General features: G+C 59.8%; 45 protein-coding genes and 1 pseudogene. 33 read left to right on the top strand and 13 right to left on the bottom strand.

The window, feature by feature from the left end:
- The 8 genes from CE491_RS04865 to CE491_RS04830 form a co-directional block, all read left to right on the top strand.
- On the top strand, positions 1 to 465 hold a 465-nt coding region (locus tag CE491_RS04865; RefSeq protein WP_199884992.1), incomplete at its 5' end, for an electron transfer flavoprotein subunit alpha/FixB family protein.
- A 141-nt stretch (positions 466 to 606) separates the two neighbouring features.
- Positions 607 to 1434, top strand: coding sequence for a substrate-binding periplasmic protein (locus tag CE491_RS04860; protein WP_110947231.1), 828 nt, complete (start codon positions 607 to 609; stop codon positions 1432 to 1434).
- A gap of 22 nt (positions 1435 to 1456) precedes the next feature.
- The gene (locus tag CE491_RS04855; protein ID WP_110947232.1) at positions 1457 to 1810 is read left to right on the top strand and encodes a DUF4398 domain-containing protein; all 354 of its coding nucleotides are present in this window, start codon (positions 1457 to 1459) and stop codon (positions 1808 to 1810) included.
- Entirely contained in the window at positions 1807 to 2622 is an 816-nt protein-coding gene (locus CE491_RS04850; protein ID WP_110947230.1) for an OmpA family protein, read from the top strand. The genes CE491_RS04855 and CE491_RS04850 overlap by 4 nt, the downstream gene beginning before the upstream one ends.
- Before the next feature lie 229 nt (positions 2623 to 2851).
- Positions 2852 to 4291 carry an aminotransferase-like domain-containing protein gene (locus CE491_RS04845; RefSeq protein WP_110947229.1) on the top strand — a complete coding sequence of 480 codons (1440 nt, stop codon included), beginning with the start codon at positions 2852 to 2854 and terminating at the stop codon, positions 4289 to 4291.
- A gap of 117 nt (positions 4292 to 4408) precedes the next feature.
- The gene (locus tag CE491_RS04840) at positions 4409 to 5134 is read left to right on the top strand and encodes a translation initiation factor 2 (protein WP_110947228.1); all 726 of its coding nucleotides are present in this window, start codon (positions 4409 to 4411) and stop codon (positions 5132 to 5134) included.
- A gap of 97 nt (positions 5135 to 5231) precedes the next feature.
- Complete coding sequence (locus CE491_RS04835) at positions 5232 to 5489, top strand: YkgJ family cysteine cluster protein (protein WP_110947227.1); 258 nt, start codon at positions 5232 to 5234, stop codon at positions 5487 to 5489.
- Positions 5490 to 5566: 77 nt separating this feature from the next.
- Positions 5567 to 6172: an START domain-containing protein gene (locus CE491_RS04830; RefSeq protein WP_110947226.1), complete on the top strand. Its 606-nt coding sequence runs from the start codon at positions 5567 to 5569 to the stop codon at positions 6170 to 6172.
- A gap of 89 nt (positions 6173 to 6261) precedes the next feature.
- Here the strand turns inward: CE491_RS04830 and gltA are convergent, their stop codons facing one another.
- The gene (gene gltA / locus CE491_RS04825; RefSeq protein WP_062381071.1) at positions 6262 to 7551 is read right to left on the bottom strand and encodes a citrate synthase; all 1290 of its coding nucleotides are present in this window, start codon (positions 7549 to 7551) and stop codon (positions 6262 to 6264) included.
- A 363-nt stretch (positions 7552 to 7914) separates the two neighbouring features.
- Here gltA and sdhC point away from each other — a divergent pair, with 363 nt between their 5' ends.
- The 10 genes from sdhC to brnQ all read left to right on the top strand — a co-directional run bounded on the left by sdhC (position 7915) and on the right by brnQ (position 21303).
- The gene (gene sdhC, locus CE491_RS04820) at positions 7915 to 8289 is read left to right on the top strand and encodes a succinate dehydrogenase, cytochrome b556 subunit (protein WP_110947225.1); all 375 of its coding nucleotides are present in this window, start codon (positions 7915 to 7917) and stop codon (positions 8287 to 8289) included.
- Positions 8283 to 8651, top strand: a complete 369-nt coding sequence (gene sdhD / locus CE491_RS04815) for a succinate dehydrogenase, hydrophobic membrane anchor protein (protein ID WP_110947224.1) — start codon at positions 8283 to 8285, stop codon at positions 8649 to 8651. The genes sdhC and sdhD overlap by 7 nt, the downstream gene beginning before the upstream one ends.
- Positions 8652 to 8654: 3 nt before the next feature.
- Entirely contained in the window at positions 8655 to 10427 is a 1773-nt protein-coding gene (sdhA, locus tag CE491_RS04810; RefSeq protein ID WP_110947223.1) for a succinate dehydrogenase flavoprotein subunit, read from the top strand.
- A gap of 11 nt (positions 10428 to 10438) precedes the next feature.
- Entirely contained in the window at positions 10439 to 11143 is a 705-nt protein-coding gene (locus CE491_RS04805) for a succinate dehydrogenase iron-sulfur subunit (protein ID WP_110947222.1), read from the top strand.
- Positions 11144 to 11420: 277 nt separating this feature from the next.
- On the top strand, positions 11421 to 14252 hold the full coding sequence (locus CE491_RS04800; RefSeq protein ID WP_110947221.1) for a 2-oxoglutarate dehydrogenase E1 component: 2832 nt from the start codon (positions 11421 to 11423) through the stop codon (positions 14250 to 14252).
- A 41-nt stretch (positions 14253 to 14293) separates the two neighbouring features.
- Positions 14294 to 15544: a 2-oxoglutarate dehydrogenase complex dihydrolipoyllysine-residue succinyltransferase gene (odhB, locus tag CE491_RS04795; protein WP_110947220.1), complete on the top strand. Its 1251-nt coding sequence runs from the start codon at positions 14294 to 14296 to the stop codon at positions 15542 to 15544.
- Between the two features lie 174 nt (positions 15545 to 15718).
- Positions 15719 to 17155, top strand: coding sequence for a dihydrolipoyl dehydrogenase (gene lpdA / locus CE491_RS04790; protein ID WP_110947219.1), 1437 nt, complete (start codon positions 15719 to 15721; stop codon positions 17153 to 17155).
- A 203-nt stretch (positions 17156 to 17358) separates the two neighbouring features.
- Positions 17359 to 18525: an ADP-forming succinate--CoA ligase subunit beta gene (gene sucC, locus CE491_RS04785; protein ID WP_110947218.1), complete on the top strand. Its 1167-nt coding sequence runs from the start codon at positions 17359 to 17361 to the stop codon at positions 18523 to 18525.
- Positions 18525 to 19412 carry a succinate--CoA ligase subunit alpha gene (gene sucD / locus CE491_RS04780; RefSeq protein ID WP_110947217.1) on the top strand — a complete coding sequence of 296 codons (888 nt, stop codon included), beginning with the start codon at positions 18525 to 18527 and terminating at the stop codon, positions 19410 to 19412. The genes sucC and sucD overlap by 1 nt, the downstream gene beginning before the upstream one ends.
- Before the next feature lie 577 nt (positions 19413 to 19989).
- Complete coding sequence (gene brnQ, locus CE491_RS04775) at positions 19990 to 21303, top strand: branched-chain amino acid transport system II carrier protein (protein WP_110947216.1); 1314 nt, start codon at positions 19990 to 19992, stop codon at positions 21301 to 21303.
- A 98-nt stretch (positions 21304 to 21401) separates the two neighbouring features.
- On the opposite strand, the gene CE491_RS04770 is transcribed toward brnQ, so the two are convergent.
- The gene (locus tag CE491_RS04770; RefSeq protein ID WP_110947215.1) at positions 21402 to 21656 is read right to left on the bottom strand and encodes a hypothetical protein; all 255 of its coding nucleotides are present in this window, start codon (positions 21654 to 21656) and stop codon (positions 21402 to 21404) included.
- Positions 21657 to 22002: 346 nt separating this feature from the next.
- Between CE491_RS04770 and htpG the strand changes: the two genes are divergently transcribed.
- Entirely contained in the window at positions 22003 to 23907 is a 1905-nt protein-coding gene (htpG, locus tag CE491_RS04765; RefSeq protein ID WP_199884991.1) for a molecular chaperone HtpG, read from the top strand.
- Between the two features lie 78 nt (positions 23908 to 23985).
- Positions 23986 to 24717 (top strand): dienelactone hydrolase family protein, encoded by a 732-nt coding sequence (locus CE491_RS04760; protein WP_110947213.1) that lies wholly within the window; start codon positions 23986 to 23988, stop codon positions 24715 to 24717.
- A 76-nt stretch (positions 24718 to 24793) separates the two neighbouring features.
- Here CE491_RS04760 and CE491_RS04755 read toward each other — a convergent pair whose 3' ends face one another.
- The 4 genes from CE491_RS04755 to CE491_RS04740 form a co-directional block, all read right to left on the bottom strand.
- Positions 24794 to 25654, bottom strand: coding sequence for a pirin family protein (locus tag CE491_RS04755; protein ID WP_110947212.1), 861 nt, complete (start codon positions 25652 to 25654; stop codon positions 24794 to 24796).
- Positions 25655 to 25836: 182 nt separating this feature from the next.
- Positions 25837 to 27057, bottom strand: coding sequence for a beta-ketoacyl-ACP synthase I (fabB, locus tag CE491_RS04750; RefSeq protein WP_110947211.1), 1221 nt, complete (start codon positions 27055 to 27057; stop codon positions 25837 to 25839).
- 10 nt (positions 27058 to 27067) lie between these two features.
- Positions 27068 to 27583, bottom strand: a complete 516-nt coding sequence (fabA, locus tag CE491_RS04745; RefSeq protein ID WP_110947210.1) for a 3-hydroxyacyl-[acyl-carrier-protein] dehydratase FabA — start codon at positions 27581 to 27583, stop codon at positions 27068 to 27070.
- Positions 27584 to 27794: 211 nt separating this feature from the next.
- Positions 27795 to 29720 (bottom strand): response regulator, encoded by a 1926-nt coding sequence (locus CE491_RS04740; protein WP_110947209.1) that lies wholly within the window; start codon positions 29718 to 29720, stop codon positions 27795 to 27797.
- A gap of 297 nt (positions 29721 to 30017) precedes the next feature.
- On the opposite strand from CE491_RS04740, the gene CE491_RS04735 reads away from it, so the two are divergent.
- The 8 genes from CE491_RS04735 (at position 30018) to CE491_RS04700 (ending at position 36351) form a co-directional block, all read left to right on the top strand.
- Positions 30018 to 31043, top strand: coding sequence for an NAD(P)H-dependent glycerol-3-phosphate dehydrogenase (locus CE491_RS04735; protein WP_110947208.1), 1026 nt, complete (start codon positions 30018 to 30020; stop codon positions 31041 to 31043).
- A 51-nt stretch (positions 31044 to 31094) separates the two neighbouring features.
- Positions 31095 to 31439: a DUF4389 domain-containing protein gene (locus CE491_RS04730; protein ID WP_110947207.1), complete on the top strand. Its 345-nt coding sequence runs from the start codon at positions 31095 to 31097 to the stop codon at positions 31437 to 31439.
- On the top strand, positions 31436 to 31894 hold the full coding sequence (sixA, locus tag CE491_RS04725; RefSeq protein WP_110947206.1) for a phosphohistidine phosphatase SixA: 459 nt from the start codon (positions 31436 to 31438) through the stop codon (positions 31892 to 31894). Before CE491_RS04730 ends, sixA begins: the two co-directional genes overlap by 4 nt.
- 68 nt (positions 31895 to 31962) lie before the next feature.
- Positions 31963 to 32406 carry a hotdog fold thioesterase gene (locus CE491_RS04720; protein ID WP_110947205.1) on the top strand — a complete coding sequence of 148 codons (444 nt, stop codon included), beginning with the start codon at positions 31963 to 31965 and terminating at the stop codon, positions 32404 to 32406.
- Between the two features lie 129 nt (positions 32407 to 32535).
- Positions 32536 to 33369: an alpha/beta fold hydrolase gene (locus tag CE491_RS04715; protein WP_110947204.1), complete on the top strand. Its 834-nt coding sequence runs from the start codon at positions 32536 to 32538 to the stop codon at positions 33367 to 33369.
- Positions 33366 to 34220 carry an alpha/beta hydrolase gene (locus tag CE491_RS04710; protein ID WP_110947203.1) on the top strand — a complete coding sequence of 285 codons (855 nt, stop codon included), beginning with the start codon at positions 33366 to 33368 and terminating at the stop codon, positions 34218 to 34220. The genes CE491_RS04715 and CE491_RS04710 overlap by 4 nt, the downstream gene beginning before the upstream one ends.
- A gap of 138 nt (positions 34221 to 34358) precedes the next feature.
- On the top strand, positions 34359 to 35198 hold the full coding sequence (locus CE491_RS04705) for a DUF4892 domain-containing protein (RefSeq protein WP_110947202.1): 840 nt from the start codon (positions 34359 to 34361) through the stop codon (positions 35196 to 35198).
- A 100-nt stretch (positions 35199 to 35298) separates the two neighbouring features.
- Positions 35299 to 36351: an AI-2E family transporter gene (locus CE491_RS04700; RefSeq protein ID WP_110947201.1), complete on the top strand. Its 1053-nt coding sequence runs from the start codon at positions 35299 to 35301 to the stop codon at positions 36349 to 36351.
- Between the two features lie 73 nt (positions 36352 to 36424).
- On the opposite strand, the gene xopAW is transcribed toward CE491_RS04700, so the two are convergent.
- The 5 genes from xopAW to mobA form a co-directional block, all read right to left on the bottom strand.
- Positions 36425 to 37309: a XopAW family type III secretion system calcium-binding effector gene (gene xopAW, locus CE491_RS04695; protein WP_110947200.1), complete on the bottom strand. Its 885-nt coding sequence runs from the start codon at positions 37307 to 37309 to the stop codon at positions 36425 to 36427.
- Between the two features lie 277 nt (positions 37310 to 37586).
- Positions 37587 to 38660 carry a sensor histidine kinase gene (locus CE491_RS04690; RefSeq protein ID WP_110947199.1) on the bottom strand — a complete coding sequence of 358 codons (1074 nt, stop codon included), beginning with the start codon at positions 38658 to 38660 and terminating at the stop codon, positions 37587 to 37589.
- Positions 38657 to 39409: a response regulator gene (locus CE491_RS04685; RefSeq protein ID WP_110947198.1), complete on the bottom strand. Its 753-nt coding sequence runs from the start codon at positions 39407 to 39409 to the stop codon at positions 38657 to 38659. The genes CE491_RS04690 and CE491_RS04685 overlap by 4 nt, the downstream gene beginning before the upstream one ends.
- A 343-nt stretch (positions 39410 to 39752) precedes the next feature.
- Entirely contained in the window at positions 39753 to 39977 is a 225-nt protein-coding gene (locus CE491_RS04680; protein ID WP_110947197.1) for a YgdI/YgdR family lipoprotein, read from the bottom strand.
- 103 nt (positions 39978 to 40080) lie between these two features.
- Positions 40081 to 40674: a molybdenum cofactor guanylyltransferase MobA gene (gene mobA / locus CE491_RS04675; protein WP_110947196.1), complete on the bottom strand. Its 594-nt coding sequence runs from the start codon at positions 40672 to 40674 to the stop codon at positions 40081 to 40083.
- Between the two features lie 78 nt (positions 40675 to 40752).
- Here mobA and moaB point away from each other — a divergent pair, with 78 nt between their 5' ends.
- The 4 genes from moaB (at position 40753) to CE491_RS04655 (ending at position 44341) form a co-directional block, all read left to right on the top strand.
- Positions 40753 to 41292: a molybdenum cofactor biosynthesis protein B gene (gene moaB / locus CE491_RS04670; protein WP_110947195.1), complete on the top strand. Its 540-nt coding sequence runs from the start codon at positions 40753 to 40755 to the stop codon at positions 41290 to 41292.
- A 6-nt stretch (positions 41293 to 41298) separates the two neighbouring features.
- On the top strand, positions 41299 to 42513 hold the full coding sequence (locus tag CE491_RS04665) for a molybdopterin molybdotransferase MoeA (RefSeq protein WP_110947194.1): 1215 nt from the start codon (positions 41299 to 41301) through the stop codon (positions 42511 to 42513).
- A gap of 240 nt (positions 42514 to 42753) precedes the next feature.
- Complete coding sequence (locus CE491_RS04660; RefSeq protein WP_110947193.1) at positions 42754 to 43944, top strand: CaiB/BaiF CoA transferase family protein; 1191 nt, start codon at positions 42754 to 42756, stop codon at positions 43942 to 43944.
- Positions 43945 to 43963: 19 nt separating this feature from the next.
- The gene (locus tag CE491_RS04655; protein WP_110947192.1) at positions 43964 to 44341 is read left to right on the top strand and encodes a VOC family protein; all 378 of its coding nucleotides are present in this window, start codon (positions 43964 to 43966) and stop codon (positions 44339 to 44341) included.
- 440 nt (positions 44342 to 44781) lie between these two features.
- Here the strand turns inward: CE491_RS04655 and CE491_RS04645 are convergent, their stop codons facing one another.
- The gene (locus tag CE491_RS04645) at positions 44782 to 46236 is read right to left on the bottom strand and encodes a mannose-1-phosphate guanylyltransferase/mannose-6-phosphate isomerase (RefSeq protein WP_110947190.1); all 1455 of its coding nucleotides are present in this window, start codon (positions 46234 to 46236) and stop codon (positions 44782 to 44784) included.
- A gap of 7 nt (positions 46237 to 46243) precedes the next feature.
- A pseudogene (locus tag CE491_RS30665) lies at positions 46244 to 46399 on the bottom strand (sugar transferase); the annotation flags it as partial.
- A gap of 524 nt (positions 46400 to 46923) precedes the next feature.
- On the opposite strand from CE491_RS30665, the gene CE491_RS04640 reads away from it, so the two are divergent.
- Positions 46924 to 47336, top strand: a 413-nt coding sequence (locus CE491_RS04640; protein WP_267894468.1) for a diacylglycerol kinase family protein, incomplete at its 3' end; no start/stop codon positions are given.

Genomic DNA, 47336 nt, shown 5'->3' with positions numbered 1-47336 from the left:
GCCGCCGAAGGTGGTTCTGCTGCGGTTGAAGCGGTCTCGGCTGCTCACGACGCAGGCAAATCGTCCTTCGTCAGCGAAGAGTTGGCCAAGTCCGATCGTCCTGAATTGACTGCCGCCAAGATTGTCGTCTCCGGCGGTCGCGGCATGCAGAACGGCGACAACTTCAAGCACCTGTACGCGCTGGCCGACAAGCTCGGCGCTGCGGTTGGCGCTTCCCGCGCGGCCGTCGACGCAGGTTTCGTACCCAACGACATGCAGGTCGGTCAGACTGGCAAGATCGTTGCGCCACAGCTGTACATCGCCGTCGGTATCTCCGGCGCGATCCAGCACTTGGCCGGCATGAAGGATTCCAAAGTGATCGTGGCGATCAACAAGGATGAAGAAGCGCCGATCTTCCAGGTCGCCGATTATGGTTTGGTCGCGGATCTGTTCGAAGCTGTGCCGGAGTTGGAGAAGCTGGTCTAATCCAGTCACCTGACTTATAAAGAGAACCCGTTCGTTTCGGGGCTGTTCGAAAGCGTTGACCGTCGAGATTTTTCGATGACTTGCGCCTTCCACAGCCTTGAGTGAGCGGGTTTTTTATTGGCTCGGAAAAAGGATGTTGCCATGTCGTCGCCCAGGCACACGCTGACATCGGTGGTTACAGGATGGTTGCTTTTGCAATCGATGAGCTCCCTCGCGGCAGGTACCTGCGAGCGGCTGGTGGTGACCGGCAGCCCGGATGCACCGCCTTATCTGTGGCGCGACCCGCAGGATCCAAGGCATCTGATGGGCGCCAATGCCGATCTGCTCAAGGAGGCGGCCATGCAAATCGGCGTCAAGGTCGAGCTGCTCTATGCGGGCAAGCGCAGCCAGGCCCTCGAAGAAGTGCGCACCGGGCGCATGGACCTGCTCGCGGACACGCCTCTTAATAGCAACGAGTTGGAGTCGCTGGATTTCATCCATCCGCCGATTACCCAAAACGAAATCATGGTCTGGACCCGCGTCGGACAAGCTCAGCCATTCGACTCCTTGGCCGACCTGCATGGGCATCCTGGGGCGATCTCCGAAAAAACCCGCGTCACCTCGGGCTTCGATGCGGCAATCAAAGAACACCTGAACCTCGAAAAACAGCCGAACCTGACTCAGGCGTTTCAGAAGCTGATGTTGGGGCAGGTCGACTTCGTGCTGGCTGGTCGTTATGCGGGCATGGCCTTGACCCAGACTCTGGGCATGTCCCAGGATTTGCCTGCCCAGCCGCTGCCGCTGGACCGTCCCGGCTTGTACCTCGCGCTGTCATTTAATTCGGCCTGCAACGATTCACGGTTGCGCGGACAGCTGGCGAAAAAAATGACAGAATTGGCGGCTTCGGGCCGCTCCGGCGAAGCCATCGCGCGCAATCTGGAACTCTGGAAAGCGCAGTTGCAGCAGCCAACCAGCGCCGTAAACCAGTAGGAATGTTTTTTTGAGCGTTTTTTTGAAAGTACGATTTTTATTCGTAGCCCTGGCAACCGCCTCATTGTTCGGCTGCGCAAATGATCCTGCACCCATTGAGCAACTGAAGCTCACGGAGCAGGCTGTCGCCCAGGCTACCGCCGTGGGCGCCACCGATGACGAACCAGACATGGCCGCCGCCCAGGCGAAACTGGCCCAGGCGCAGGCAAACATGGCTGACCAATCCTACAAGCAAGCGCGCATGCAGGCCGAACAGGCCGAGCTGGATGCGCGACTGGCCGAAGCCCGAGTGCTGACCGAGAAGAGCGAAGAGCAACTCACTCAAGTGAACACGCGACTGGATCGTCTGCGCAAGCAACTGGGGGCGGCCCAATGAACCGCATTCCTCGGATATTGAGCGTTTGTCTGCTACTCGGCAGCGCAGGCTTATACGGTTGTGCCGGGCATCAGAACAGTGAACAGGCGTTGCAAAGCGCCAACGCCGATTTCCAAAAGGTGAAAGGCGACACCAATGTGTTGCGCAGCGCGCCAAGGGATGTGATTCGTGCAGGTGAACTGTTGGCGCGGGCCGAGCGTCTGTCCAGCTACGTCGGCAGTTCGGACGATGTCAGCCATTACGCATATTTGAGCAGCCGCTACAGCGCTATCGCGACCGAGCACAGTCAGCTGCTGCTCAATCAGGAGAAGCTCGCGCGTCTGGAACTCGAGCGTCAGCGTCTGCAACTGGCCCTGCGCGAAGCCAAGCTTTCCGGTGCCCAGCAGCAAGGCAAGTGGGCCGAGGATCAGGTCATCAGCCTCTCGACTCAGCAGGGCGAGCGTGGCCTGGTGATGACATTGGGCGACATGCTGTTCGACACGGGGCGCGCGGAGCTCAAAAGCTCGGCCAATCGCACTGTGTTGAAGGTCGTGCAGTTTCTGCAGTTCAACCCCAAGCGGGTCGTTCGAATCGAAGGTTATACCGACAGCACCGGTGACAGTCAGGAGAACCTGCAATTGTCCCGAGATCGCGCCCAGGCGGTGGCGGATGTGCTGTCTGATCTCGGCATCGAGGACGAGCGGATTCAGGTCGAAGGTTATGGGAACCAGTTTCCTATAGATGCGAATACGTCTGAGCATGGCCGTGCGCAAAACCGTCGTGTGGAAATCGTGTTTTCGGACGATAAAGGCAAGCTCAGCGCTGCCCGATAAAAAATATTGTTCATGCGGCCCGGTGTTTTATGAAAGCCGGGCTTTTTTGTGGAAAAACCGCCGCTTAGTTGGCGGATATGGCACGTGAAATTTTTCAGCAGCCTTAAGAAAGACTGGTCGATGAGCTAACTGCCCCCGTACACTTGGCAACTGTTCCGGTGATCTGTTCGATCTGATTGCCGTTCGTGATCACAGATGGCCTTGCAAGCATGGATTCGAGGGGCGCCAAATGACCAATCTTCTGCTGTATCAACGTATCGCCCAGCAGTTGGCCGAGGACATTCGTCGCGGCGTTTATCAGCCGGGCGAGCGCGTCCCTTCCGTTCGAAAGATGAGTTCCCAGCTCAACGTAAGTCATGCGACGGTGCTCCAGGCTTACGCCAATCTTGAGGATCAGGGGTTGATCCGTGCTCGTCCCCAGTCCGGTTATTACGTTCACCAGACACCCGCGCTTACGGCGCCGACGCCCGATATCGCAAGGGTCGAGCGGCCTGGCCTGGTCACCCGCGCGAGCATCATTCAGCAAGTGCTGGTGGAAGCGCGGCGGGAAGGTGTCTTCGCATTTGGCGCAGCGGTGCCTCATATCGATTACTTGCCGCTGCGCGCCTTACATCAACAGTTGGCCAAGGTCACACGGTTCCAGAGCCCTCGCGCTTTCAACTATATGTTCAGTCCTGGCTTCGAGCCGCTACGGCGCCAGGTGGCGATCCGCATGCGCGACGCCGGCGTCGTGGTCGACCCCTCGGAGGTGGTGATTACCCACGGTTGTGTGGATGCGCTGCAGATGTCGTTGCGGGTGCTCACCAGCCCCGGCGATCTGATTGCCGCCGAGTCACCGACCTACTACGGATTGCTGCAACTGGCGGATTTGCTGGGATTGAAAGTCATCGAAATTCCCAGCGACCCGAACACCGGGATCAGTCTGGAGGCTTTGCAATTGGCGGCGAATCAGTGGTCGATCAAGGCATTGGTGATGACCTCGCGGCTGAGCAATCCGCTGGGCAGCACCATGCCCGAAGAGCGACAGAAGCACCTGTTGCGATTGGCGTCGGACTTCGATATCCAGATCATCGAAGACGATATCTACGGCGAGTTGATGTATGAGCAGAACAAGACCAAGGCGCTGAAGGCCTTCGATCGTCTGGGGCGGGTGATCTATTGTTCGAGCTTCTCCAAGACCCTGTCGCCGGGCGTGAGGATCGGCTGGATGATCGCCGGCAAGTACCAGGCGGAAATCCAGCGATTGCAGACCTTCAGCACGCACTCGGCCTGCAGTGTGACGCAGATGGCAGTGGCGTCTTACCTTGAGAACGGCGGTTACGATCGTCATTTGCGCTATATCCGACAGGAGCATCGCAAGAACCTCAGCGCCTTCCAACTGGCGGTGCAGCAGATGTTCCCTGAGGGAACCCAGATCAGCCGACCCGCAGGGGGCTTCATTCTCTGGATAAGCTTGCCGGGAAGGGTCAACACGCAAGAGCTGCACGTCCGTGCACTGGAGCAGGGCATCAGTATCGCGCCGGGCTTGATCTTCAGTAATACAGAGCAGTTCAACCACTGTATTCGCCTGAACTGTGGGTTGCCGTGGAACCGAGAGGCGGAGCGGGCGCTGATGACGGTGGGCATGCTCGCCAAGCAGTTATGCCAGGACGCTGGTCAGGCGTGGTGAACTCCATAGGAGTGGCGTTTTCCATCACTTGAAGGGGCTTGCTGACAGGCATTCACTTGTCAGTGGCCGTGCAAAGAGCCAGCATATGGCTTCTGCCTATTTTTCTGCCGCCCAAATATGAATTCACTGCGTTGTATCGGCCTGCTGTTAATGGTGTTGCTGAGCGCCTGTGACGCCGACAAGGCGCCTGCGCCACCGGCCAAAGTGTCCGCTCAAGCGCCCGCTCAAGTGTCTGACGCGAAGACGCCACACACTGCCGCGCCTGTTGCTCAGGCGCCTGCGCAAGCTCCTGAACAACCTTCTGAGAAGGTGCCTGGGGCTGCTGTACCAGTGCATGAATTGAAACCAAATGTATCGGTTGTTCCCGTCATTGCTGCAAGCAAGCCTGATCCGCTCACCTCCGAAGCTGCGAAGAAAATGACCACCGCGGCGAAGGCAGCGGCAGTCGAGCAGAAGACACCAAGTGTCAACGCTAAATCAGCCAAGGTTAAAGCGGATAACGCCGAAGTCGCCAATCGTGCGCCAGTCGCCAGCAAGAGCAAATCGGCATCCCAAGTGGTAAAAGATACCCGTTTGCCCAAGGCAACCCTGGACTTGAGCTTGCCTGCGGATATGGTTAAACAGCTGACCCCGCCGCCGGGTGTCGTTACCGCTGCCGCGAAACCGAAGTCCCCGGCTGCCGGGGCCAAGCCGCTTCTGCCGAAGATGTTTCCCGACAGCAACAGTGACCCTGATTTCCAGCTTCAAGGACGTTTGCTGAGCAATGAAATGCAGCTTCAACTGCGTAATGAAGCGCGCAAAGACGTGGAAGGTGCAGCACTGGATTTCACATTCAAGCAGTAGTACCCGCTGGCTTGTCGCCGGATCCTGCATTTTCAAACGTTCGTTTTAGCGGGTACTATCCGTTCATCTCCCATCGCCTCCTGTGAGGATGTTTTCCATGGAATGCCGTCCGGGCTGCGGCGCATGCTGCATCGCGCCTTCGATTTCTTCGCCGATTCCCGGCATGCCGCAAGGCAAATCGGCGGGAGAACGTTGCGTGCAGCTTTCTGTCGACATGCTGTGCCTGATTTTCGGCAAGCCGGAACGGCCGGCGGTCTGCAGCCGTTTCGCTGCGGAGCCGGAAGTCTGTGGCAGCAGTTCCGAGGAGGCAGTCCGCCTGATTGGCTGGTGGGAGCAGGCCACTTCCCTCGCTTGATGGACGAGGGGAGGCTCAATCACAGCGTTGCACGACATCTGATCGGCATCTGAACTACAGACAATAAGGAATAAGATATGGGTTCGTTGTACCGGATTGCATTTGGAATTGGCATGATTGTAATGGTCGCCAGTGCCGCCCAGGCTGATGACTGGAAAGTGGCCAAGGACGAAGACGGGATCAAGGTTTCGCTCGGTGATGTCGCGGGGTCGCAGTACAAGGCGTATCGGGGTGTGACAACGATCAAGGCCAGCGTCGCAACACTGCGCAGCTTGCAGGAGGATGTAGCAGGGGCCTGTGCCTGGGTTCACGAATGCAAGTCGCAGAAAATTCTCAAGCACGAAGGTGACAGGACCTGGACCTACACCCAGTTCAATACCCCGTGGCCCGTGACCCCGCGGGATTCGGTTCTGCAGATCACCACGGTCGAAGGAGCGGATGGCAGCCTGATGCGCAACCTACTGGGTGACCCCAAGTACATTCCGGAAGAAAAAGGCTTCGTACGGGTCGCTCAGGTTGAAGGCTACTGGAAGCTTGTTCCAAAAGGCCCGAGCGAGACCGAGGTGACCTATCAGGTGCACACCGAGCCGGGCGGCAGCGTGCCTTCCTGGCTCGCCAACAAGTTCGTTGTCGATGCCCCGTTCAACACATTGAAAGCGCTGAGAGAGCGAGCAACGAAGTGATCGGATGACCGATACAGTTCTCGCGGGAATGAAAAAAGGCTGCCACTGGCAGCCTTTTTCGTTTCCCAGTTGCTTAATGGCGTCTGTGCTTACTTGCGTTCTGCAAGTGGAACGATGTCGCGAGATACTTCGCCGGTATACAGCTGGCGAGGACGGCCGATCTTGTATGGGCTGGAGAGCATTTCTTTCCAGTGCGATATCCAGCCGACAGTGCGTGCCAGGGCGAAGATCACAGTGAACATGCTGGTTGGAATACCGATCGCCTTCAGGATGATGCCCGAGTAGAAGTCGACGTTCGGGTACAGCGAGCGCTCGATGAAGTACGGATCGGTCAGCGCGATCTCTTCCAGGCGCATGGCCAGTTCCAGCTGCGGATCGTTGGTGATGCCCAGTTCGCGCAGTACTTCATCGCAAGTCTGCTTCATCACGGTGGCGCGCGGGTCACGGTTCTTGTAGACGCGGTGACCGAAGCCCATCAGTTTGAACGGGTCGTTCTTGTCCTTGGCCTTGGCGATGAATTTGTCGATGTTCGAGACATCGCCGATTTCATCGAGCATGGTCAGCACGGCTTCGTTGGCGCCGCCGTGGGCAGGGCCCCACAGCGCAGCGATGCCGGCGGCGATACAGGCGAACGGGTTGGCGCCCGAAGAGCCGGCCATGCGCACGGTGGAGGTCGAGGCGTTCTGTTCGTGGTCGGCGTGGAGGATGAAGATCCGGTCCATCGCCTTGGCCAGCGTCGGGCTGATCGGTTTGATCTCGCACGGCGTGTTGAACATCATGTGCAGGAAGTTTTCCGCGTAGCTCAGGTCGTTGCGCGGGTACATCATGGGCTGGCCCATGGAGTACTTGTAAACCATCGCGGCAAGGGTCGGCATCTTGGCGACCAGGCGGATCGCAGAGATTTCGCGGTGTTGCGGGTTATTGATGTCCAGCGAGTCGTGGTAGAACGCCGAGAGGGCGCCGACAACGCCGCACATGACCGCCATCGGGTGAGCGTCACGACGGAAGCCGTTGAAGAAGGTCTTGAGCTGTTCGTGCACCATGGTGTGATTCTTCACGGTGACGACGAATTGGGCTTTCTGTTCGGCGGTTGGCAGTTCGCCGTTGAGCAGCAGGTAGCAGGTTTCCAGGTAATCCGATTGCTCGGCCAATTGCTCGATCGGGTAGCCGCGGTGCAGCAGAATACCGTTGTCACCGTCGATGTAGGTGATCTTGGATTCGCATGAGGCGGTCGACATGAAGCCTGGGTCGAATGTGAAGCGTCCGGTGGCGGTCAGGCCGCGTACGTCGATTACATCGGGACCAACGGTGCCGGTCAGAATGGGCAGCTCGACGGGGGCAGCGCCCTCGATGATCAACTGCGCTTTTTTGTCAGCCATGTGGCCTCCTATTTATGCTTCAAATCATCAGACAGGCCCCCCACGCAGGGCCCGCATCACTATAGTGAGATAAATTCTAAAGTCAATTTGCCGAAAGTGTTGTGTGAGAAGGCTTTAACCCAGGGTTTTCCTCGAAATTCCCTGCCGTTTACGCCTTTTATTCCGCTAAAGCAATCCGCCATTAGGGGTGGGTCTGTGCGTTGTCATTAGTTGCCTAACTGTCTATACTCGGCACCCGACCGCCAGGGGCTTGCAGGCCCGTTTTTCTGGGGGTCGTCACTTCCTGGGTAGTGGGTACCTGACCAGTGCACTTCCCAACAACTTGCCCTGATTGTTAGGGGCTCTTCAGTGTGAAAAAAAGCCGTGAAAAGCCAACGACCTGTAAATCTAGACCTAAGGACCATCAAACTCCCCATCACCGCGATAACGTCGATCCTTCATCGCATCTCCGGCATCATTCTCTTCGTCGGCCTTGCCATCATGCTTTACGCATTGAGCAAGTCGCTGGGTTCCGAAGAAGGTTTCGCCGACGTGAAGGCATCCTTGACCAGTCCGCTGGCCAAGTTCATCGCGTGGGGGCTTCTGTCTTCCCTGTTGTATCACCTGGTGGCCGGTGTTCGTCACCTGATCATGGATACGGGTGTCGGTGAGACGCTGGAAGGCGGAAAGCTGGGCTCGAAAATCGTCATCGCCATTTCCCTGGTGCTGATCGTTCTGGCGGGAGTTTGGATATGGTAACCAGCGTTACGAACCTGTCTCGTTCGGGCCTCTACGACTGGATGGCGCAACGCGTCTCCGCGGTAGTGCTCGCGGCTTATTTCATTTTCCTGATCGGATACCTGATCGCGCACCCTGGCATCGACTACGCCACGTGGCACGCTCTGTTCTCGCATAACGGAATGCGCATCTTCAGTCTGTTGGCCCTGGTTGCCCTGGCCGCTCACGCCTGGGTCGGCATGTGGACCATCGCGACCGACTACCTGACCCCGATGGGGTTCGGCAAGTCCGCACTGGCTGTGCGTTTCCTTTTCCAGGCGGTGTGCGGCATTGCGATGTTCGCGTACTTCGTCTGGGGTGTGCAGATTCTTTGGGGTATCTGATTCATGGCTAACATTAATACACTCTCATTCGACGCCATCATCATTGGTGGCGGCGGTGCAGGCATGCGTGCTGCGTTGCAGCTGGCTCAGGGCGGCCACAAGACCGCTGTAGTCACCAAGGTTTTTCCAACCCGCTCGCACACCGTGTCCGCACAGGGCGGCATCACCTGCGCCATCGCGTCGGCCGACCCGAACGATGACTGGCGCTGGCACATGTACGATACCGTCAAGGGTTCCGACTACATCGGTGACCAGGACGCTATCGAATACATGTGTCAGGAAGGCCCGGCAGCGGTCTTCGAACTGGACCACATGGGTCTGCCGTTCTCGCGTACCGAAACAGGCCGTATCTACCAGCGTCCGTTCGGTGGTCAGTCCAAGGATTTCGGCAAAGGCGGTCAGGCTGCACGTACTTGCGCGGCGTCCGACCGTACCGGCCACGCGCTGTTGCACACCCTTTACCAGGGCAACCTGAAAGCAGGCACCACCTTTCTGAACGAGTACTACGCCGTTGACCTGGTGAAGAACCAGGACGGCGCGTTCGTGGGTGTGATCGCGATCTGCATCGAAACCGGCGAAACCATTTACATCCGCGCAAAGGCAACTGTACTGGCTACCGGCGGCGCAGGCCGTATCTACGCTTCGACCACCAACGCCCTGATCAACACCGGTGACGGTATCGGCATGGCGCTGCGTGCAGGTGTCCCGGTTCAGGACATTGAAATGTGGCAGTTCCACCCAACCGGCATTGCCGGCGCAGGTGTACTGGTTACCGAAGGTTGCCGCGGTGAAGGCGGTTACCTGATCAACAAGCACGGCGAGCGTTTCATGGAGCGTTATGCTCCCAACGCCAAAGACCTCGCTGGTCGTGACGTTGTAGCTCGTTCCATGGTTAAGGAAATCATCGCGGGCAACGGTTGCGGTCCTAACGGCGACCACGTGATGTTGAAACTCGACCACCTGGGCGAAGAAGTCCTGCACAGCCGCCTGCCGGGTATCTGTGAGCTGTCCAAGACCTTCGCGCACGTTGACCCGGTTGTCGCGCCGGTTCCAGTCGTTCCGACCTGCCACTACATGATGGGCGGCGTTGCCACCAACATCCATGGCCAGGCGATGACTCAGGACGCCGAAGGCAACGACCAGGTCATTCCTGGCCTGTTCGCGGTAGGCGAAGTGGCCTGCGTATCGGTTCACGGTGCCAACCGCCTGGGCGGCAACTCGCTGCTCGACCTGGTGGTATTCGGTCGTGCTGCCGGTCTGCACCTGGAAAAAGCGCTGACCGACGGCATCGAATACGCCGAAGCCAGCAATACCGACATCGACGTCGCACTGAGCCGCCTCAACAGCCTGAACGAGCGCACCGATGGCGAAGACGTCGCGACCTTGCGTCGTGAGCTGCAAAACTGCATGCAGAACTACTTCGGTGTGTTCCGTACCGGCGAATACATGCAGAAGGGCATCGAGCAGTTGGCTGACCTGCGCGTTCGTATTGCCAACGTCAAGATCAACGACAAGTCCCAGGGCTTCAACACCGCGCGTATCGAAGCGCTGGAGTTGCAGAACCTGCTGGAAGTCGCCGAAGCCACTGCAGTCGCTGCAGAGGTGCGTAAGGAATCCCGCGGCGCTCACGCCCGTGAAGATTTCGAAGATCGCGACGATGAAAACTGGCTGTGCCACACCCTGTACTTCCCTGGCGAGAAGCGGGTTGCCAAACGTGCAGTCAACTTTGCGCCGAAGACCGTACCGGCGTTTGAACCGAAAATTCGGACTTACTAAGGGTGGCTGCTATGTTGAAAGTCGAAGTTTATCGCTACAACCCCGATACCGATACGGCGCCTAAGACCCAGGTGTTCGATGTGGATACCGGCGGCAAGGACCTGATGGTTCTGGACGTATTGGCGCTGATCAAAGAGCAGGACGAAGGTTTTTCCTATCGTCGCTCCTGCCGTGAAGGCGTGTGCGGTTCCGACGGTATGAACATCAACGGCAAGAACGGCCTGGCGTGCATCACGCCGCTGTCTGCGGTGGTCAAGAACAACAAGCTGGTGGTGCGTCCGCTTCCTGGCTTGCCGGTGATTCGTGACCTGGTCGTCGATATGAGCATCTTCTACAAGCAATACGAGAAGGTGAAGCCATTCCTGCAGAACGATACGCCGGCTCCGGCCATCGAACGTCTGCAGTCGCCTGAAGAACGTGAGAAGCTGGACGGTCTGTACGAGTGCATCCTGTGCGCCTGCTGCTCGACTTCCTGCCCTTCGTTCTGGTGGAACCCTGACAAGTTCCTCGGTCCAGCGGCACTGCTGCAAGCCTACCGTTTCCTGGCTGACAGCCGTGACACCAAGACCCAGGAGCGCTTGGCATCGCTGGACGATCCGTTCAGCGTGTTCCGTTGCCGCGGGATCATGAACTGCGTGAACGTCTGTCCGAAAGGCCTGAACCCAACCAAGGCTATCGGTCACGTTCGCAACATGCTTCTCACCAGCGGTATCTGATGTTCGTTGCACCTGTTATTTGAAACTGTTGTACCTGTAAACGCTGCGGCGCAGGCTTCAACCGGCGCCGTAGTTTTAACCTGAGCAGCGGTCATATGGCTGCGGCTCTTATTTTGAAGAAATGAGACCAGCAGGGGCATCCGGGCTGGTACCCGGACTATCTGCGTGATCCTGGCGACTTGGTGCAGTCAGCGACTCGATACGGTCGCTGCATGGACTTTCAAGTGCTGCTTGGGTGTCGACGCCGATGGTGTCCCCTAACCGAGGGTGACCAAGCATGCAAGAAAGCGTGATGCAGCGCATGTGGAACAGCGCCCACCTTTCCGGTGGTAACGCTGCCTATGTGGAAGAGCTCTACGAGCTCTACCTGCACGACCCTAACGCTGTGCCAGAAGAGTGGCGCACCTACTTTCAGACGTTGCCGGCTGACGGCAGCACTGCCACCGATGTATCGCACTCTACGGTTCGCGATCATTTCGTGTTGCTGGGGAAAAACCAGCGCCGCGCTCAGCCGGTCTCCGCCGGTAGCGTGAGCAGCGAACACGAGAAGAAGCAAGTCGAAGTGCTGCGACTGATCCAGGCATTCCGTATGCGCGGCCATCAGGGTGCGCAACTCGATCCTCTGGGTTTGTGGAAGCGTACTGCGCCAGCTGACCTGTCGATCAATCATTACGGCCTGACCGACGCTGACCTCGATACCACCTTCCGTGCCGGCGACCTGTTCATCGGCAAGGAGGAGGCGAGCCTACGCGAAATCGTCGACGCCTTGCAGAAGACATATTGCCGCACCATTGGCGCCGAGTTCACGCACATCGTCGATTCCAACCAGCGCAACTGGTTCATGCAGCGCCTCGAAAGCGTGCGTGGCCGTCCAGCTTACCCCGCCGACATTCAGAGCCATCTGCTCGAGCGCGTCACTGCGGCCGAGGGTCTGGAAAAGTACCTGGGTACCAAATACCCAGGCACCAAGCGTTTCGGTCTGGAAGGTGGCGAGAGCCTGATCCCGATGCTGGACGAACTGATCCAGCGCTCCGGCTCCTACGGCACCAAGGAAATCGTCATCGGCATGGCCCACCGTGGCCGTCTGAACGTCCTGGTCAACACCTTCGGCAAGAACCCGCGCGAGCTGTTCGACGAGTTCGAAGGCAAGAAGAAGGTCGAACTGGGTTCCGGTGACGTGAAATACCACCAGGGTTTCTCGTCCAACGTGATGACCACCGGCGGCGAAGTTCACCTGGCGATGGCTTTCAACCCATCTCACCTGGAGATCGTATCTCCAGTGGTGGAAGGTTCCGTGCGCGCCCGTCAGGATCGTCGCAACGACGCCACAGGCGAGAAAGTGCTGCCGATTTCCATCCACGGTGACGCTGCGTTCGCAGGTCAGGGCGTGGTTCTGGAAACCTTCCAGATGTCGCAGACCCGCGGCTTCAAGACTGGCGGTACGATCCACATCGTGATCAACAACCAGGTCGGTTTCACCATCAGCAACCCGCTGGATGCGCGCTCCACCGAGTACGCCACCGACGTTGCCAAGATGATTCAGGCGCCGATTCTCCATGTGAATGGCGATGACCCTGAAGCCGTCATGTTCGTGACCCAGTTGGCCATCGACTACCGCATGCAGTTCAAGCGTGATGTGGTGATCGATCTGGTCTGCTACCGTCGTCGCGGGCACAACGAAGCTGACGAACCAAGCGGCACCCAACCGCTGATGTATCAGCAGATCGCCAAGCAGCGCACGACCCGTGAGCTGTACGCCGACTCCCTGGCCGCTGCCGGTGTCCTCGACGCTGCCGGCGCTCAGGCGAAGGTCGACGAGTACCGCAACGCGCTGGATAACGGCATGCACGTTGTGAAGAGCCTGGTCAAGGAGCCCAACAAGGAGCTGTTCGTCGACTGGCGTCCATACCTGGGCCACGCCTGGACCGCGCGTCACGACACCCGTTTCGACCTCAAGACGCTGCAGGAACTGTCCGCCAAGCTGATGGAGCTGCCGGAAGGTTTCGTGGTTCAGCGTCAGGTTCAGAAGATCTACGAAGACCGCCAGAAGATGCAAGCCGGTGGCCTGCCGATCAACTGGGGTTACGCCGAAACCATGGCTTACGCCACGCTGGCGTTCGAAGGTCACCCGGTGCGCATCACTGGACAAGACGTCGGTCGCGGTACGTTCTCGCACCGTCACGCCGTTTTGCACAACCAGAAAGACGCGAGCACCTACGTCCCTCTGCAGAACCTGTATGCCGGTCAGCCACGCTTTGACCTGTACGACTCGTTCCTGTCGGAAGAAGCGGTACTGGCATTCGAATACGGCTACTCGACCACCTCGCCCAATGCGCTGGTGATCTGGGAAGCCCAGTTCGGTGACTTCGCCAATGGTGCGCAGGTAGTGATCGACCAGTTCATCACCAGTGGCGAGCACAAGTGGGGTCGTCTGTGCGGTCTGACCATGCTGCTGCCACACGGCTACGAAGGCCAGGGCCCCGAGCACTCCTCGGCGCGTCTTGAGCGTTACCTGCAACTGTGCGCCGAGCACAACATTCAGGTGTGCGTGCCGACCACGCCGGCTCAGATCTACCACCTGTTGCGCCGTCAGGTGATTCGTCCGTTGCGCAAACCGTTGGTTGTGCTGACGCCGAAGTCGCTGCTGCGCCACAAGCTGGCAATCTCGACCCTGGAAGATCTGGCCGAAGGCTCGTTCCAGACTGTCATTCCGGAAATCGACACCCTCGATCCGGCCAAAGTGACGCGTCTGGTGCTGTGCAGTGGCAAGGTCTACTACGACCTGCTGGAAAAACGCCGTGCCGAAGGCCGCGAAGATATCGCCATCGTGCGTATCGAGCAGCTCTACCCGTTCCCGGAAGACGACCTGATGGAGGCCATCGCGCCTTACACCAATCTGACCAATGTGGTCTGGTGTCAGGAAGAACCGATGAACCAGGGCGCCTGGTACAGCAGTCAGCATCATTTGCGCCGTAGCATCGGCAATCACAACCGCAACCTCGTTCTTGAGTACGCCGGTCGTGACGCTTCTGCTGCTCCTGCCTGTGGCTACGCTTCGATGCACGCCGAACAGCAGGAAAAACTGCTGAAAGACGCGTTCACTGTTTAACGCCTTCGCGCACTAGAAACCGAATTAAGGAATTACAGACAATGGCTATTGAGATCAAAGCCCCCTCTTTCCCGGAATCCGTTGCCGATGGCACCATTTCCAAATGGCACAAACAGCCGGGCGAGGCGGTGAAACGTGACGAGCTGCTGGTCGACATCGAGACCGATAAGGTCGTCCTCGAAGTTCTGGCCGAAGCTGACGGCGTGCTGGCGTCCATCGTCAAGGGCGAGGGCGATACCGTTCTGTCCAACGAGCTGATCGCAACCCTGGATGCGGGCGCTACCGCATCGGCCGCTCCTGCTGCTGCACCGGCTTCTGCCGCTGCTGCTCCTGCTGCCACCCCGGCAGCCGCGCCTGCCGCAGCCCCGGCTGCTGGCGACGAAGACGCTATCGGCGCTCCGGCTGCCCGCAAGCTGGCCGAAGAAAACGGCATTGCCCTGTCCAGCATCAAGGGCACCGGCAAAGATGGTCGCGTCACCAAGGAAGACGTGGTGGCTGCCATCGAAGCGAAGAAATCCGCTCCAGCCGCCGCACCTGCTGCCAAGCCTGCCGCTCCGGCCGCTTCCGCGCCTGTGTTCGCCGCTGGCGACCGCACCGAGAAGCGCGTTCCGATGACTCGTCTGCGTGCCAAGGTTGCCGAGCGTCTGGTTGAAGCCCAGTCGACCATGGCCATGTTGACCACCTTCAATGAAGTCGACATGACCGAAGTCATGGCACTGCGTTCGAAGTACAAGGATCTGTTCGAGAAGTCCCACAACGGCGTACGCCTGGGCTTCATGTCGTTCTTCGTCAAGGCTGCCACCGAAGCGCTGAAACGCTTCCCGGCGGTCAACGCTTCGATCGACGGTTCCGACATCGTTTACCACGGCTATGCCGACGTAGGCGTTGCGGTTTCCAGCGACCGTGGTCTGGTTGTGCCGGTTCTGCGTAACGCAGAGCAGATGAGCTTGGCTGAAATCGAAGGCGGCATTGCCACCTTCGGCAAGAAAGCCCGTGACGGCAAACTGTCCATCGACGAGATGACTGGTGGTACCTTCACCATCACCAACGGTGGTACTTTCGGTTCGATGATGTCGACCCCGATCGTCAACCCGCCACAAGCGGCCATCCTGGGCATGCACAACATCGTTCAGCGCCCGATGGCGATCAACGGTCAGGTTGTCATTCGTCCGATGATGTATCTGGCACTGTCCTACGATCACCGCTTGATCGACGGTAAAGAAGCTGTGACCTTCCTGGTGACCATCAAGAACCTGCTGGAAGATCCGGCTCGTCTGTTGCTGGATATCTGATGAGGCAGCCCCGGGCTGCAAGCCGCAAGCTTCAGGATAGAAGCAGGCCGGCATGCAGCTCGGGGCCCCGTAGTTCGCATCCAATGAATAAGTCGCAAGCCCGATCTGCAGTTCATCGCGGATCAGCTTGTAGCTTGCAGCTTGAAGCTCGCAGCTAAAGAGGAACTCTTTGTTATGTCCCAGAAATTCGACGTGGTAGTGATTGGCGCAGGCCCTGGCGGTTATGTTGCCGCCATCAAGGCCGCGCAACTTGGTCTCAAGACTGCCTGCATCGAGAAGTATCAGGATAAAGAGGGCAAGCTGGCTCTCGGCGGTACCTGCCTGAACGTTGGCTGCATCCCGTCCAAGGCGCTGCTGGACAGCTCCTGGAAATTCTACGAAGCCAAAAACCAGTTCAACGTTCACGGTATCTCGGTATCCGACGTGAAGATTGACGTGGCTGCCATGGTCGGCCGCAAGTCCCAGATCGTCAAAGGCTTGACCGGTGGCGTCGCCAGCCTGTTCAAGGCCAACGGCGTCACTTCCCTGCAAGGCCACGGCAAACTGCTGGCCGGCAAGAAAGTCGAGCTGACCAAGCCTGACGGCACCACCGAAGTCATCGAAGCCGACAACATCATCCTGGCCTCCGGTTCGCGTCCGATTGATATCCCACCGGCTCCGGTCGACCAGAACGTCATCGTCGACTCTACCGGCGCGCTGGAATTCCAGACTGTGCCTGAGCGTCTGGGCGTTATCGGTGCCGGCGTTATCGGCCTGGAACTGGGTTCGGTATGGTCGCGACTGGGTTCCAAGGTCACCGTTCTGGAAGCGCTGGAGAAGTTCCTGCCAGCGGCTGACGAAGCGGTTTCCAAGGAAGCGCAGAAGACTTTTACCAAACAGGGTCTGGACATCAAGCTGGGCGCGCGCGTGACCGGCTCGAAAGTCAACGGCAACGAAGTTGTCGTCAATTACACCGACAAAGACGGTGAGCAGAACATCACTTTCGACCGCCTGATCGTTGCTGTAGGCCGTCGTCCTGTGACCACTGATCTGCTGGCCTCCGACAGCGGCGTCGATATCGACGAGCGCGGCTTCATCTTCGTCAACGATCAGTGCGAGACCAGCGTTCCTGGTGTCTACGCGATCGGCGACGTGGTCCGTGGTCTGATGCTGGCACACAAAGCCTCTGAAGAAGGCATCATGGTGGTCGAGCGCATCAAGGGTCACAAGACCCAGATGAACTACGACCTGATCCCGTCGGTTATCTACACTCACCCGGAAATCGCGTGGGTCGGTAAAACCGAGCAGACCTTGAAGGCCGAAGGCGTAGAGGTTAACGTCGGCAGCTTCCCGTTCGCGGCCAGTGGTCGTGCAATGGCAGCCAACGACACTGGCGGTTTCGTCAAGGTTATCGCTGATGCCAAGACTGACCGTGTACTGGGTGTACACGTCATTGGTCCAGGCGCGGCAGAGCTGGTTCAGCAGGGCGCGATCGGGATGGAGTTCGGCACCAGTGCCGAAGACATCGGCATGATGGTCTTCTCCCACCCGACGCTGTCCGAAGCCTTGCACGAAGCTGCTCTGGCTGTGAATGGCGGCGCCATCCACATCCAGAACAAGAAGAAACGCTAAGAAAAACCACGACGGAGCGCCCGTCGCGGGTCTTGCTCGCAAGACCTGCCGCGGAAGGTCCGTTGGACTCGAACTCCCGGCAGACATCGAACCGGCACTGAGGTGCTGGCGAGGGGTCTTCCGGGAGAAGCGGTCACAGGTGGTGCGGCACGCTTAGACGAGCAGCACCGAATGCGCAGTACCTAACGAAGACGGTAATAAGCATGAATCTTCACGAGTATCAGGGTAAGCAGCTGTTTGCTGAATACGGCCTGCCGGTATCCAAGGGCTTTGCAGTAGACACCCCGGAAGCAGCAGCAGAAGCGTGCGACAAGATCGGCGGAACCGAGTGGGTCGTCAAAGCCCAGGTTCACGCAGGCGGTCGCGGTAAAGCGGGCGGCGTCAAGCTGGTTCGCAGCAAGGAAGACGCAGCTGCGTTCGCTCAACAGTGGTTGGGCAAGCGTCTGGTCACTTACCAGACTGATGCCAACGGTCAGCCAGTCACCAAGATCCTGGTTGAGTCGTGCACTGACATCGCCAAAGAGCTGTACCTGGGCGCTGTAGTCGATCGTTCGAGCCGTCGTATCGTGTTCATGGCTTCCACCGAAGGTGGCGTGGACATCGAGAAAATCGCTCACGAAACACCTGAGAAGATTCTCAAAGCCACTATCGATCCACTGGTTGGCGCTCAGCCATTCCAGGGTCGTGACCTGGCATTCCAGTTGGGCCTGGAAGGCAAGCAGGTTGCTCAGTTCGCCAAGATCTTCGTCGGCCTGGCCAATCTCTTCCAGGATCACGATCTGGCTCTGCTGGAAGTGAACCCGCTGGTAATCAAGGCTGACGGCGATCTGCACTGCCTGGACGCCAAGATCAACATCGACGCCAACGCCATGTACCGTCAGCCAAAGCTGAAGGCTTTCCACGATCCATCGCAAGATGATCCACGTGAAGCCCACGCTGCCAAGTTCGAACTGAACTACGTGGCACTGGAAGGCAACATCGGCTGCATGGTCAACGGTGCTGGCCTGGCCATGGGCACCATGGACATCGTCAACCTGCACGGCGGCAAGCCAGCCAACTTCCTCGACGTAGGTGGTGGCGCTACCAAAGAGCGCGTGACCGAAGCTTTCAAGATCATCCTGTCCGACACCAACGTCGCTGCAGTACTGGTCAACATCTTCGGCGGTATTGTTCGCTGCGACATGATTGCCGAAGGCATCATCGGTGCGGTGAAAGAAGTCGGCGTGAAAATCCCGGTCGTTGTCCGCCTTGAAGGCAACAACGCTGACCTGGGCGCTAAAGTACTGGCAGAAAGCGGCTTGAACATCATCGCTGCTACCAGCTTGACCGACGCTGCTCAACAAGTCGTCAAAGCTGCGGAGGGCAAATAATGAGCGTCCTGATTAATAAAGACACCAAAGTTATCTGCCAGGGCTTCACCGGCTCGCAAGGTACTTTCCACTCCGAACAAGCCATTGCCTACGGCACCAAAATGGTTGGCGGCGTGACCCCAGGCAAAGGTGGCACCACCCACCTGAACCTGCCGGTGTTCAATACTGTTGCCGAAGCTGTGAAGCAAACCGGCGCTACCGCTTCGGTTATCTACGTTCCGGCTCCTTTCTGCAAGGATTCGATCCTGGAAGCTGCTTTCGGCGGCATCAAGCTGATCATCTGCATCACCGAAGGTATCCCTACCCTCGACATGCTGGATGCCAAGGTCAAGTGCGATGAGCTCGGTGTTACCCTGATCGGCCCTAACTGCCCAGGCGTCATCACCCCGGGCGAGTGCAAGATCGGCATCATGCCAGGTCACATTCACTTGCCAGGCAAAGTCGGTATCGTGTCGCGTTCCGGCACCCTGACCTACGAAGCTGTGAAGCAGACCACTGACGCCGGTTTCGGTCAGTCCACCTGCGTCGGTATCGGCGGTGACCCGATTCCGGGCTCCAACTTCATCGACATCCTGAAGCTGTTCCAGGAAGACCCGAAGACCGAAGCGATCGTCATGATCGGTGAGATCGGCGGTTCGGCTGAAGAAGAAGCGGCTGCCTATATCAAGGCACACGTGACCAAGCCAGTCGTTTCCTACATCGCTGGTGTGACTGCTCCTCCGGGCAAGCGCATGGGCCATGCGGGCGCGATCATCTCCGGCGGTAAAGGCACTGCAGACGAGAAATTCGCTGCGCTGCAAGACGCTGGCGTGAAGACCGTGCGTTCGCTGGCAGACATCGGCAAAGCCCTGGCTGAGCTGACGGGTTGGGAAGTGAAGAAGGCTTAATTGCCGTCTGATCACTGCCTGATCGACAAAAGCCACCTTCGGGTGGCTTTTGTCTTTTCGGCTTTTGAGTAATTGTCGTTGACAAGCCGAACACATTTTTCGCTACCCCCGATCTACTGTAGGAGCCAGCAAGCCGCTCCTACAGGTTTCGCGGTGTAACGGGATTGACCCCTGTAACAGCCCCTGTAGGAGACGTCGGAGGTTACGACGGCAGCGAACGCGGCGGGTCAGCTCATCAAGAGGCAGTTGGCCTACCGCGACCGCCGCCAAGCGGTACTGCTACAGGCTTGCCCCCATGGATCGGCGGTTTGGCGCAGTACCTGTAAAAGACGTAATGGTCGACGACTTCTCTCAATGCTGTAGGGCTTTTCCGAAATGCGACCTGAACGTGCGTTCATCGGTCGCACCGCCCTGTATTGGGGCGGCAAATAGAGTAGGCTACCCGCCATTTTGCGTGTTCGGCCCCCACAAGGAGCCGTCGTGCCCCACGGGCCTGTTCTAAAAGGACGGGTAGCATTTCCCTCGACCCTTCGGGAAATCCTCTTCTTAATTCCGATTCAGCAGTGTGGTTTCTTTGATGAAAGTGTTGAAAGGTCAGGACATTCTGGCGCTGGGTTTCATGACGTTCGCGTTGTTCGTGGGTGCTGGCAATATCATCTTCCCCCCAATTGTTGGCCTGCAGGCCGGTCCGCATGTGTGGATGGCGGCGTTGGGCTTTCTCGTAACGGCGGTAGGTCTTCCCGTGGTGACCGTCATCGCCCTGGCCAAGGTCGGCGGCGCCATGGATGCGCTGAGTAGCCCGATCGGCAAGGTCGCCGGGACCATACTCGCCGCAGCGTGCTACCTGTCGGTGGGCCCCCTGTTCGCCACGCCGCGTACCGCTACTGTCTCCTTCGAAGTCGGCCTGGCGCCACTGACCGGTGAAAGCCCGCTGGCCCTGTTGCTCTACAGTCTCGTGTATTTCCTGCTGGTGTTCTGGATCTCCCTGTACCCAGGCCGTCTGCTGGACACGGTAGGGCGCTTCCTCGCGCCGCTGAAAATCATTGCGTTGGCCGTATTGGGCATCGCTGCGTTCGCGCTGCCCGCCGGTGATGTCGGAACCGCACAGCCTGTTTATGTCGCGGCTCCATTTTCTCAGGGGTTCATCAACGGCTACCTGACTATGGATACCCTCGGTGCACTGGTGTTCGGCATTGTCATCGTCAATGCGATCCGCTCCCGTGGCGTCGAGTCGCCACAGTTGATCACCCGCTACGCCATCATCGCCGGCCTGATCGCAGGTGTCGGTCTGGCGCTGGTGTACATCAGCCTGTTCCGTCTTGGCTCAGGCAGCCACGCCATTGCAGCCACTGCTACCAACGGCGCGGCCGTGCTGCACGCCTATGTGCAGCACACCTTCGGCTCGCTGGGCAGTGGCTTCCTCGCCGTGCTGATTTCGCTGGCGTGCCTGGTCACTGCGGTAGGTCTGACCTGTGCCTGTGCCGAATATTTCAGCCGTTTGCTGCCGCTGTCCTACAAAACCCTGGTAATCCTGCTGGCTGCGTTCTCTCTGCTGGTATCGAACCTGGGGTTGACCAAGCTGATCCAGTTCTCGATCCCGGTGCTCACGGCGATCTATCCACCCTGCATCGCCCTGGTCGCACTGAGCTTCTGCAAAGACTTCTGGCAGGCCCAGGGCCGCGTAGTGGCGCCAGTGATGCTGGTGTCGTTGCTGTTCGGCATGATCGATGCGCTCAAGGGCTCGGGCCTTGGCGAATATCTGCCTGATGCCCTGGCTCATCTGCCGCTGAGTGAACAAGGGCTCGCCTGGTTGATTCCGACGTTGATCACGCTATTCGCCGCGTTCGTCGTAGATCGGATGCTGGGCAAGCGCAGGCAGGCGCTGGCTTGAGGGGAGGGTGGTGCGCAATTGAGTTGCCGCCGCCCGACTTATAGACATAAAAACAAAGCCCGCATAATGTGGGCTTTATTTTTTGGAAACTTTTGAACTTACGGCTTAGTTGGTGCAGGCGCCTGTTCGTTGGTCTCTTTGGCGCGCTCTTGAGCGGCCTCGGCATTCTTCTGGGCAGCTTCCTGACTTTCCTTGGCGGCGTCGTTCACTTTGTCTTGAGCCTTTTGCATCGATTCTTGAGACTGCTGGGCAGCCTTGTTCGCATCTTGCTGTTTATCCTCGGATTTTTTATCGCAGGCGGCGAGGCCAAGAGTGGCAGAAAGCATGAGGGCAATGGCTAAAGTCTTACGCATGGGGTGTTTCTCCTTATTGAATATCTACGAGCCTTCGAACGCGTGTTTATAAACTTAGTTCCATATTTGCGCCGGATAAATGCCGGGCCGTTTCATTGTTCTCACCCCCGACGTTTTTGTCCTGCTGATTAATCGTTTTTGCTACCCCAGGTGTGCGCTAACGGGCGAGAGTGCCGACTAGTTGTCAGTGAGAATGAGCGCGTGCCCGCGTGTTCTTCAAATCCTCGCCCTCTTGAAATCCCCGGCCCAGCCCCCACCTTGATGACAACCCGCCGTCCAGCCTTCGTTTGCCGAGGCTTTGGGGCGGCTACCCCTATTTGTATGGACTGATTGGAGTTTGATGACCATGAGTGTGGAAACTCAAAAGGAAACCCTGGGCTTCCAGACCGAGGTGAAGCAACTGCTGCACCTCATGATCCATTCGTTGTACTCGAACAAGGAGATTTTCCTGCGCGAGCTGATTTCCAACGCCTCTGACGCGGTGGACAAGCTGCGCTTCGAAGCCTTGTCCAGACCTGAGCTGCTGGAAGGCGGCGCTGAGCTGAAAATCCGTGTGAGCTTCGACAAGGACGCGCAAACCGTCACGCTCGAAGACAACGGCATCGGCATGAACCGTGAAGATGTGATCACCCATCTGGGTACCATCGCAAAGTCCGGCACCGCTGATTTCATGAAGAACCTCACCGGTGACCAGAAGAAGGATTCGCACCTGATCGGTCAATTCGGCGTCGGTTTCTATTCGGCGTTTATCGTTGCCGACAAGGTCGACGTCTATAGCCGTCGCGCGGGCACTCCCGCCAGCGAAGGCGTGCACTGGTCGTCCAAGGGTGAGGGCGATTTCGAAGTCGCGACCATCGACAAGGCCGAGCGCGGCACCCGCATTGTCCTGCACCTCAAGGCTGCGGAAAACGAATTTGCCGACGGCTACCGCCTGCGCAATATCATCAAGAAGTACTCCGATCACATCGCCTTGCCGATCGAGCTGCCGAAAGAGCAGGCCGCCGTCGAGGGCGAGCCTGCGCCTGAGCAGGAATGGGAAACCGTCAACCGCGCCAGTGCCCTGTGGACCCGTCCGCGCGCCGAGGTCAAGGATGAGGAATACCAGGAGTTCTACAAGCACATCGCCCACGATTTCGAGAACCCGCTGAGCTGGAGCCACAACAAGGTCGAAGGCAAGCTGGAGTACAACTCGCTGCTTTACGTGCCGGCCCGTGCGCCGTTCGACCTGTACCAGCGTGAAGCGCCCCGTGGCCTGAAGCTATATGTGCAGCGCGTGTTCGTCATGGATCAGGCCGAGTCGTTCCTGCCGCTGTACCTTCGTTTCATCAAGGGTGTGGTCGACTCCAACGATCTGTCACTGAACGTTTCCCGCGAGATCTTGCAGAAAGACCCGATCATCGACTCGATGAAGTCGGCGCTGACCAAGCGCGTGCTGGACATGCTGGAGAAACTGGCGAAGAACCAGCCGGAAGAATACAAGGGTTTCTGGAAAAACTTCGGCCAGGTCATGAAAGAAGGCCCAGCCGAAGACTTCGCCAACAAGGAGAAGATCGCCGGTCTGCTGCGCTTCGCCTCGACGTCCGACGACAGTGGCGAGCAAAGTGTTGCCTTGGCCGACTACCTGGCTCGCGCCAAGGAAGGCCAGGACAAGATCTACTACCTCACCGGCGAGAGCTACGCGCAAGTCAAAAACAGCCCGCACCTGGAAGTCTTCCGCAAGAAAGGCATCGAAGTGCTGTTGTTGACCGACCGAATCGACGAGTGGCTGATGAGCTACCTGAGCGACTTCGACGCAAAAGGCTTCGTCGATGTAGCCCGTGGCGATCTGGACCTTGGCAAGCTGGACTCCGAAGAGGACAAGAAAGCCCAGGAAGAAGTCGCCAAGGATAAGGAAGGTTTGATCGAGCGCCTTAAAGCTGCGCTGGGCGACGCTGTCAGCGAAGTGCGGGTCTCCCACCGTCTGACTGATTCGCCGGCGATTCTGGCCATCGGTGAGCAGGATCTGGGTCTGCAGATGCGTCAGATTCTGGAAGCCAGTGGTCAGAAGGTTCCGGATTCCAAGCCGATCTTCGAATTCAACCCGACTCACCCGCTAATTGGCAAACTGGACAACGAGCAAAGCGAAGATCGCTTCGGCGAACTGTCGCACATCCTGTTCGATCAGGCTGCCCTGGCCGCGGGTGACAGTTTGAAGGATCCAGCCGCTTACGTGCGCCGTTTGAACAAGTTGCTGGTCGAACTCTCGGTTTAACATTGGCTCAACGTCAAAACCCGCTTCGGCGGGTTTTGTCATTGGATCGTCCTACATTCTCAAAAGCAGGAGTCAGCAATGAGCAACGTTACTGTGCAGTCCGTGGTGTATCAGATCGACGGCCATAGCTACGAAAGTCGCCTGGTGTTCAGTGAGGGCGCGAAAGCCGCTCCGGGGCTGGTGATGGCGCCGAACTGGATGGGCATCAGCGAAGATGCCGAACAAATCGCCAGGCAGGTGGCCGGCAAGGGCTATGTGGTGTTGCTGGCGGACCTCTATGGGCAGAACGTACGCCCGACAAGTGGCGACGAAGCGGCTGCGGCGATGATGCCTTTGAAGAACGACCGTAACCTGCTGAACAAACGTATGCAGGCCGCGCTGGATCAACTGACCGGGCAAACCATCGCGTCTGTGGACAAGGGGCGTCTTGCCGCCTTCGGTTTCTGCTTCGGTGGGTGCTGTGCGCTGGAACTGGCACGGACAGGCGCACCACTGAAAGCGGCAGTCTCGTTCCACGGCACGCTGGACACCACCAATCCGGCTGGCGCGAAGAACATCCAGGGCAAGGTGCTGGTGTTGCACGGCGCGTCCGACCCGTTGGTGCCGAAAGAGCAGTTGCCAGCATTCGAAGCGGAAATGAATGCGGCCGATATCGATTGGCAGTTGTTGAGCTATGGCGGCGCGTTCCACTCCTTCACCGACGTGCACGCGAACAACCCGGGCAAGCAGATGTACAATCCGACGGTGTCCAAGCGTGCGTTCACGGCGATGCACAACCTGCTGGACGAAGTTTTTCAAGAGCAGCCATAAGCCTCAGGCCTCAAGCCTCAAGCTGCAAGTAAGATGCGCACCGTTCTGACTTGTAGCTAGAGGTTTGCCACTGCTGTTATCTTCTTCCGGGCATTTCAATCCGCCCCACTTCCCCCGGCACCGTCGGCCAATCCCCGGCTGCCCACTTCGCCCGCGCCTGATCGATCAAGGCGGGATCGCTGGCGACGAAATTCCAGTTCATCCTCCGCGGCCCCTCCAGTGGCGCACCGCCGATCAATACCGCATGGCACTCGCTCTCGGCACATAGGGTTGGTTCATCGCCAGGCTCCAGTACTACCAGGCTGCGGGGCTCCACCGGTTGGCCATCGATCAGCATCTCGCCTGCAATCACATACAGCGCCCGTTGCTCGTGCTCGGCAGGGATCAATAGCGTGGTCGCGGCCTGCATCTTCAATTCGGCATACAGGGTGGGCGAGAGCACCGGCACTGGCGATTCCAGGCAGAAGCCATGGCCCGCGATCATCCGAACGCTGATGCCCATGCCGTCATTGACCGGCAGGCTACTGGCCGGGTGGTGACTGTAATGACCTTCCCCCTGTTCATGTGCCTTCGGTGATGCCAGCCAGACCTGCAGGCCATGCAATCGCGAGCCACTGTCGTGCAGGGCCTGCGGGGTGCGTTCAATGTGGGCGATAGCCCTGCCTGCGGTCATCCAGCTCACTTCGCCGGGTAGCACGTGCTGGTCGCTGCCCAGGCTGTCCTTGTGCTGGATTTGCCCTTCGAACAGGTAGGTGAGGGTGGACAACCCGATATGCGGATGCTGGCGAATGTCCATGCCGGTTCCGGGCGCATAGGACGTTTCCAGCATGTGGTCGAAGAATACAAATGGCCCGACGCTGCGGCACTTCGCGGAGGGCAAGGGGCGCAGGATCGGCTGTCCTTCGACGTCTTCTGCGCGGGGTTTGATGGTCAACATGGTGTGATTCTCTATGGACGTGGCGACAGAGTACGAGTCCCGCGTTCCGCCGTCCGGATCGTCTGCGCTTCGAATTCCGTTAGAACGATTTTAATTGCGAATGCCTGCAATGAAAGGTGTTTCTTCGGGCATGAAAAAGGCGCCTCGAAGGGCGCCTTTCTCACACGTTGCGACAGATCGGATTACTTACCGGTCCAGCGCTTCAGCACCAGCGTAGCGTTGGTGCCACCGAAGCCGAAGCTGTTGCTCATGACCAGGTTGATCTCGGCGTTTTCACGAGTCTTGGTCAGGATTGGCAGGTCGGCGACGGCTGGGTCCAGCTCGTCGATGTTGGCCGAGCCGGCCATGAAGTTGCCTTCCATCATCAGCATGCAGTAGATCGCTTCGTGCACGCCGGCGGCGCCCAGGGAGTGACCCGACAGGCTTTTGGTGGAGCTGATGGCCGGCGCGTTCTCGCCGAACACTTCACGCACACCTTTCATTTCCGCCACGTCGCCGACCGGAGTCGAGGTGCCGTGGGTGTTCAGGTAGTCGATCTTGCCGTCAACGGTGGACAGCGCCTGCTGCATGCAGCGGATAGCGCCTTCGCCGCTTGGCGCGACCATGTCATAACCATCGGAGGTCGCGCCGTAGCCGACCAGTTCAGCGTAGATCTTCGCGCCGCGGGCCAGAGCGTGCTCCAGCTCCTCGACCACGACCATGCCGCCACCACCGGCGATCACGAAACCGTCACGGTCGGCGTCGTAGGCGCGGGATGATTTTTCCGGCGTGTCGTTGCGTTTGCTGGACAGTGCGCCCATGGCGTCGAACAGGAACGACTGGCTCCAGTGTTCTTCTTCACCGCCACCGGCGAAGACAACGTCCTGCTTGCCCATCTGGATCTGTTCCATGGCGGTACCGATGCAATGAGCACTGGTGGCGCAGGCAGACGCGATGGAGTAGTTCAGGCCCTTGATCTTGAATGGCGTTGCGAGGCACGCCGAAACGGTGCTGCTCATGGTGCGGGTCACGCGGTACGGGCCGACGCGCTTGACGCCTTTTTCGCGCAGGATGTCCAGCGCTTCCATCTGGTTCAGGGTCGATGCACCGCCGGAACCGGCGATCAGGCCGGTACGAGGGTTGGAAACCTGCTCTTCGGTCAGGCCAGAATCCTTGACCGCGTCTTGCATCGCCAGATAGGCATAGGCCGCAGCGTGACCGACGAAGCGGTAGATCTTGCGGTCGATCAGCTCTTCGAGGTTGAGGTCGATCGAGCCGGAAACCTGGCTGCGCAGACCCATTTCGGCATATTCCGGATTGAAACGGATGCCAGGGCGGCTTGCACGCAAGTTGGCGGAAACGGTGTCTTTGTCATTGCCCAAGCAGGAAACAATGCCCAGACCAGTGATAACGACGCGGCGCATGCGAATACCCTTAGAAATTGTCAGTGGAGGTGAACACGCCGACCCGGAGGCCTTCGGCGGTGTAGATTTCGCGACCGTCGACAGTGACCGAACCATCGGCGATGGCCAGGTTCAGCTTGCCCTTGAGGACGCGCTTGATTTGGATGTTGTAGGTGACTTTCTTGGCGGTCGGCAGGACCTGGCCGAAGAATTTGACTTCGCCCGAACCCAGCGCCCGACCGCGCCCCGGCAGACCTTGCCAGCCGAGGAAGAAGCCGACCAGTTGCCACATGGCATCGAGGCCCAGGCAGCCCGGCATCACCGGATCGCCTTCGAAGTGACAACCGAAGAACCACAGGTCTGGAGTGATATCCAGCTCGGCGACCAATTCACCCTTGCCGTACTTGCCGCCTTCTTCACTGATGTGGGCGATCCGATCGATCATCAGCATGTTAGGGGCGGGCAGTTGCGCATTACCTGGGCCGAACAGCTCGCCGCGACTGCAGCGCAGCAGATCTTCCCGGGTAAAGGCGTTTTGTTTGGTCATGCGAGCTCCTCGATAATCCTGTGCGGCAGGGTGTGGCAGTACTTACCCAATCTGACCAGCAGGGCGATTCCCTGCCGGCAGCCTACTCATAGACTATTGCGTTGTAGTGAAAGTCACAGCACGGGCGAAATGAATGTACACCTGTGCACTGAAATTTTCCGTTCGCGCGTCGGCGCGTGTCGATCACGGCACACAAGACTGCCGCAATTTATCATTTATCGCCAGTCGCAGATGCCTTAATGGTCAGCCAGCGCTGTAAAACCTGCTGTAAATCAGTACGTTTGAAGGGCTTGGCCAGGTAATCGTTCATCCCCGCCTGTAAACAGACGTCCCGGTCGCCGTGTCGGGCGTTGGCGGTCAAGGCGATGATGGGCAGATTTTCAAGGCCCGGAAGTTCGCGAATCCTGCGTGTCGCTTCGTAGCCGTCCATGACCGGCAGGCGGCAATCCATCAGGATCAGCGCGAATTTTTCCTTGCTCGCCATGCTCACCGCTTGCGCGCCGTCGCCCGCTACGCTGACCAGCAGACCCAGGCTATGCAACATGGCTTCGACCACCGTGCGATTGACCGGATTGTCCTCGACCAGCAGCACGCAACCGTCGCGCTCCTCAGGCAGGTTGCCTACCGCGCCGGTCAACGGCAGGGGGGCTTGCTGTTGCACGCGTTGCAAAGGGATCCGCAGGGTGAACACCGAGCCGATTCCTTCGCTGCTTTGCGCTTCCAGCGAGCCGCCCATGCGTTCGGCCAGATTTCGGGCGATGGGCAGGCCGAGGCCGGTACCGCCGTAACGTCTGGAAATAGAATTGTCTGCCTGTTGGAATGCGTCGAACATCGATTCGAGCAACTGCGCGGAAATGCCGATGCCGCTGTCACGTACCGCGCAGGTAAAGAGGATGTGCTGGGCATCGCGCTGCTGCCACGAGGTCTCGACCCGAACGCTGCCGAACTCGGTGAACTTCAGCGCATTACCGATCAGGTTCACCAGAATCTGCCGGATTCGGGTCGGATCGCCGTTGACCCACAACAGGTCCATTCCCGGTTGCAGTTCGAGCTCCAACGCCAGTGACTGCTGTTGCGCGCTGTGGGCAAACGCCTGAACCGATGTAGCGATCAGGTCGGCCAGATTGAACGAAATGTCCTCCAGCTCCAACGCATCGCGTTCGAAGCGGGAGAAGTCGAGAATGTCGTTGATCACCCGCAACAGATGTTCGGTGGACTCGGTCGCCAGGGCGGCATACTCGGCCTGCTCCTCGGTCATCTTCGTGGTTCCCATCAACTGCAGCATCCCCAGGACGCCATTCATGGGGGTGCGCAGCTCATGGCTCATCATCGCCAGAAATTCCGATTTGGCACTGTTGGCGCGTTCGGCTTCTTCGCGGGTCCTGATCAGCTCGTCCATGGCCTGTTTCTGTTCGCGACTGGCTTTTTCCAGCCCCAGTGCCAGGTTGTTGATGTGCCGCGCCAGATCGCCCAGCTCGGCGTCGTCCGCCACCGGCAGTGGCGCAGTGTAATCGCCCTGCTGAATGGCCTTGACCGCATCGCTCATGGCGCTGATCGGCTGCGACAGGCTCAGGGACAGGCGCCGCGCCAGAATGTAGGTAAATAGCAGGGCGAACAACGCGAGGATGCCTGCCTTGAGGAGAATTTCCTGTTCGCGCATGTTGAAGGCATCACTGGACATGCCCACCAGCACCCGTCCGAGATAGTCCTCTATAGGCACACTGGCAAAGTCATCGGCGTCGTCCAGGCGCGTGCTGTCGGCCTTGATCTGTTGCAGGCGGATGGGCGCCTGAAAGATTTCCATCTGCCGGGATTGGGGGTTTTCAGCGGCTTGCTCGACGTGTACCAGCACTTTGCCGGTGCTGTCCTGAACCTCGAGAAAACGCACATGGGGCGTGCTCATAGTGGCCTTCATCAGGCTTTCCAGCACCTCGTCGTTGCCGACGATCACCCCGTATTCGGAAGCCGGAGCCAGCTGATTGGCAATCAATTGACCGGTATGGGTCAGTTCCTGACGCAGGTCCTGAATGCGCACCACGGTGAAGAAGCTGATCAGCAGCAGGGTCAGCAACAAGGCCGGGCCGAGGCTCAGGATTTGTGTTCGAGTGCTGATGTTCCAGCCGCGCTGTGCGGTCATGCCCAGGTTACCGTCATCATGGGCGCCTCATTCGCCATCTTGTGCGCGGTGCCGGGCCAGGTAGGGGGGTCGGGTCATTGACTTGTCTCGAGAGAAACGCTTTGACGATAGCTCATCGGCGCCGCAGTGGAATTTTCGTCTGGTGCGCGCATCTTAACCGAGCCGTAGGGATTTTCCTCGTAAAGAGTCGGGCAACCGCGACTCGGACGCCCTACCGTGTTTTGCCGCTGGTGGCGAGCACGGCGCTCCGTATAATGCTGCCATCGCCAGATCTGATGGCTCCAGATGGATTGTTTTATGACCCAACAGCAACCGATCGCAGTTCTGGGTGGCGGAAGCTTCGGGACAGCCGTGGCCAACCTGCTGGCCGAGAACGGCCACCGGGTCCTGCAGTGGATGCGTGATCCCGAACAGGCCGAGGCGATTCGCGTCAACCGCGAGAATCCGCGCTACCTCAAGGGCATCAAAGTGCTCGATGCGGTGGAGCCGCTGACGGACCTGCAGCGTGTGCTCAGCGAGAGCCCGTTGGTGTTCGTCGCTTTGCCATCCAGTGCCCTGCGCAGTGTGTTGACGCCCCATGTCCAGCTTTTGACCGACAGGATGCTGGTAAGCCTGACCAAAGGCATCGAGGCCCAGACTTTCAAGCTGATGAGTGAAATCCTCGAGGACATCGCGCCTCAGGCCCGGATCGGCGTGCTCTCCGGACCGAACCTGGCGCGGGAAATCGCTGAACACGCGCTGACCGCCACCGTGGTCGCCAGCGAAGATGAAGACCTCTGCCAGCAGGTTCAGGCTGCCCTGCACGGTCGCACCTTCCGCGTCTATGCCAGCGCCGACCGTTTTGGCGTGGAGTTGGGCGGGGCGCTGAAGAACGTCTACGCGATCATCGCCGGCATGGCCGTAGCGCTGGGCATGGGCGAGAACACCAAAAGCATGCTGATCACTCGCGCGCTGGCGGAGATGACCCGGTTTGCTGTCAGCCAGGGTGCGAACCCGATGACGTTTCTCGGTCTTGCCGGCGTCGGAGACCTGATCGTGACCTGCTCCTCGCCCAAGAGCCGTAATTATCAGGTCGGTTTCGCACTGGGGCAGGGGCTGAGCCTGGACGAAGCCGTAACCCGCCTGGGCGAGGTGGCCGAAGGGGTCAACACGCTCAAGGTGCTCAAGGCCAAGGCTCAGGAGGCGCAGGTGTACATGCCGCTGGTCGCTGGCCTGCATGCGATCCTCTTCGAAGGACGCACGCTGGAACAGGTCATCGAATTGCTGATGCGTGCCGAACCCAAGACCGACGTCGACTTCATCTCGACCAGCGGTTTCAACTGATTTCACAGCGCCGTTTTCAGCCTCTGTATAAGTCTCTGTGGAGAAGCTCTCGTGAACGAATCAAAATTCAAGCAACACGAATCGATCCTGCTGCGCATCCTGTGGATGGTGGTGTTTGTCGTGGTCTGGCAGGTCGCGGAAATCGTTCTGGCGGTCGTGGTACTGGTGCAACTGGCTTATCGCCTGTTCTACGGTGCACCAAGCTTGAGCCTGATGTCCTTCGGCGACAGCTTGAGCCAGTATCTGGCGCAGATCGGTCGTTTCGGCACCTTTCACACCAACCAGAAGCCCTGGCCGTTCGCCGACTGGCCCACACCGCGTGCGCCGGAAGGTGAAGCGCCGCACGCCGTGCCTGCTGCCGAGCATCCGGTGCGAGACGAGGAACCGAAGCTATGAAGCTGTGGATTCTGCGTCATGGCGAAGCCCAGTACCGGGCGCGCACGGACGCCGAACGCGAATTGACTTCCAACGGGCGCGAAGAGGTATTGTCCAGTGCCGCCTACCTGTTGGGCCAGCCGCTACGATGGATCATCGCCAGCCCCTATGTGCGCGCCCGGCAGACCGCCGACATAGTGCGTCAGGCCCTGGGTTTTGCCGATTCGGTGGTCACCGTGCCCTGGCTGACCCCGGACAGCGACGCGCGCAGAGTGCTGGAAAATCTTGATCTATACGCGTCGGACGATGTGCTGCTGGTCAGTCACCAGCCCCTGGTGGGTGCGTTGATCGGCTTGGCGGTGCATGGCAATCTGCAGCAGGCCGAACCGATGCACACCGCCAGCCTTGCCGAGCTTGAAGCGGACTTTCCGCTGGCTGGGGCGATGAGTCTGGTCGGGGTTCGGCATCCGGGGTGATGTGGATCATTCCAGGGGCTGTGTCTATTAACCAACCACTCGATATCTCTGAATAACAAGGAAGAACAATGAGCCTGTGGCGTGAAACCCCCGACCTCGAAGCCCTCAATGGCATGCAGAAGAACACCATCGGCGAGGTCCTGGACATCCGTTTCGAGGCGTTCGACGACCAGTCGCTGACCGCGAGCATGGCGGTCGATCACCGTACCCATCAACCGTACGGCCTGCTGCACGGTGGCGCATCGGTTGTGCTGGCGGAAACCGTCGGCTCGTCGGCCAGTTACCTGATCATCGATACCCGCAAATACTTCTGCGTGGGCCTGGAAATCAATGCCAATCACCTGCGCGGCCTGCGCACGGGTCGGGTCACCGCCGTGGCACATCCGGTTCACATTGGCCGCACTACTCACGTCTGGGACATTCGTCTCAGCAGCGATGAAGGCAAGGCCAGTTGCATCTCCCGTCTGACCGTCGCGGTGGTTCCGCTCGGCGAGCAGCCTCCCGCACGTTAGTCGCGAGCCACGCTGAACAGGCGCGTGCATGACCGGTGTGTCATCTCCGATGGCAGTTCCGGTCATTGCTGCGACCGGACGCGGGCGCGCACAATTGCGGCTTGATCAGGGCTCACTGGAAGTGCCGGCATGACTCAACATGTTTTCTTCGCTCACGCCAATGGCTTTCCTTCCGCAACCTACGGCAAGTTGTTCGCAGCGATGGGGGATGAGTTTCGGGTCACCCATCTGGCGCAGCATGCTCACGATCCGCGCTTTCCGGTGACCGACAACTGGCCGAATCTGGTCGACGAACTGATTCATCATTTGCGCGAGCAGCCGCGGCCAGTCTGGGGCGTGGGGCATTCCCTTGGGGGTGTGCTGCATTATCACGCCGCGCTACGCCATCCTGAGTTGTATCGTGGCGTGGTCATGCTTGATTCACCGGTACTCACGCGATTCGATCAATGGATAATCCGCGCCGCCAAGCGTCTGGGCTTCATCGATCGCATTACGCCGGCCGGGCGTACGTTGGGCCGTCGCGAAATCTTCAGCGATCTGGAGGCCGCCCGGCATTACTTTTCCGGCAAGACCCTGTTCCGACGTTTTGATCCCGAGTGTTTCGAGGCCTACTTGCTGCACGGGCTTGCAGCGGATGGCGAGCAACTGCGCCTGCGCTTCGATCCGGCAACGGAGATCAGCATCTACCGCAGCGTGCCTCACACCAGCCCCGGCATGGCCCGTCATCTTCGGGTGCCATTGGCCATGATCCGCGGCGAGCACAGCGATGTGGTGCGTCGTCATCATGCGCTGCCGGTGAAGAGCATGCGTGAAGGCGAGTATCTTTCCGTACCGGGCGGGCACATGTTTCCGCTGGAACACCCCGAGGACACCGCGCAATTGCTCAAGTACCTGTTTTCCCGCTGGGCTGCCCGCGCTCAATCGGTCAATGACACCTTGATCCATCAACAGGTCAGCGCATGAGCTGTTCGGTCGAAGAAATTCGCCTGAGCCTGCCGCACATCGAACTGGCGGCGCACCTGTTCGGGCCGCAGGACGGTCAGCCGGTGATCGCCCTGCACGGCTGGCTGGACAACGCCAACAGCTTTGCCCGGCTGGCGCCGAAGCTCCGAGGCTTGCGCATTCTGGCGCTGGACATGGCGGGCCACGGCCACTCCGATCATCGCCCTCCCGGCGCTGGCTACAGCCTGCCGGACTATGCGCATGATGTGCTGCAGGTGGCTCAGCAGATGGGTTGGGAGAAGTTTTCGCTGTTGGGTCATTCGCTGGGCGCTATCGTCTCGGTGATCCTTGCTGGCGCCTTGCCTGATCGTATCAATCGCCTGGCGCTGATCGACGGTCTGATCCCGCCACTGGGCGAGCCCGAGAGCGCGGCCGAGCGCATGGGTGCGGCATTACAGGCGCAGCTCACGGTTTCGAGCAAGCGCAAGCCGGTGTATGCCGATATGGATCGCGCGGTCGAGGCGCGTATGAAAGGGGTCGTCGCAGTCAGTCGCGAGGCTGCCGAGCTGCTGGCACAGCGCGGGCTGATGCCGGTCCCCGGTGGTTACACCTGGCGCAGCGACAGCCGTCTGACCCTGGCATCGCCGACCCGCCTGACCCGCGCGCAGGCTCTGTCCTTCGTCAATGCCGTGCGCTGTCCGGCGCAACTGGTGGTGGCCGGGGAGGGCACGCTGGCACGGAACAGAGAGCTGCTCGGCAGTGTGCCGTTTCAAGTGGCCGTGCTGCCCGGCGGCCATCATCTGCACCTCAATGACGAGGCTGGCGCGAACGCTGTTGCAGACTGTTTCAATCGCTTCTTCGCTGTTCCTTGACTTGCGCTGCGCAACTGTCGAGGCTGGGCGGGTTGAAACAGGAGACCGCACGATGGACCACCGCCCACGCTCGATGAGTTCACCCAATCCCATGCCGCACACTCGTGCGGTTTTTGTTTGCCCCTCGATTTCCTCGCGATGAGAACCCCCATGCGCTTATCACGCAACTCACGTGCTCTGGGGTTGCTGCTGTGCCTGAGCGGTTACGCCGCCTTCAGCCATGCGGCTGATGTCCCGGGCAGTCAGGATTTCGAAAACCTGCCGCGCCCCACCGACGCAGAAATCGTCGATTACCGGCCAGTGGCCGAGCTCGAGCGCATCTATCCGCTGGGTTCGATTCGCAAGATCAGTGGCCAGTTGCGCTTTGACGGCCAGGTGTCGGCCCGTGGCAGTGCTTCTTCAATAACCTATCAACTGCCTGTCGAACGCTCCGCCGATGAAGCCTTCACCGCGGCCCGCGAGGCCATGCAGAAACAGGGCGCGCAATTGTTGTTCTGGTGTCAGGCGCGGGACTGTGGCGAGAGCAGCCTGTGGGCCAATGAGGTGTTCGGCAACTCCAGGCTGTATGGCACTGACAACGGCCAGGCTTATCTACTGCTGCGTCTGGCGGCGCCGGACAACGATAAACTGGTCGCGCTGTACAGCATCACCCGCGGCAACCGCCGCGCCTATCTGCATGTCGAGCAATTCCAGGCCAGCGCGCCGCTGGGCGAGTTGCTGCCAACTTCCGCGACCTTGCTGCGCGAGCTGAAAAGCTCTGGCGATCTGGAGCTGCCGATGCTCAGCGGCGCGCCCGCCGAACCGTGGATCACTTTGCTGTCCCGGGGTTTGAATCTGGATAGCAGTTTGCGCGTAACGATTTCCGGCCCACAGGGCGAGGCCTGGCGTGAAGCGCTGGTCAACGGCGGCGTGCGTGCCGCCCGGCTGGAAGCAGGCAACAAGCCTACTCACGGACTGACCCTCGAACTCATCCACTGAAGTGCGTTCTATTTCTGGCGCTTGAGGGCAGGATCAGGCGAGCCATTCGGTTCGCCGTTATGCTTGCTGTCCGCGGACTTCTTTTCTATGGAATGAACCGATGCTCAATAACGATCGCCTGTTGGTGCAGATTTTACTGCTGGCGTTGCTTGGCGCCTGTCTGTGGGTAATGGCGCCGTTCTGGTCTGCGCTCTTCTGGGGCGCGGTGCTGGCGTTTGCCAGTTGGCCGCTGATGCGTCTGCTGACCCGAGCGCTCAAAGGCCGAGAGTCGCTGGCGGCGGCCATTCTGACTCTGGGCTGGATGCTGCTGGTGGCGGCGCCTCTGGTGTGGCTGGGCTTCAACCTGGCCGATCACGTGCGCGATGCGACGGTTTTCGTGAAGGACGTGCAGGTCGACGGGCTGCCCGATCCACCCACCTGGTTGGGCAGCATTCCACTGGTGGGTGAGCGGCTCGTGGGCTACTGGACTACCATCGATCAGCAGGGCGCGGCGCTGCTGGCCAGTATCAAACCTTACCTGGGGCAGGTCGGCAACTGGCTGCTGGCGCGCAGTGCGCAGGTCGGCGGCGGCATTCTCGAACTGACCCTGAGTATCGTTTTCGTGTTCTTTTTCTACCGTGACGGCCCACGCCTGGCGGCTTTCGTGCTTAGTCTGCTGGAGCGGTTGATCGGCGAGCGTGCGCAGTATTACGTCGATCTGGTGGCGGGCACGGTTCAGCGGGTGGTCAACGGCGTGATCGGCACGGCAGCGGCGCAAGCGGTGCTGGCGCTGATCGGCTTCCTGATTGCAGGGATCCCGGGAGCGCTGGTATTGGGGATCGGCACGTTTCTGCTGAGCCTGGTGCCGATGGGGCCACCACTGATCTGGATTCCGGCCACGGCCTGGCTGGCCTGGAAGGGCGAGTACGGGATGGCGATCTTTCTGGGGCTGTGGGGCACGTTCATCGTCAGCGGCGTGGATAATGTGCTCAAGCCGTATCTGATCAGTCGGGGCGGTAATCTGCCGCTGGTGATCGTGTTGCTGGGGGTGTTTGGTGGCTTGCTGGCGTTCGGCTTCATCGGGCTGTTCATCGGCCCGACGCTATTGGCCGTGGCCTATAGCCTGCTGCTGGACTGGGTTGCGGAAAGCCGGGTGCGGCCACTGCCGAAATAGGAAATTGCCTGGATAGGCTGCTGGTGCTCTATCAAAACCGCCGTCGGACCTGGTCCGGCGGCGGTTTTTTGCATCAGGCGGATGTGCTGACGTGCTTGCCCGCTGTCGCATCTCCGTTGAGGTTGTAGCGGTCGCTCAGGGCTGCCACCATGCGATTCAATGCTTCGCTGGCCTTGGCCGTCGCGGCCTGTTGTTCAGTGCTGCTGTCTGGCTTGAGCACCGCGCTCAACTCGGCGGCGCTGACGCCTCCGCTGCTGTCGGCATCCAGCGCGCTGAACAGCGAGTTGATCGAATCGGTGCCGGCAGAAGTGCTGCTGGTCGAATCGGTACTACTGGTCGAGCTGTCGCCCTGCAGGGCGCTGGTCAGTTCTGCGGCCGTAATGCTGCCGTCGCTATCGCTGTCGAGGCTGCTGAACAGGTCACTGGAGCTTTCAGCCGGAGGCGGTGGCGATTGCTGACTCTGCAGGCTGGCGGTCAGCTCTTCAAGGCTGACGGTGCCATCCTTGTTGGTGTCCAGGGCGTCGAACACCTGACTGCTGTCGCTGCTGCTGCCCGAGTTTTTCAGGGCCGCGGTCAGTTCGTCACTGCTGACACTGCCATTGCCGTCGGTGTCCAGCGCGCTGAGCACGTCCTGCGCTTCATCGTCGGCCGAACCTGCGTCCATCTGCATCGGAGGAGGTGGCGGGGTCAGGGCGGCAAGTTCATCGGCGTCCAGACTACCATCGTCGTTGCTGTCCAGGTCGGTGAAGGCGCTGCTCAGGCTGACGGTGATGCCGTCATTGGAATCCGACGACTGGGCCGTGCTTAGCTCATCCTTGTCGATGCTGCCGTCGCCATTGGTGTCGAGTTTCTTCAGCAACTCGTTGGCGAAGTTCTTGCTGTTGCCGGTGGCGCTGGTACTGGTGTTCGCGCTGACGTAACTGGAATAACTGCTGCTGCCGCTAATGCCTGTGACCATCGGACCGACTCCCCATCAGATGAATGAAAACCGGCACGGTGCACCGGCTTATGCAGCGTCGGGGGTGAGGATGTCGTGGGTATGTGGTGTTTGTAACGGGGGGCTTACTGTTGAGGTTGCACTGACTGTAGGAGCGCGCTTGCCCTCCAATGCTATTCCTTTTCCTAACGCTGTTGTGGAGGTGATGGCTGTTCGCGGGCAGGCGCGCTCCTACGAATTTGGAACCTTGGCATTTCTGCCATAAGCACGCACACGGCACGTCTATGGATGACGGAACTCAAATCCGAGGCAGCTCCAGCACCGCTGTCAGGCCCCCGCCAGGCGTTTCTTCCAGACGCAGATCACCGCCCATGCGCCGTGCGGCTTCTCGCGCGATGGTCATGCCGATGCCGACGCCGCCGGAGTTGCGGTTGCGTGAGCCTTCGACGCGGTAAAACGGCTCGAACACCGCTTCGCGCATGTGCGCCGGGATACCGGGGCCTGAATCGACCACCCGAACCAGCAACCGATCACTGGAATCTTCGATGACTACCCGCGCATGCCCTGCATAGCGCAGGGCGTTGTCGATCAGGTTGTGCAGGCACGAGCGCAGGGCCATTGGCTGGGACTTCAGCGGGCGACAGGTGCCGCTCGCCTGGACGTCATCGCCGTTGTCCTGCGCGTTCTCGGTCAGGGATTCGATCAAGGCCTGCACATCGAAATACTGCAGGGCCTCGCTGGTGCGCTGCTCGTTCAGATAGGTCAGGGTGGCGTCGAGCATGGCAATCATGTCGTTCAGGTCCTGAGACATCTGCCCGTGCAGCTTGGGCTCTTCGATCTGCTCGACCCGCAGCTTCAGGCGAGCCAGGGGGGTGCGCAGGTCATGAGAAACCGCAGCGAGCATGCGCCCGCGTTGCTGGACCTGCTCGCGGATACGCTCCTGCATCAGGTTGAACGTGGTCGCGGCCTGGCGTGCTTCCCGCGGCCCAGTGACGGCCAGCGGCGGGCTGTCCAGATTTTTACTCAGTCGCTCGGCGGCGTCGCTGATCCGTTGCACCGGTCGGCTCAGGGCCTTTGCGCCGAACCAGGCGGCGATCACCAGCGTGACCAATTGGAAGAACAACGGGATCAGCGGAATGCCGAAGAAGGGCGCACGCCCCGGCGGTGGAGGGCGCAGGGCCTCCATGGCCGAAGGGAATTGGCCGGGAACTGCACCGGGCGCACCTGGTTCAGCGCTTTGATGTGGGGGCGGTGGCGGCGTCGGCGGGCCATAGTGGTGAAACCATATGAACGCCAGCAGGTGCGCCAGCACGATTGCCAGCAGCGCGCCGCCGAACAGTCGGGCAAACAGTGTGTCGGCCGAGCGGATCAACCAATCTCCCTGGCGTCGAACATATAGCCTTCGCCTCGTACGGTCTTGATCAGTTGCGGTGATTTCGGATCATCGCCCAGTTTTTGCCGCAGCCGCGAGACCAGCAGGTCGATGCTGCGGTCGAAGGCCTCAATGGAACGGCCACGAGCGGCGTCCAGCAATTGTTCGCGGTTGAGCACCCGGCGCGGGCGTTCGAGGAAGACGCGCAGCAGGCGGAACTCGGCATTGGACAGCGGCACCACCAACCCGTCGGGGGCGGTCAGTTGACGCAGCACGCTGTTCAGGCGCCAGTTGTCGAAACGCAGGGTGGTGCGTTCTTCGGTGCGATCATCGCGGACCCGGCGCAGGATGGTCTGAATGCGGGCCACCAGTTCGCGGGGTTCGAAGGGTTTGGCCATGTAGTCGTCAGCGCCCAGTTCCAGGCCGATGATGCGGTCGGTGGGTTCGCAGCGAGCGGTCAACATCAAAATCGGGATATCCGAGGAACTGCGCAGCCAGCGGCACAGGGAAAGGCCATCTTCACCGGGAAGCATCAGGTCCAGCACGACGACGTCGTAGGTTTCTTCGGCCAGAGCCTGGCGCATGGCGTTGCCGTCGGTGACACCGGTGCTCTGGATATTGAAGCGGGCCAGGTAGTCGCACAGCAGTTCGCGGATCGGCACGTCGTCGTCGACGATCAGCGCGCGGGTGTTCCAGCGGCGCTCTTCGGTCTGTGCATTGGCGGTGTTGCTGTCAGGGGTCGTTTGCATGTTGCTGCCGCCATGTGATGCCGCCGGATCGGCCGCGATTGAGGAACGACGCTGCCATGCTACTTCGCTGGCGAGCCGGGCGGAAGGGTGACGGGGTCAGGTGTCGAAGGATTGTCGGGAATGTATCTTGAAAGGTACATGGGGCAAGGTTTGCGTTTGGGTGTCAGATGTTGCTTGGGGTGCTGTCCCCAGTAACTCGCCGAACGCGAAAGCCTCCGCCGTGAGGCGGAACCTGCTGGCACCACCCGAAATGACGGATATACCTCCAATCCGGCGCCAACCCTAACGCCAAACCCAAAAAAACCCGCCTAAAAAAGCGGGTTTTCGTGTTCTCAGTCCAATATCACAGCTCTTTAACTGTCCGCACCTGATCTTTATTAATCCGAGTTTCCTTGCCATCCAGCTGTTTGAACTCGTAAAAACCAGACTCTTCGTCGTATTTCGGCGCATCGGTGGCCTGGATTTCACGGCCATCGTTGAGGGTGATCACAGTGGGCGAAGAGCAACCGGCAAGGGTGGCGAGGCCAAGTGCGAGCAGGAGGGCTGCGGGAATAGTCCGTTGTTTCATTACTGTGTCTCCGAGGGTGATTCTTTATGTAGTGACGTTTCTGACGCGATGGATATCAGCAAAGTTCCATGAAATGTGGCTCCATGAAACATCACTCAGAAAGTCACCGCCTGACATCGATCAATAATTCCGGCGTATTCAGATTCGCCAGCCGCGGATCCCCCGCCTCACACTGCAACGCCACCGCCCCGAGCTCGGCCATAGTCCGCCGCGGGCTGCGCTGGCCTTGCTGCCAGTGCTGCTCGAACACCGGCCCATGCACGACAGGAATACAACACAACAACGGTTCCCATTGTTCCCCCTGGCGAATCATCACCGGTTTGCCGGGGTGGGCCGCAGCGGTGTGTCGCAAGCCTTGCAGTAGCCCAACGTCCAACAGCGGCGTGTCGCAGGGCATCACCAGCAGAAACTCATGGCGGGCCACTGCCAGCCCCGAGCGAATGCCTGCGTAAGGGCCCGGAAAGTCGCTTTGATCGTCCTGCACCAATTGATCGGCCAACGGCGCGTACTGCTCGCGATTGCGGTTGCAAGAGATGATCAAATCATCGGTCAGCGGTCGGGTCAAGCGTTGCAGGTGCCGGATCAGCGCCTCGCCGCGCCATTCGATCAGGCCCTTGTCCCGCCCGCCCATGCGTTGGCCCTGACCGCCGGCCAGAAGCAGGATCGAGCAGGGCGCAAGGGTTTGGGGTGCAGTCATGACGAACTCGTTCAGCGGAGAAAAAAGGGGTGCTGTGATATAACACCGCACTGTTTCCCCGACAACTGGACCTAGCCGATGAAAGCCAAGGCTGACACACCTTTCGTGCCGCTGAACATTGCCGTTCTCACCGTCAGCGACACCCGCACCTTCGAAAACGATACCTCCGGACAGATGTTCGTCGATCGTCTGACCGCTGCCGGTCACGGCTTGATCGAGCGCGTTCTGCTCAAGGATGACCTCTACAAGATTCGCGCCCAGGTTGCCACCTGGATCGCCGATGATGAAGTCCAGGTCGTGCTGATTACCGGCGGCACCGGCTTCACCGGTCGCGACAGCACCCCCGAAGCGGTAGCGTGCCTGTTGGACAAGCAGGTCGACGGCTTCGGCGAGCTGTTTCGCCAGATATCCGTGCCCGATATCGGCAGTTCCACCATTCAATCCCGCGCGTTGGCCGGCCTGGCCAACGGTACGCTGGTCTGCTGCCTGCCGGGCTCGACCAACGCGGTGCGTACAGGCTGGGACGGGATTCTGGCCGACCAATTGAACAACAGCTTTCGTCCCTGCAATTTCGTGCCACACCTGAAAAAGGCCGAGCCCTGTGCAACCCGTGGGTGAGAACCGATGAGCAAGCCTGAACCGCGCGGCCTGATTCCGGTGGAAACGGCCATGGAACGCTTGATGAGCCTGGCCGAAGCTGCGCCGATCACTGAGCGGGAAACGGTGGCCCTGGCCGACGCGCAGGGCCGCATTCTCGCCGAAGACCTGGTTTCCACACTCGATCTGCCGCCGTGGCCCAACAGCGCAATGGACGGGTATGCCCTGCGCGTCGGCGACTGGAAGGGCGAGCCTTTGTCGGTCAGCCAGCGAATTTTTGCCGGGCAGGCGCCGTTACCGCTACAGCCCGGCACCTGTGCACGGATCTTTACTGGCGCGCCGGTGCCAGAAGGCGCGGATTGCGTCGAAATGCAGGAAAACGCCGAGGTTCAGGCCGACGAGCGCGTGCGTTTCCTGGAGCCGCTGAGCGTTGAGCAAAACATCCGGCCCAAGGGCCAGGAAACCACGGTCGGCGACAAGGTGCTGGACGCGGGCACCGTGATGACGCCGATCGAGTTGGGACTCGCCGCGACGATGGGCTTGGCCCGCTTGCCGGTGGTGCGCCGCGCGCGGGTGGCGGTGCTGTCCACCGGCGACGAGTTGATTGAGCCGGGCCAGCCGTTGGGGCCGGGGCAGATCTACAACAGCAACCGCGTGCTGCTATGCAGTTGGCTCAAGCGCTTGGGCTGTGAAGTGGTGGATGCGGGCATCCTGCCGGATGATCTGGCGAAAACCCGCGCTGCACTGGGAGCGCTGGGCGATGTCGACCTGATCCTCTCCACGGGTGGCGTGTCCGTCGGTGAAGCGGATTTCCTCGGTCACGCGTTGCGCGAAGAAGGCGAGATTTCCCTGTGGAAACTGGCGATCAAACCGGGCAAGCCGCTGACCTTCGGGCATTTTCGCGGCGTGCCGGTGATCGGCCTGCCGGGTAATCCGGCGTCGACCCTGGTGACCTTCGCATTGCTCGCCAGGCCGTATCTGCTGCGGCGCCTCGGCGCGCGGGATGTGACACCGCTGCAGTTCAAGGTGCCCGCCGGTTTTGTCTGGGACAAGCCCGGCAATCGTCGTGAGTACCTGCGCGGGCGTCTGGAGCAGGGTCGACTGGTCGCCTACCGTAATCAAAGCTCCGGCGTGTTGCGCAGCGCTGCCTGGGCTGACGGGTTGATCGAGGTCGTCGAGGGCACCACCGTGGCTGAAGGCGATCTGCTCAACTTCATCCCCCTGAGCGAGGTCATGGGCTGACCGGCTGACCGGCTGACCGGCTGACCGGTTCCTGGCAAGAACTCGACGACAGCATGGCCCTGTACAACGCCAGTCAGTTGCAGCAGCACCGTTTGAGCAAGCGGTGCGGCAGCACCGGATCGCGTTGATGACCGCTCATGAGTAGTACGAGGCTGGCGCCGTGGCAGACGAATCGCTGCTGGATTTCCTGTCCGGATAGCAGACAATGGCGCCACTTTTTTCAATAAGAAAGGGCACGTCATGCAAAAGCCACTGCAAGGGATTCGGGTCATCGAGCTCGGGCAGCTGATCGCCGGGCCGTTTGCGGCGAAGATCCTCGGTGAGTTCGGTGCCGATGTGATCAAGATCGAGCCGCCAGGCACCGGCGACCCCCTGCGCAAATGGCGCCTGCTGCATGAAGGCACGTCGGTGTGGTGGGCGGTATCCTCGCGTAACAAGCGTTCGGTGACCCTCGACCTGCGAGAGCCGGAAGGCCAGGACCTGGTGCGCAAGCTGATCGCCGAAGCCGACGTGCTGGTGGAAAACTTCCGCCCCGGCACGCTGGAAGGCTGGGGGCTGGGCTGGGCAGATCTGCACGCGCTGAACCCGAAGTTGGTGATGCTGCGGGTGTCGGGCTATGGCCAGACCGGGCCGTATCGCGACCGACCCGGGTTCGGGGTGGTGGGCGAGGCCATGGGCGGCTTGCGGCATTTGTCGGGCGAACCTGAGCGCACGCCGGTGCGCGTGGGGGTGTCCATCGGCGATTCGCTGTCGGCGCTGCATGGCGTGATCGGTGTATTGCTCGCCTTGCGTCACCGTGATCAGAACGGCGGCGAAGGTCAGGAAATCGACGTCGCGCTGTATGAGTCGGTGTTCAACATGATGGAGAGCCTGATTCCTGAGTATTCGGTGTTCGGCGTCGTGCGTCAGCCTGCAGGGAGCAGCCTGCCGGGGATCGCGCCTTCCAATGCCTACCGGTGTCGGGATGGCCGTTACGCGTTGATCGCCGGCAATGGCGACAGCATTTATCAGCGTCTTATGGCGTTGATCGAGCGGCCCGATCTGGCCGCCGATCCGGCTTTGGCGCACAACGATGGGCGGGTGAAGCAGGTCGAACTGATCGACGCGGCGATTTCAGCCTGGGCCGCGAGTCTGGACCTCGACGACGTGCTGGCCAAGCTGACTGCCGCGCGAATTCCAGCGGGCAAGATCTACGACGCCGCCGACATCGCCAGCGACCCTCATTACAAAGCGCGGGACATGCTGCTTGACAGCCAACTCGACGACGGCACGCCCGTCACGCTGCCGGGCATCGTGCCTAAACTGCGCAGCACCCCCGGCGGCATCACGCGTCCGGCCCCGACCCTGGGGCAACACACCGACGAAGTCCTGGCGGAATTGGGCGTCGATGCGCAGCAACGGGCGGCATGGCGAGCGCGGGGCCTCATTTGAAGCATATTAGGAGAGCATCATGATCGATCACCTCGACCACCTGGTCCTGACCGCCGTGGATGCCGACGCCACGGTAGACTTCTATACCCGCGTGTTGGGCATGCAACTGGAGACCTTCGGCGCCGGACGCATGGCGTTCAAATTCGGCCATCAGAAGATCAACTTGCACGTACGTGGCAAGGAATTCGAACCCAAGGCCCACGTGCCGGTGCCGGGCGCCCTGGACCTGTGCTTCATCGCCTCGCTCCCGCTGGAGCAAGTCATCGAGCGCCTCAACGCCGCGCAATGGCCGATCCTCGAAGGCCCGGTCATACGCACCGGCGCCACCGGGCCGATTCGCTCGGTGTATGTGCGTGATCCGGATCTGAACCTGATCGAGATATCAGAGTTGGTGTGACATATGCCATTGCCTGACATGAACCTGCTCATCAGATGAAGGCGCAGCTGCTGTTCGCGACGATGTTCCGGTCTTGGCTTGAGAAGACCATCCGATCTTCTACGCACCGATCACCCCCGAGCGCTTCGCCGGTACGATCACGGCAGCGTGTCTCGTCGCGGCCTGGCCCACGGGCGATCGACACTGTGCTGGAAGCCCCGGCTTGTCCCGGCGCGTGACCTTGCGCTCCCAATTTTCATTCGTCGATCTTTGCTACCGCGGCCTCAAATCCGATTGTGTCGTTGCCGAAACCGTGCTGCGGGGCATGACTGATCTGGGCCTGCGCATGCGTCCGTCGGGTGATTCCTATGCAATCGGATCTGTCACGGGTTGCGGGTTGCGTGGTGCCGTGCCGGGTTGCTGGCCGTGACAGGCACGGCCGCTGATCGGTGGTGTAGCGATCAGACTTTCGCAGCGTCCGGTACGCGGCCGTAGATATCCGTGAAACGCACGATGTCGTCTTCGCCAAGATACTCGCCGCTCTGCACCTCGATCATCACCAGGTCGATCACTCCTGGATTGACCAGGCGATGGGTATGGCCGGGCTTGATGAAGGTCGATTCGTTGGTATCGAGCATGAATTCGCGCTCGCCATTGGTGACCCGCGCCATGCCGCTGACCACGATCCAGTGCTCGCTGCGGTGATGGTGCATCTGCAGCGACAACGAGCCCTGGGGCTTGACCACAATGCGTTTGATTTTGAAGCGCTTGCCTTCCTCCAGCACCGTGTAAGTGCCCCACGGACGAGTCACGGTGTTGTGCAGCAGGTACGCCGGATGGCCCTGGCGCTTGAGTTCCTGGGCGATCAGCTTGACCTCCTGAGTGCGCTCGGCGTCGGCGATCAGCAATGCATCCGGGGTATCGATGATGATCAGATTATCCAGGCCTACTGCGCCGACCAGGCGTTTCTTCGAGTCGATGTAGCAGTTGGTGACATCGTGCAGCACCACCTGACCGTTGAACTGGTTGCCGTTGACGTCGGCCGGTGCCAGCTCACGAATCGCCTGCCAGGAGCCGATATCGCTCCAGCCCAGCTCGCACGGCACCACCGCGACTTTCTGCGAGCGCTCCAGTAGCGCGTAGTCGATAGAGATGTCTGGCACTTGCGCGAACGTGGCAGCGTCCAGTTCCATCTGCAATTCGTTGCTGCCTTCCTTGCTTTTGCATTGCCCCAGGCAATGACGCACGGCGGCCAGCACGTCCGGGGCATGGGTTTCCAGCTCGCGCAACAGTACGTCGACACGCATGCAGAACATCCCGGCGTTCCACAGGTGCAGACCGCCTTTGAGGTATTCCTTGGCAGTGGCGACATCGGGTTTCTCGACGAAACGGGCGACCTGATAACCCGTGTCGCTCAAGCCCTGGCCTTTTTCGATGTAGCCAAAGCCGGTTTCGGCGCGGGTCGGGATCAGGCCGAAGGTCACCAGCCAGCCTTCATCCGAGAGGGCCTGCGCGGCCGCCACGGCCTCGGCGAAGGCGTCGAAATCACTGATCAGCTGGTCGGCGGGCAGGATCAGCAACTGCGCGTCGTCGCCGTGCAAGGCTTGCACGTGCAAGGCGGCGGCAGCAATGGCCGGAGCGGTGTTACGACCGAATGGCTCCAGCAGGAAATCCAGGTGAATCTTGTGCTTGTTCAACAGGCGATAGTCGTCGACGGTGCGGAAGTACACTTCGCGGTTGGTGACGGTCAGCAGGCTTTGCACGTCGGGCAAGCCTGTGGCGCGGTTGAAGGTTTTCTGCAACAGGCTTTCGCCGTCGGGCAATCGAATGAAAGGTTTGGGCATCGCCTCACGGGAGACTGGCCACAAACGGGTGCCGGCACCGCCGGCGATGATGCAGGGAATCAGAGTGCCCATCAGTAAGCCTCGCGAGGAAAAGCACTGACACAGTGCAAAGGATGTATGGATCGAACCAGACGGACCGGTTTTCGATGTATTCAGGATCGAACTCGACCCGCTGTTCGATCTTCTTCAGGGTATCTGTCTCACCACGAAAATCGTGGATCTGCGCAAGCCCGGTACTCGATCAGGCTCGTCCGCGTGAGCAGAAGGCTGTCGACCGGTTGCAGTCGCATAGAACGTCCTCACATCTTCAATCCTTGAATCCCTGACTGGCTGGTCCGCCCGGTGCCTGGCAGGGAAAGGTCAATATAATGACTTTTCCGACGCAAATTACAGAATTAGCCAATATTTTGTCGATTAAGCGCTCTCTTGAGCCGCATTTCAATCCCACCGATTAGAAAAATCGCATTTATTCACAATCCGGCGTAGGACCACTCCCCAATGCACATCGGAAACTCCCTCAAATGAGTGCCTTCACGGATCAAGCCCATGGAACAGGCACCGTCCTGGCGAGAACCGCACAGAGCAACCCGAACGCGCTTCCGCGACCTACCATTACTGCATTACGTTGTGCATCTGATCCAATATTTGCGGTCGTTTGGTGGATTGGCCCGCCAAAGAAAAATATTTTTTCGAGGGCTTTTTCGCGGGGCAATGAGGTCAACATCTGACGCAATGAATCGAGCAACCGAGGGAAGGCATATGACGGAGCGCAGGGCAATATTGATTCTTCATGGCAAACAGGCGCTCAACGAGGAGGTTCGCAAAGCCGTGCAGCGCAAACGCAAGCACGGATGGGAACTGGATGTGCGCCTGACGTGGGAAGCCGGTGACGCCCAGCGCCTGGTGACTGAAGCCTTGGGCGCCGGCCACCGCCAAATCATCGCTGGCGGCGGCGACGGAACACTGCGCGATATCGCCGAGGCGCTGGCGCTGGCTCACAGCGACGCCAGCCTGATCATCCTGCCGTTGGGCACAGCCAATGATTTTGCGCGATCGGCGGGCGTGCCCCTGGACATCGAACGGGCGCTGGATTTTCTGGATGTGCCGGCGCGCACCATCGATATGGGGTCAGTGGACGGCCAGCTGTTTCTCAACATGGCCACGGGCGGGTT

Origin of the sequence: Pseudomonas bohemica, assembly GCF_002934685.1 — a bacterium.
In the GTDB taxonomy this organism is placed as follows: domain Bacteria; phylum Pseudomonadota; class Gammaproteobacteria; order Pseudomonadales; family Pseudomonadaceae; genus Aquipseudomonas; species Aquipseudomonas bohemica.
This window is presented reverse-complemented; position numbering and strand designations above follow the sequence as displayed.

Coding starts and splice junctions, on each gene's coding strand:
- CE491_RS04860 (WP_110947231.1), top strand. CDS start 607: ATGTCGTCGCCCAGGCACACGCTGACATCGGTGGTTACAGGATGGTTG.
- CE491_RS04850 (WP_110947230.1), top strand. CDS start 1,807: ATGAACCGCATTCCTCGGATATTGAGCGTTTGTCTGCTACTCGGCAGC.
- CE491_RS04845 (WP_110947229.1), top strand. CDS start 2,852: ATGACCAATCTTCTGCTGTATCAACGTATCGCCCAGCAGTTGGCCGAG.
- CE491_RS04840 (WP_110947228.1), top strand. CDS start 4,409: ATGAATTCACTGCGTTGTATCGGCCTGCTGTTAATGGTGTTGCTGAGC.
- CE491_RS04835 (WP_110947227.1), top strand. CDS start 5,232: ATGGAATGCCGTCCGGGCTGCGGCGCATGCTGCATCGCGCCTTCGATT.
- CE491_RS04830 (WP_110947226.1), top strand. CDS start 5,567: ATGGGTTCGTTGTACCGGATTGCATTTGGAATTGGCATGATTGTAATG.
- gltA (WP_062381071.1), bottom strand. CDS start 7,551: ATGGCTGACAAAAAAGCGCAGTTGATCATCGAGGGCGCTGCCCCCGTC.
- sdhD (WP_110947224.1), top strand. CDS start 8,283: ATGGTAACCAGCGTTACGAACCTGTCTCGTTCGGGCCTCTACGACTGG.
- sdhA (WP_110947223.1), top strand. CDS start 8,655: ATGGCTAACATTAATACACTCTCATTCGACGCCATCATCATTGGTGGC.
- CE491_RS04805 (WP_110947222.1), top strand. CDS start 10,439: ATGTTGAAAGTCGAAGTTTATCGCTACAACCCCGATACCGATACGGCG.
- CE491_RS04800 (WP_110947221.1), top strand. CDS start 11,421: ATGCAAGAAAGCGTGATGCAGCGCATGTGGAACAGCGCCCACCTTTCC.
- odhB (WP_110947220.1), top strand. CDS start 14,294: ATGGCTATTGAGATCAAAGCCCCCTCTTTCCCGGAATCCGTTGCCGAT.
- lpdA (WP_110947219.1), top strand. CDS start 15,719: ATGTCCCAGAAATTCGACGTGGTAGTGATTGGCGCAGGCCCTGGCGGT.
- sucC (WP_110947218.1), top strand. CDS start 17,359: ATGAATCTTCACGAGTATCAGGGTAAGCAGCTGTTTGCTGAATACGGC.
- sucD (WP_110947217.1), top strand. CDS start 18,525: ATGAGCGTCCTGATTAATAAAGACACCAAAGTTATCTGCCAGGGCTTC.
- brnQ (WP_110947216.1), top strand. CDS start 19,990: ATGAAAGTGTTGAAAGGTCAGGACATTCTGGCGCTGGGTTTCATGACG.
- CE491_RS04770 (WP_110947215.1), bottom strand. CDS start 21,656: ATGCGTAAGACTTTAGCCATTGCCCTCATGCTTTCTGCCACTCTTGGC.
- htpG (WP_199884991.1), top strand. CDS start 22,003: ATGAGTGTGGAAACTCAAAAGGAAACCCTGGGCTTCCAGACCGAGGTG.
- CE491_RS04760 (WP_110947213.1), top strand. CDS start 23,986: ATGAGCAACGTTACTGTGCAGTCCGTGGTGTATCAGATCGACGGCCAT.
- CE491_RS04755 (WP_110947212.1), bottom strand. CDS start 25,654: ATGTTGACCATCAAACCCCGCGCAGAAGACGTCGAAGGACAGCCGATC.
- fabB (WP_110947211.1), bottom strand. CDS start 27,057: ATGCGCCGCGTCGTTATCACTGGTCTGGGCATTGTTTCCTGCTTGGGC.
- fabA (WP_110947210.1), bottom strand. CDS start 27,583: ATGACCAAACAAAACGCCTTTACCCGGGAAGATCTGCTGCGCTGCAGT.
- CE491_RS04740 (WP_110947209.1), bottom strand. CDS start 29,720: ATGACCGCACAGCGCGGCTGGAACATCAGCACTCGAACACAAATCCTG.
- CE491_RS04735 (WP_110947208.1), top strand. CDS start 30,018: ATGACCCAACAGCAACCGATCGCAGTTCTGGGTGGCGGAAGCTTCGGG.
- sixA (WP_110947206.1), top strand. CDS start 31,436: ATGAAGCTGTGGATTCTGCGTCATGGCGAAGCCCAGTACCGGGCGCGC.
- CE491_RS04720 (WP_110947205.1), top strand. CDS start 31,963: ATGAGCCTGTGGCGTGAAACCCCCGACCTCGAAGCCCTCAATGGCATG.
- CE491_RS04715 (WP_110947204.1), top strand. CDS start 32,536: ATGACTCAACATGTTTTCTTCGCTCACGCCAATGGCTTTCCTTCCGCA.
- CE491_RS04710 (WP_110947203.1), top strand. CDS start 33,366: ATGAGCTGTTCGGTCGAAGAAATTCGCCTGAGCCTGCCGCACATCGAA.
- CE491_RS04705 (WP_110947202.1), top strand. CDS start 34,359: ATGAGAACCCCCATGCGCTTATCACGCAACTCACGTGCTCTGGGGTTG.
- CE491_RS04700 (WP_110947201.1), top strand. CDS start 35,299: ATGCTCAATAACGATCGCCTGTTGGTGCAGATTTTACTGCTGGCGTTG.
- xopAW (WP_110947200.1), bottom strand. CDS start 37,309: ATGGTCACAGGCATTAGCGGCAGCAGCAGTTATTCCAGTTACGTCAGC.
- CE491_RS04685 (WP_110947198.1), bottom strand. CDS start 39,409: ATGCAAACGACCCCTGACAGCAACACCGCCAATGCACAGACCGAAGAG.
- CE491_RS04680 (WP_110947197.1), bottom strand. CDS start 39,977: ATGAAACAACGGACTATTCCCGCAGCCCTCCTGCTCGCACTTGGCCTC.
- mobA (WP_110947196.1), bottom strand. CDS start 40,674: ATGACTGCACCCCAAACCCTTGCGCCCTGCTCGATCCTGCTTCTGGCC.
- moaB (WP_110947195.1), top strand. CDS start 40,753: ATGAAAGCCAAGGCTGACACACCTTTCGTGCCGCTGAACATTGCCGTT.
- CE491_RS04665 (WP_110947194.1), top strand. CDS start 41,299: ATGAGCAAGCCTGAACCGCGCGGCCTGATTCCGGTGGAAACGGCCATG.
- CE491_RS04660 (WP_110947193.1), top strand. CDS start 42,754: ATGCAAAAGCCACTGCAAGGGATTCGGGTCATCGAGCTCGGGCAGCTG.
- CE491_RS04655 (WP_110947192.1), top strand. CDS start 43,964: ATGATCGATCACCTCGACCACCTGGTCCTGACCGCCGTGGATGCCGAC.
- CE491_RS04645 (WP_110947190.1), bottom strand. CDS start 46,236: ATGGGCACTCTGATTCCCTGCATCATCGCCGGCGGTGCCGGCACCCGT.